Genomic DNA, 57,671 nt, shown 5'->3' with positions numbered 1-57,671 from the left:
GTTATTCGGCTTTGGAGATTTTCAAAGTGAAACGGTGCTGTTTGACTATCGTCTGCCTCGAATCGTGGTAACGATGCTAGCGGGAATTGGTCTTGGTATTGCGGGAGGCATTTTGCAAAGTTTATCTCGTAACCCGCTGGCCGATCCAGGGATTATTGGACTGAATGCAGGCGCCGCATTTGGCTTAATCGTGTTTGTGACGTATTTCCACGCACTAGAAGGCAATCCCTCTCTTCTGATTCCGCTCTTTACATTTGGCGGAGGGCTTCTTGCGGCAGCGGTCATCGTGCTTTTGGCGTATGACCGGCAGGAAGGGCTCGTTCCCATCCGGCTGATTTTAGTAGGAATTGCAGTTGCAGCGGGATTCAGTGCTTTGACATTATTTTTGTCATTGAAGCTAGATGAAGATACTTACACATTTGCTTCAAGATGGCTTGTCGGAAATGTCTGGGGGAGAGATTGGATTCATGTGTTAGCGCTTCTGCCTTGGATTGTATGCCTTGTGCCGCTTACGCTGATGCAGTCAAGCACGCTCAATGCGTTGACATTAGGAGATGCTGTCGCCTCAAGTGTAGGTGTACGTGTTCAGCGTCAGCGTCTCCTTTTGCTGACCTTAGCTGTTGGTTTGGCGAGTGCAAGTGTTTCGATGACAGGCGGTATCGGTTTTATTGGACTTGTCGCCCCGCATTTGGCAAGGCGGCTTGTCGGCTCGCTTCATCAATACTTTTTACCGGTTAGTGCGCTGCTTGGCTTGTTGATTTTGGTCAGTGCCGATACAATTGGACGTTCCATCTTTGCCCCAAATGCCATACCAGCGGGTGTCGTTGTGGCTTTTATCGGCGCTCCTTATTTTCTCTATTTATTAACAAAAACGAAATAAACAAGAAAGAGGAACTCATCATGAAAAAATTACTTGTGCTTGGTTTAACGCTCTGTTTTATTTTGCTTGCCGCTTGTGGTCAACAGGAAACAAAGAATAAAGCAACTCAAAATGATCATGGAACACCGAAAATTGCTTCCTTGTCTATTCATTTAACGAATGACTTATTAGCACTCGGTATCAAGCCAGCAGGCTCTGTTGTAGGAGGGGATTTAAAAGATTTTCTTCCACATGCCAAAAAGCAGCTGAGTGGTACGAAGAAGCTGGGCATCGCAGCCGATCCCGATATGGAGTCGCTGCTTGCATTACAACCAGATGTTATTTACGTTGATGAAGAACTAGCTGGACAAGATTTATCGAAATATAAGAAAATCGCCAAAACGGAAGTGTTTGATTTAAATAACGGCACTTGGCGTGATCATTTGAAAAAAATCGGCAAGCTCGTCAATAAAGAGAAAGAAGCCGATCAATATATTCAGGATTACAATCAAGAAGCAAAAGAAGTCAAATCGCTCATCAAACAAAAGATTGGAAACGGAAAAGTAATGGCGATCCGTGTGACGGCAAAGGAACTTCGAGTATTTAGCATGAAGCGCCCAATGGGTCCAATTTTGTACGAGGATTTAGGCCTCACACCTGTCGATGGGGTGAAGAAACTGGACAGCAAACGGCCATTTGAAGTGATTTCTCAAGAGGTTCTTCCTGACTATGATGCAGATGCTATCTTTGTCGTTGTGAACCGTGATGATAAAGCGCAGCAGGCATTCAAGCAATTAGAAAAGACGCCGATTTGGAAGGGGCTAAAAGCTGTGAAGAACAATCAAGTCTATCCGATTGCCGATCAGCCATGGCTCGATTACTCAGCACTAGGCAATAAAATGGCATTGGATGAAGCGAAAGAGATGTTTTCTACATCAAAATAAGATGAAATCAGGCATCATTCCTTATATAGGCATGATGTCTCTTTTTTTGATCCGGTCTTCTATTCTTTCGGTTTTTGCATACATATGAGAGAGAACGAGCCGTACCGCCCGTGAAGGGGAAGAAAGGGAGGGGTTACAGTTGGAAGTTCAAAAAATTAGTGCAGGTACAATCGCAAGGCTTGTGCTGCTTTTGCTCGCGCTTGTCAACAGTGCGCTAACCGCTGCGGGAAAAAGCCCAATACCTATTGATGAAGAAGGTATTCAGCAATTCATCACGTTAGTCTTTCTTGGAATTACATCTCTCTGGGCCTATTGGAAAAACAATGATATAACGAAAAAAGCACGAACAAAAAAAGCAGAATAAGAGGAAAAAGAGCCTTTTCATGATAAAAGGCTCTTTTTCAGCGAAGCGTCAAACGCCTCTCCCCGCAATTTGACTCTTCCTGAAAGGCTTACGCCCGTCGTTCTCCCATGTTGGCGAGGAATGCTTTTACTTCCTCAATGCTTAAGCCGATAGCTTTCGCCTCACTCATCAGACGCTTCCATTCTGTTATATTCGAATCCGTCAACTTTCTATGAGTGACATGTAACGTCTTTTCTTCCTGCTCCTTTCGGTACGTTTGGAGCAGCTGATAGAGTTCTTCTTTTGGCATGCCGGATTGGACGGCATTGACGATATGCTCCCGCCATTCGTGTTCACCACTCTCAGACTCATGAAACATCAACGTCTCTGCATCAAACAGCTCTTGTAAATCAATCTCTAGCGAAGAGGATACCTTTTTTAAAAACTGGACAGATGGATTTCTGTGGACACCACGCTCTATCTTACTCAAATACGATTTAGAAACATGGGCATCTTCAGCCAGCTGCTGAATGGAGTATCCCTTCCTCTTTCGGTAAATGCGTATCACCTTTCCTATCATTCGATCATCCCTTCTTCCTGGCGAATCGTACTGCGACCTTTTCGTTCATTATAAGAAATAAATTGTTCTTTATAAAATTCAAAAACGTAAGAATTAGGAAGTAAACAAAAGAAAACGAACGATTTCGTTCTTTAAAAAGAACTATAAGACCTATTATGACATTTTTCTTTGCGGGTATTATCTTTTATAATCCAATCATTAACAAAAAGAAACCATATATAACCTTTTTATGATGAAATCGGGAGGTATCTATGAATGAGAATATAGGTTTTAAGCAGCTGTTTTCTGTCATTAAAGAGAAAATGGCCCTTCTGATCCTGATTGTCCTGATCGTAACGGGCATTTCAGCCTACTATCAGTTCTATGTCTCGACTCCTGTATATCAGGCAACCACTCAAATTCTTGTTCATAAACGCAGTAATGACGCACAAGCGAACTTAAACGATATTCAGATGAACCTTCAATATACACGTACCTTTCAAGTTTTATTAAAAAGTCCGATCGTCATTGAAAAAGTAAAAGAAACACTCAATCTCACAGAATCAGCTGAAGGATTAAAACACAAAATTGCCACAAGTACAGAAAATGAGTCTGAGGTCATCAATATTTCTGTGCAAGATGAGGATCGCGCAAAGGCAGTTGCCATCGCGAATACTGCAACAGAGGCGCTGCAAGAAGAAATCAAAAAAACCATGAATATGGATCGCATTAATGTTTTGTCTGAAGCCAAGCTGTCCAATACGATTCTCATGAATTCAAGAAAATTCGTTCATATCGTACTGGCACTAGGCGCCTCTTTATTAGGGGGGATAACACTCATTTTCTTAATGAACCTACTCGATGATACTGTAAAACGAACACATCAAATAAGAGAAGAGATCGGATTGCCGTCGCTCGGTAGCGTCTATCAGATGCAGGCAGACAGGAGGGCAAAAAAAGACAAGCAGTCCGTCATAACGGGAGGACAGAACATTGATCTTTAAGAGAAAGAAAAGAGAAAAGAGAGATTTATCCTGTATTTCTGTATTAGATCCTCACTCTGTCATAGCTGAACAATTTCGTACGATCCGAACGAACATCGAATTCACATCAATCCAAACAAGGCTGAAATCCATATTGGTGACATCCTCCTTGCCGAAGGAAGGGAAATCATTTACGGCTGCAAATCTAGCAGCTGTTTTTGCACAGCAGAAAAAGCGGGTGCTGCTAATGGATGCTGATTTGCGAAAGCCGGCTGTTCATGAATATTTTGACCTGAGTCATCACACGGGCTTGACCAATGTGCTATTAAATAATTGCAGCTTGGAGGAAGCTATTTTACCCACACCTATTGAACATTTAGAGCTGCTTCCGAGTGGAACCATTCCGCCGAATCCAGCTGAGCTGCTCTCCTCTTCTGTCATGAAGCAGCTGTTTTATGAAATTGAACAGCAATATGACATGGTGATTGTTGATTCTGCGCCGCTTCTGCCAGTAGCCGATGCAAAGATCCTGGCGAACCGGACAGATGGAAGCATTCTTGTTGTCTTAAGCGGCAAAACCAAGATAGCTGCGGTCAAGAAATCAAAAGAAGTGTTAGACGGGACAACAGGTAAACTGCTTGGGGCTATGCTAAATGGCAAGAAAGAGAAAAAGGGAAGGCTGTATATGTATTAACAAGATTGATAGGTGATGTCTCCTAATCTTTAACAATGGAGGCACTCGATCCTGCTGTGGGCATGACCAATGCCTTAGATGCTCGTCATCAATAGTGGGATGTGAGGACGGGTTTGATGCCCATTTTACGTAAGAATAGTGATGTTTTAAAAAGGGGGAGGAGCGTTGACTTACGCCCAAAGATTATCAATCATCGTGGCACTAGATTCATATCTCATCTTAGTGGCTGTCTTTTTTGGTTTTCAATTTGTCCAAGAAGCGGCGTTAACTGTTTATACATTTGAAATGCTCGTCATTTCTTCGCTCAGTCTACTCATTGGGCACCATTTGTTTTCGTATATTTTTCACGTGTACAAGCAAGTATGGGCTTATACAGGGGTAAGAGAGCTATTTTCTTTAATGAAGACCTTTGTATGTTCTTTTTTATTTTCAATGGCAATGCTGTACCTTTTCGTGCAGACATGGCCCTTCCGTTTTTTATTCATCGTGTGGCTTTTTCACGTATTATTCATCGGTGCATCTCGAATGGCGTCCCGGCTATTACATGATGGGGCAAAGCGGCTGCAGGTAGAAAAGGAGCGGGCCTTAATCATTGGCGCCGGATCAGCTGGAACCATCATCGTTCGTCAGCTTCAGCAATCGAGTGATGTACATATTGAGCCAGTCGCCTTCATAGATGATGACAAGACGAAGCATAGGCTTGAAATCATGGGACTGCCTGTTCTAGGGGGGAAAGAACAGATTCAAACAGCTGTTGTGATGATGGATATTCAAAAGATCATCATCGCCATTCCGTCCAAAAGCAGCCATACGTTAAAAGGGCTGTATAAGGAATGCGTAGCGACTGGGGTTAAAACGCAGATCATGCCGGAGATGGAGCAGATTTTAAAAGGAACCCATGCGCTGAATCAATTACGAGATGTACAGCCAGAGGATTTATTAGGTAGAGAACCGATTCAATTAGATTCGAGCCGTCTATCTGTCCATTTAAAGGGGAAAACCATCATGGTCACAGGGGCAGGCGGATCGATTGGGTCAGAAATCTGTCGTCAAATTTGTGTGTTTGCTCCTCAAGCGATTGTGCTTGTGGGACATGGAGAATTTAGCATTCATTCTATTTTACTAGAGCTGAAAGAAATCTATGGGGACACCATCAGTCTCTATCCGCAAATTGCGGATATCCAAGATAAACAGAAAATGAGTGAAATCGTTGGTCAGTTTCAGCCGGATATGATTTATCATGCTGCGGCACATAAGCACGTCCCGCTCATGGAGATCAGTCCAAAAGAAGCAGTGAAAAACAATATTATCGGGACAAAAAATGTCGCAGAAGCTGCACATGAGCATGGCATTGAAACATTCGTCCTCATTTCCTCTGACAAAGCGGTCAATCCTGCCAATGTGATGGGCGCCACAAAGCGATTTGCTGAAATGCTGATCATGCAAATGGGGGCAAGCAGTGACACAAAATTTGTCGCGGTTCGGTTTGGAAATGTACTCGGAAGCAGGGGAAGCGTCATTCCAATTTTTAAGAAACAGATCGAACAAGGCGGGCCGGTCACGGTCACGCACCCAGCCATGACAAGATATTTTATGACCATTCCAGAAGCATCGAGACTTGTCATTCAGGCGGGTGCCATGGCAGAAGGAAGACAGATTTTTGTATTAGATATGGGGGAGCCAGTGAAAATTGTTGACCTCGCAGAAAACCTCATTCACCTCTCAGGCTACACCACAGACCAGATTCCGATTACGTTCACAGGCATTCGCCCTGGGGAGAAAATGTATGAGGAACTACTCAACCAGCATGAAAAAGCACAGGAACAAATTTTCCCGAAAATTCATATCGGCCATGCGCTGGATGGAGACCCATATGTGCTGAACCGCTTTATCCATGAATTTGACATGATGAGTGAAGAGCAAATGAGAGAAGCATTGTTTGCTGCCATCGAATCGCATGATTTGTTGTCTGAACAGATGACAAGAGAGGGGGAAGCACTTGCCAATGAAGAAAAAAATCTTGTTTTGCGCAACGGTTGACTATCATTTTAAGGCATTTCACCTTCCGTATTTCCGGTGGTTTCAAGAACAAGGATGGGAAGTGCATACAGCGGCAAATGGTCAGCTGGAGCTTCCCTATGTGGATCAAGCGCACTCGATTCCGATTCAGCGATCTCCTTTTCATGTGCACAACCGGTTTGCGTATGTGGAGCTGAAGAAGCTGTTAGCGAAAGAGCACTACGACTTTATCCATTGCCACACACCAATGGGAAGTGTGATTGGCAGACTAGCAGCCAAAAGCACGCGCAAAAAAGGGACGAAGGTTCTTTACACAGCACATGGCTTTCACTTTTGGCAAGGAGCACCGCTTCAAAACTGGCTGCTCTATTATCCGATTGAGCGATGGCTCGCCCGCCATACAGACGCTCTGATCACCATTAATGGAGAGGATTTTAAAAGAGCAGATCGTCTATCAAAAGAGCGGGCATCTGTTTATTACGTTCCTGGTATGGGTGTGGATATGAAACGATTTGCACCAGTTAATGCAAAAGAGAAGCAGCGTCTTCGTGCAGTCCATGGCTTTTCTTCAGAAGATTTTATTGTGCTGTGCGCTGGCGAATTAAATGCGAATAAAAACCAAGGGATGCTCATCAAAGCATGTGCCCAGCTATATAGGAAAATACCAAATGTGAAGGTCGTGTTTGCCGGTGAAGGGGCAATGAGGCCGATGTATGAAAAGCTGGTTCACGAGCTCCATCTTGAAAAGCATGTCCACTTTGCTGGTTTTTGCAAACAAATTGAGGAATGGATGCATTTGAGTGATGTATGTGTGTCGACTAGTTTGAGAGAAGGGCTCGGCATGAATCTGCTTGAAGCGATGTCTGCGGAAAAGCCGGTCATTGCAACAGAGAATAGAGGACACTGTGAGTTGATCAGACATGGCGTGAATGGTTTTTTAGTCAAACTGCATGATGTGAATGACTTGGCTGAATATTTGCACCAGCTTTATCACAAAAGAGATCAGCTGCCCCTCATGGGAAAAGCGGGGCGCTCCTTAGCCCATGCATTTGCACAGGAGCAGACGGTGAGTGCTATGGAAGAAATTTATACAACTTATATGGATCAAGCAGAGAAGGTGATGTGAGCATGCATAAGCCAAAGGTGTCTATCATCATGGGCGTCTACAATTGCCAAGACACAGTAGAAGAAAGTATTGAATCCATTCTTCATCAAACATATGACAACTGGGAGTTCATCATATGTGATGACGCATCAACAGACGGCACCTATGAAAAAGTGCTGTCCTATACAAAACGAGAACCTGAAAGAATTTGCCTTATCCGCAATGAGCATAATCAAAGGCTCGCTGCCAGTCTGAATCGCTGTCTAGCTGAAGCGAGGGGAGACTTGATTGCAAGGCAGGATGGCGACGATATATCAGTACCTGATCGTTTAGAAAAACAGGTGCATTTCCTTGAATCACATCCTGAATATGATGTGGTCGGGACGGCGATGACGGTGTTTGATGAATCGGGTACAAAAGGGGTACGTGCACTGATTTCAGAGCCTGATCGAAAAGTGCTGGCAAGAGGGACGCCTTTTTGTCATGGAACCATTATGATGAGGGCTGCTGCGTACAAGGCTTTAAATGGATATCGCTCTGTGAAAACAACGAGGCGGATGGAAGATATTGATCTGTGGATCCGTTTTTTTGCTACGGGGAGAAAAGGCTTTAATTTACAAGAGCCGTTATACCTTGTGAGAGAGGATGAAGCGGCTTTTCAGCGTCGTAAGTTTCAATATTCGATAGACAATGCTTGGCTCGTTTTGAAAGCATGCTGGTTATTAAAATTGTCGCCGGTTCATTATTTGTTTGCGCTAAAGCCGGTGGTCCGCGCCTGTTTATCACCGAAGATCATGAAATTTTATCACCAGCGGAAGCTGGAGGCGTCTTTGTTGAAAAGGAGGACGATTCGGGATGAGTGAGCCAAAGCGTGTACTTCATATTGTGGGCGGGATGAACCGCGGCGGAGCTGAAACGATGATCATGAACATCTATCGTGCACTTGATAGAAATGTCCTCCAATTTGACTTTATTACCCACCGGAAGGATGTCTGTGATTATGATGAGGAAATTCAGAGGCTCGGAGGACGTATCTTTTACGTCCCGAGTATTGGGGCATCCTCTCCTTTGGCATTTGTCAGAACATTGACAAAGACGATCAAACGAACAGGACCGTATCAAGCAGTGCATGCACATACAGATTTTCAAACAGGCTTCTCTGCCCTTGCTGCGAAATTGGCGGGTGTAAAGGTGCGGATTTGTCATTCGCATAATACAGCTTGGAAACAGTCGCCAAATTGGGTAGACCATATGATGCTCAAAGGGTTTCGCCGGCTGATTTTTGCATTTTCTACAAAGCTTGTTGCATGCGGTGAGGATGCCGGCTCCTTTTTATTTGGGCAGAAAAAAATGAAGAATAGACAGGTTGAGGTGCTGCCGAATGGGATTGATTTATCCCTTTTCTTTCAGCCTGATCCAGAAGAAAAGGTGAAGATCAAAAAGCAGCTTGGTCTTCAGGAAAAGAGTATGGTGATAGGTCATATTGGTCGTTTTCATGAACAAAAAAATCACGTTTTTTTTATGGAATTGGCACAGACCTTAAAGAAGCAGGGGGTCTCATTTCAGCTTGTCCTTGTAGGGGATGGACCGCTGAGGCAGGTGGTTGAATCATATGCGGAAAAGGCCGGTTTGTTAGACAACATTGTCTTTACAGGTGTTGTATCGGACGTTCCAGACTATATGAAAGCATTTGATGTATTTGTGATGCCTTCCTTGTTTGAAGGCCTTCCACTCGTTTTAGTGGAAGCACAGGCATCTGGATTGCCTTGTGTGATTTCAGATCATATTACAGAGGAAGTAGATTTAGGCTGCGGTCTTGTGAAAAGAATGTCGCTTCGGGATTCCGCGCATGAATGGATGAAGGCGGTGCTTGAAGCGTATCATGCAGAGCCTCCTCTTCAAGAGACCATTACGTACCAGCTTGAACAAAGAGGATTTGATGTCAAACAGAACATCACACGTGTGATGAAAGGATATGGATTGTAAGGAAGGAATGGCAGATGGCGGTATATTTGGTGAACATGATCATGGTCTATTTATGGTCGAGCTTTGCCGCATTTTACGGCAGGCGTGATGATACCATTCAAAGCGGATGGCGGCCTAACAAGATTCTCGTGTTATTTCCGTTTTTGTTTCTTTGTATTGTCGCTGGTATTCGGTACAAAGTAGGAACCGATTTTGTCACATATGGACAGATGTATGAGTTCTCCATCAATTATGAAAAGCCTTGGCACATATTCGGATTTGGTGTGGACAAGGCGGCCACTGACCCAGGATTTACGTTTATTTTATGGATGCTCAATCAACTGTCCCATGATCCGCAAATCATGTATATCTCGGTTGGGGCGATCACTTATTTTTTTATCATCAAGACGCTCATTCAATATGGTCGTCCCTTTGAGCTGAGTATGCTGCTTTTTCTCGGCACCTTTCATTATTACGCTTCGTTTAATGGCATGCGTCAGTATATGGTGGCGGCGGTTCTTTTTTATGCCATCCGTCTTGTGATCAATGGTCAGTGGAAATTGTATTTTCCGCTCGTCCTCGTATGTTCATTGTTTCATTCATCGGCTCTCATCATGATTCCTGTGTATTTTATCGTGAGAACAAAATCGTGGTCTTGGATGATGCTGGTCTTATGCATGATTTTCTTAGGGTTAACCGCTCTTTATGACCGCTTTATTTCCGTGTTTGTCGTAATGCTGCAAGGCAGTTCATATGGGCATTACGAGGAATGGCTCACAACGAATACAAATGGAATGAATGTGACAAAAATCGGTGTATTGATTTTGCCGCTTTTGCTTGCGTTCTTTTATCGAAAACGGCTTCGTGAGCTGACGCCTGAGAGTGATTACGTTGTGAACTTTTGTTTGCTCGGTTTCTTGTTTGGCATCCTTGCCACCAAGGATGTCATTTATGCAAGATTTCATATTTATTTTGGCTTGTATCAGCTTATTTTACTGCCGTATTTCACACGTATTTTTGATCAGCGGTCTAATGTTTTTATCTATGTAGGGATTGCTGTTTGCTATATTCTGTACAGCATCATGCTGATGCCGTTCGATTCATCTGTGTTACCGTACAGGACGATATTTACAAAGTAGATTTTGAGAAAGGTGGGGCATGTTGTAATGCCAGCTATCAGTCTATTGGTCGCAGTCTACAATACGAGTCAGTATGTGGAGCAATGCCTTCAATCAATTGCAGATCAAAGTTTTTCAGATATAGAGGTTATTCTCGTGAATGATGGATCTACAGATCACAGCGGAGAATATCTTGAAGCATTTGCTGCACAAGATCAGCGGTTTCGGGTCATTCATCAAACCAATCAAGGGTTAGGCGCTGTGAGAAACCGGGGCATCGAAGAAGCAAAGGGCACGTATATTGCCTTTATTGATTCAGATGATATTCTCGCGCCTCATTACTGCGAAGCCTTGTATGAAAAAGCTGAAATGATCGGCGCAGATTTAGTTATCAGTGAGTACTGGATTCAATTTGAACAGTCAAAGCGAACCATACCAACGACGCTGTTAGCCGAGCGGTCGGCCGAAAAAACGAGTTTAATTGAAGCGTTATTGCACGGAGACATGACGGGGTTTTCATGGAATAAGCTGTATCGGCGTGCCTTTATCGAAGAACACGACATTCGATTTCCGTTGCGGGGAGAACTTGAGAACATAGAAGATCAATATGTGACGCTGCGCTGTTTTTCTTTATCACACAGTATTGCCTTTGTTCATGAACCACTTTATTACTACCGTGTTCATCTATCTTCTATTGTGCAGCGATATCAAAAGCAGTATTTTCATCATGGACTAACCTTTTATCATGCACAGCGCTTGTTTTTGACAGAATATGATGACATCTCTCTGTATGAGAAGGCACTTGATTTTTTTATTGTCAATCACACTCTTCATTGTATGCTCAACGAATGGAAGAGCCAAAATGCACTCTCTCTTCGGGAAAAGCTTGATCATATGCGGGAAATGGTGACACACGAGGCTTTTCAGCATGCCGTCAAACAAGTGGAGCCATCGAAGCTCACCGCGCGGAAGCGAATGATTTTATTCCTTGCGAAGTGCCGGCTGGTCTATCCACTTTCTGCCGCCGCTTCTAGCTATCAAAAATGGATCGAATATCAAACAAGGAAATAGGGGTGATGAGATTGACATTGCAGCAATTGAAGGCGCACGCCGCAGAGTGGCTGCTCTTAAAGGTTAAATATCCGCTTGAATATCGACTGAGCCGCCAAAGCCTGCCAGAGCGGAGTCATCAGAAGAAAATCATTCTCACGCTGCTGCCAGGACATGATAATTTAGGGGATCATGCGATTGCCTATGCGAGTTATTGTTTTTTAAAAGAGCACTTTCCCGCCTATGACATCATGGAAGTGGACATGAAAGAGATCTATCGCCTCGCCCGTCCGTTAAAGCGTATGCGGCACCCGGAAGACATCGTCTGTATCATCGGTGGGGGCAATATGGGGGACTTATACCGTTATGAAGAATGGACGAGACAATTTATCATGAAAACCTTCAAGTCCTATCCGGTGATTCAACTGCCGGCCACTGCCCATTTTACAGAAACAAAGAGAGGAAAAAGAGAGGAACGCCGCGCTATTCAAACATACAAACACCATCCGAGGCTGCTTCTCATGGCAAGAGATCAAACAACCTACACTTGGATGAAGCAGCACTTCCCTGATCAAGATGTGTGGAAACAGCCTGATATGGTGCTGACATTAGATGAATCAACCAAGGAACAAAAACGTGAAGGGGTTTTACTTTGTTTGCGAGAGGATAAGGAAGCGTACCTCACCGAAAAGGAGCGGCGGCAGCTAAAGCAGCAAATTCAAGAGACGTATGATCAAGTCGATTTGATCACAACGACAATTGGCAAACGAGTGGATCGAACGACTCGCTTAGATGAATTATCTGCCTTATGGACAGAGTTAAGTAAGGCGCAGGTGGTCGTGACAGACCGGCTTCACGGTATGATTTTTTGTGCGATTACGCAAACACCGTGTGTTGTCCTCAGGTCGTTTGATCATAAGGTGATGGAAGGGTATGAATGGGTGGCTCATCTTCCGTTTTTGACGCTATTGAAAGAACCGAATGGGGCGTCTGTGAAAGAGGCGATTCATCAGCTGATGAAAACGAGCGGACAAAAGGGAGAGGAAGCTGGATGAAGGCTTTTACACGCTGCGTGAAATCAAAATGAATCGAGCGTTTCTTTACAATGCCAGTGCAAACATCATGACGTTTGTCTTGATGATGCTTATGTCTGTTTGTTTAACACCGTACATCGTTCATACACTTGGAGTCGAAGCATTCGGCTTAATCCATCTGACGCAAAATATGATCAACTATTTATCGGTTATTACGGCGTCATTAAGTGCTGTGGTGGTGCGCTTTTTTTCTGTGGCGGCTCATAAAGGGGAAATGGAGAAGGCGCAGCGCTATCTCTCATCTTATTTCGTCAGTTCCATTTTTTTATCGATTAGCCTTTTTCTGTTTTGTCTATTCATGTCCCGCCAGCTGGTAGAGTGGCTTCATGTGCCTATTTATCTCGCAAAAGACACACAGACCGCCTTTATATTAGGGGGTCTTTTATTTATGCTCAATTTTGTCATGTCCGGCATTGGGGCTGCGCCGTTTTATGCGAATAAGTTATATGTATCAAGTATTGGTCAGGCCATTCAAATGTTTTTGAGGGCACTGATGATTGTGCTGCTGTTTACATGGACGGCACCAGCCATCTGGCATATTCCACTTGCGGCTGTGATAGGAAGCTTGGCGGCTATGGGAATTGGTATCTATTATTTTAAAAAGCTTATTCCTTGGTTTTCGTTTAAGTGGCGGCACGTTTCACTATCTTCTAGTCTCACACTTGTTCGATCAGGGGTCTGGCATTCTTTTGAGCAAATGGGGATTTTACTATTTTTACAGATTGATTTATTGATGACCAATCTGCTCATTGGAGCGGAAGCGACGGGACAGTATGCGGCGATATTACAATTTCCATTATTATTACGCACACTCGCAGGGACATTGGCGGTTGTGTTTGCCCCAACGATTACGAAATTTTACTCGAATCAAGATGAAGACGGTCTCATCCAATATGCAGCCAGTGCCATTAAGTGGAGCGGATTATTTGTCGCGTTTCCGGCCGCTCTGCTAGGAGGACTTGCCGGTCCGCTCATGCTTTTATGGCTTGGACCTGCCTTTGAAGAGCTGAAATGGCTTCTCATGATTCATGCTGCTTATTTATGCTTGACCTTGATGTTTTTACCGCTGACATATGTGCCGACCGCTTTTAATCGATTGAAGGTTCCAGCGGTGGTCACGCTCATATTAGGTGTATCCAATGTACTTTTTGCCTATGGATTGACTCATACGCTTCAGCTTGGTTTATACGGCATTGCATCAGCGGGAGCGATTGTTTTATTGATCAAAAATATCGTGTTTCTGCCATTTTATACGGCCCGCATCACGAATCAGAAACGCACCATCTTTTACAAACATACGATGGTTCCACTTGCAGGAGCGCTCATGGTTTGGGGCGTCTGTGCAGGAATCCAAGCGATTTATGACGTGACGTCCTGGTGGGAGCTGTTTTGTATTGGCGGTCTTTGTTTCTTTCTCTATATGGGCTACTTGTATCAATTTGCAGGAACAAAACGAGAGCGGCAGCAGCTGGTGCACAAGGTAAAACAAGCTGTTTCCCGCTAGTGAGATAAGGAGATTTCATGATGAAAAGAATGTTAGATGTGATGGTGGCATTGACGCTGCTCATCGCAGGCAGTCTTCTTTTTCCTCTGCTTTATGGACTGATTCGGTGGAAAATTGGGACGCCTGTGTTGTTTCGGCAGAAGCGGCCTGGTCTGTATGGCCGGCCATTTATGCTATATAAATTTCGGACGATGACCGATGAACGTGACGAGCACGGGGTGCTCCTGCCAGATCATCTACGATTAACTAAAACGGGCGCATTGATTCGCAAGCTCAGTCTTGATGAATTGCCGCAGCTAGTCAATGTCCTAAAAGGAGAGCTCAGTCTTGTTGGACCAAGGCCGCTTCTGATGGAGTATTTGCCGATGTATACAGAGGAGCAAGCAAGGCGCCATCTTGTCAAGCCTGGCATTACTGGATGGGCACAGGTGAATGGAAGGAACACGATCTCCTGGGAGGAGAAATTCACCTATGACCTCTGGTACGTCGAGCATCAATCATTTTGGCTTGATATGAAAATTTTATGGATGACCTTGCTGAAAGTCATCAAAACAGAGGGGGTGCAGCAGCCGCATCATGCCACAGCTGAAAAATTCAAAGGAACTGATATATAAAGAGCAACCGATTGGTTTAATTGGGGCTGGCGGGCATAGCAAAGTCATTCAAGAAATGATTGCTGCCCATCCCGATTACTCATTATGTGCCGTATTAGATGATCAATTTGAAGAGACGACGACTCAAAGCAGTATCTTGTATGGACCGATCTCCATGAGTCAACAGCTGAGAGAGACAATGCCACATATGAAATGGCTGATTGCGATCGGACAAAATGAGAGCAGACAGTTAGTAAAGGAACGCCTCTCCTTTGAAAACACGGCATTTGCCACACTCATCCATCCACAGGCGGTCGTAAGTCCATCAGCAGTCATTGGAAGAGGAGCTGTCGTTATGGCAAGGGCAGTAGTTCAAGCAGATGCAGCAATCGGTGAACATGCGATTATCAACACAGGATCTATCGTAGAGCATGACTGTATACTGGAATCGTTTGTCCATCTGTCACCGGGAGCAGTGTTAACTGGCTGTGTGTCTGTACGAATGGGTACACATATTGGAGCAGGTGCTGTTGTGATACCCGGGACATCGATCGGAAGCTGGACACTCATTGGCGCAGGAGCCGCAGTAACAAGAGATATACACGATCAGAAAGTCGCTGTAGGCATTCCTGCAATAGAAATCAAAGATCGGCGAGAGGGTGGGAAATGATGCAAGAAAGGAAACGAATTTACTTATCACCACCGCATATGAGCGGAAAAGAGTATTTGAAAATAGAGGAAGCCTTCAAGAGCAACTGGATTGCACCGCTTGGACCTCTTGTGAATGAATTTGAGCAGGCAGTTGCGCGCTATGCAGGAGTGGATGCAGGAGCGGCTTTATCTTCTGGAACAGCAGCAATTCACCTCGCCTTAAAGCTTATTGGCGTTCAAAAAGGGGACATTGTCTTTTGTTCCACCCTCACATTTGTTGCAACTGCAAATCCGATTTTATATGAACAAGCGACACCCGTTTTTATTGATTCTGAAAGGGATACATGGAATATGTGCCCGATTGCTTTAGAAAAGGCATTTGTGGAATCAAAACGACTTGGAAAAAGACCCCGTGCTGTCATTGTCGTGCATTTATATGGACAAAGCGCAAAAATGGACGAGATTCTGGCGTTGTGTGAAGCATATGATGTACCAGTCATTGAGGATGCGGCTGAATCGTTAGGCTCTCTATATAAAGGAAAAAAAAGCGGCTCAATGGGCAGGTTCGGTGTCTATTCGTTTAATGGAAATAAAATCATTACAACATCAGGCGGCGGAATGCTTGTGAGTGATGATGAAGCTGCGATCGAACGCTGCCGCTTTCTCGCTTCACAGGCTAGAGAACGCGCGATGCATTATGAGCATCAAGAGATAGGATACAACTATCGCATGAGCAACCTGCTAGCAGGCGTCGGGATTGCTCAGATGGAAATATTGGACGAGCGTGTTGAACAAAAGCGCCGCATTTTCAGGCGTTATCAGGAGGCGTTATCTAAAGTAGAGGGTCTTTATTTCATGCCTGAATATCAAGACACCAAGTCCAACCGCTGGCTGACGACATTGACTATTGATCGCGATAAAAATACCTCTCCAGTGGACATTATTGCTGCACTAGAAGAAGAACAGATTGAAGCAAGACGTGTATGGAAGCCGCTGCACGAGCAGCCGCTCTTTCGTGATTGTCCCTTTTATTCAGCGGCGAAAGGCACTCCCGTATCTGAATTGTTATTTGAAACAGGGCTTTGTCTCCCCTCTGGAACAAGTATGACAGACGCTGAACAGGATCGTATCATTGACACACTTCGTCATGCCCTGCGAGAAAAAAACTTCACCTCTTCACAGGCTGCTCACTTGTAAGCAGCCTGCCTCTCTTTTTATCAAATTCATCAACTAATGGAATAATTAGGATTTTTTGTTGTCATATCGTTTTAAATATGTTATTGACAACGGGGTTGTTCCTCCTTAAAATGAAAATGATTATCAGCATCAATTAGGAGGAACATCTTATGTCTATTTGGAGCCAATTTTTTCCGAAAATTAAAATAAATACTGTGTTTACATTTTTACTTATCTTTTTATTAGTAGGCTGCTCTCAAGCAAACAATGGAGCAGATGGAAACAAGGATCATCCTGACATGATCACGATGGCTTGGCCGAGAGATATTGGCGAAATGAATCCGCACGTATACAACCCATCACAATTGTTCGCGCAATCAATGATTTATGAGCCATTGGTCAGCTATCAAAAGAATGGAAAGCTAAAACCTGAATTAGCGAAATCATGGGATGTGTCAAAGGATGGCAAGGTGTACACGTTCCATTTAAGAGACAAAGTGACATTTTCAGATGGATCTGAGTTTAATGCAAACATTGTGAAAAAGAACTTTGATTCCATCTTAAAAAACAAGGATATACATAGCTGGTTAGGTGTGATAAAAAAAATCAAAAAGACAGAAGCAGTAGACAAGAAAACGTTTAAACTCACATTAACAGAGCCATATTATCCAACTGTTCAAGAATTAGCCGTTGTCCGCCCAGTTCGTTTCTTAGGCGAAGCAGGCTTCCCTAAAAACGGAGATACGTCAAAAGGAATTGAAAAACCAGTGGGGACAGGCCCTTGGGTATTAAAAACATATCAAAAAGATGACTATGCCATTTTCGAACGAAATGATCATTATTGGGGAGAAAAACCAAAGGTCAAAGAAATCAAAGTCAAGGTCATCCCAGATGCGGAAACGAGAGTCATGGCATTTGAAAAAGGTGATGTAGACGTCCTTTACGGAGAAGGAACCATTAGCCTTGATGCCTACAAACAGCTAGAGGCGAGCGGTAAGTACGAAACGAAAATGTCAGAGCCAGTTGCAACGAGACAGCTTGTCATGAACACAAAAGTGGATCAGCTGTCAGATGAGAAAGTGCGTCATGCCCTTCAATATGCTATGAATAAGAAATCAATGGTTGAAGGTGTCACCTCTGGCTTAGAGGATGAAGCAGATCACATATTGCCGACCAACATGCCTTACACTTCTGATATTAAGGTGAAGTCGTTCCAATATGATGTAGACAAAGCGAAAGCATTGCTGGATGAAGCAGGCTGGACACTGCCAAAAGGAAAAACCGTTCGTGAAAAAGATGGAAAAACGCTTGAATTTAGTATGATGTATGATTCAGCAGAATCGATTCAAAAAGCGATGGCTGAGACGCTTCAAGCAGAATGGGGTGCCATTGGCGTTGGTGTCAAACTTGAAGGTGTGGAGCTGGCAACACAGGTGCAGCGCTTTAAAGCCAACAAGTTTGATATGAACTTCTTTAGCAACTACGGAGCGCCATATGATCCGCATACATTTATGAACGTCGTCTCATCAGATGGTTTTGGATTCAAAGAAGCCATTTCAGCCTATCCAAATAAGGACAAGCTGATCAAAGAAATGAGCGAAATTCCATCAACAACCAATGAAAACAAACGAAAAGCACTTTATTCGTCTGTCTTATCTTCATTACAGGATCAAGGGGCAATTGTGCCAATCTCTTATTTTAAAAAGACAGCCGTTTATCAAAAAAATGTGAAGGACTTTGAGTTCCCAGCAAATCGCGACGAACATCCATTCACAGGTATTAAGCTGAAGTAATAGAAGGAAGGTTAGGAAATGGGCCGCTATATCGTCAAACGCATGCTATCAATCATCCCTGTATTTTTATTAGCCACTCTTTTCACGACTGGTATGATTCACCTTTCGCCAGTCGACCCGGCTGAGGCATATTTAGCAGCGGCTCATATCCAGCCAACGGATGAAATATTAGCGCAAAAACGAAGTGAATTTGGTTTAGATCAACCGTTTTATATGCAGTATCTTCACACCATTGAAAAAGTCATTCATCTTGATTTTGGCAAGTCATATATGTCCAACCAGCCTGTGCTCAATGAGGTGATCTATAGAATACCAGCGACGATTCAATTGGCGCTGACTAGTCTACTGATTGCAATTTGTGTCAGCATTCCACTCGGCTTTTTCAGTGGCATGAGGAAAAATGGCATCGTTGATCATGTGAGCCGGCTCATTTCTTTCTTAGGAGCATCTATCCCGACGTTTGTCTTGGGGTATTTGCTCATCTTCTTTTTTTCAGTGAAGCTTGATCTTCTACCGGTAGAAGGGGTGGGAACATGGGAGCATCTCATTCTGCCGTCGGTCACACTGGCCGTCCCTTTAATTGCTACGTATACAAGGCTATTACGATCAAGTGTGGGTGAGGCGCTTCAAGAGCCGTTTGTTCAATATGCGAGAATCAGAGGATTAAAGGAACGGTCAATCATGTTCAAGCATGTATTGAGAATTGCGATATCGCCAATGCTGACAGGGCTTGGGGTGAATCTTGGCAAGCTGCTGACAGGAACCATTATCGTAGAGGCAGTTTTTTCATGGCCAGGGTTTGGACGCTTCTTTATTGAAGCGATCTTTAACCGGGATCTGCCGGTCATTCAATTCTATGTCCTCATGGCAGCATGTATCTTTATCTTGAGCAGCTTGATTGTGGACTTACTTCAGCTGATCATTGACCCCCGTATTTCCAGAAAGGAAGGCCGCCAGTCATGATGACAAAAGGAAAATATCTCTTCTCTCATCAAAAGCTGATCTCGATCTGCGTGGTGCTCCTTGGTCTATTGCTGATTGTGACAATATGTGCGCCGTGGATCGCTCCACATGATCCGGCGGCTGTCAATCTAGCGATGAAGCTAAAGGGGTCTTCGTGGGAGTATCCTCTTGGGACAGATCAATTAGGCCGATGCAATTTATCTCGAATTTTATATGGTGCACGTGTTTCACTAGGCTGTGCGTTATTAATCTTTCTCTCTTCTTTATTGATTGGGTTAATCGTTGGTTTGTTGTCAGGTTACAAAGGTGGCTGGATCGATCACGTCTTAATGAGAATCTGCGACGGGATCATGGCATTCCCGAACCTGGTGCTGATCCTCGGATTAGTCGGCATCTTCGGTCCTGGACTTTCTCAAGTAGTGCTTGCCTTGATGCTTGTGCAGTGGGTATACTATGCTCGCGTCTTCCGAGGAATGGTGCTGAGTTTAAAAGAACAGAACTTTATTGCCGCTGCGAAAATCAGCGGGACATCCCACTGGAACATCATGAGAAAGCATATGATTCCAAATGTCCTGCCGCCACTCGCGGTCATTGGCACACTTGAAATGGGCTGGGCGATTATGGACATTTCAGCGATGTCCTTTCTCGGATTAGGCGTTCAGCCTCCTATGCCTGAATGGGGAGCGATGATCCATGAAGGGAAATCGTATATTCAAACAAATCCTCAGTTGATGCTGTATCCAGGTCTTGTCATCATGGCTGTCGTCGTCCTCTTTAATTTACTAGGAGAAGCCCTTTCAGAGAAATATGGTATCAAACGCCGTGTGTAAAGGAATGATCAATGTGCAAGAGTCCATTTTACAAATAGAGAACCTGCATGTGCAGACGAAAACGCCTTATGGAACAACCTCTCTTATTCAGGACGTATCGTTTGAAGTAGGGCGAGGTCAAATCGTTGGATTAATAGGTGAGAGCGGCTGCGGGAAAACGGTGACAAGTATGTCGATCTTACATATGCTTGACCGAAAAACAACCGATGTCACTGGTAGCATCACACTTCAAGGACGAGAATTGATCGGTCTGAGTGAAAGGGATATGCGTTCTATTCGGGGCAAGGACATCTCATATATCATGCAAAATCCAATGAACAGCTTTACGCCAGTATGGACGATCGGTCATCAGCTGATTGAAACCATCCGCCGGCATACCGCTGTCAGTAAAAGGCAGGCAAAAGCGAAGGCAGTCGATGCGTTAGCGCAGATGAATCTGCCGCAGCCAGACAAGCTGTTAAACAAGTATCCCTTTGAACTAAGCGGCGGCATGCTGCAGCGTGTCATGATTGCCATGGCTGCCTGTATGCACCCGCCTCTCCTCATAGCAGATGAACCAACAACTGCTTTAGATGTACACACGCAGAAGCTGGTGCTTGAACATCTGAACCACATTCGTCATGAGTATGGAACTGCCATCTTGCTCATTACTCACGATCTTGGCGTCATTGCAGAAATGGCAGATCAGGTTGTTGTCATGAGACAAGGAGAAATGGTTGAAAAAGCAGAAGTCCTTGAGCTTTTTGAAAACCCCAAGCATGATTATACAAAGAAACTATTAGCAGCTCGTCCATCCATCCCAGCTGTTTGCCCGATTTGAGGTGAGAAGGCCCTTGCATTTATTAGAAGTGAAAGCAGTTAGTCATTCATACAACAGCCGGTCGTTTCTGATGAGAAGAAAAGGCGCAGATCAAGTCTTAAACGGCGTCAATTTAATCATTGAAGAAGGCACGTGCGTCGGATTGCTGGGGCAAAGCGGTGCAGGGAAAAGCACGCTAGGCCGTATCATACTTGGTCTAGAGAAGCCAACAGCCGGTCAGGTCCTTTTTGAAGGGCAAGATATATATTGTGCAGATCAAAGAACACGCAAACATTATCGCCGGCATGTGCAAGCGGTGTTTCAAGATTCGTACTCGGCGGTAAATCCAAGGTGGACAGTCGAACAAATTTTATCCGAGCCGCTTGAAAACTATGAAACCATGAGCCGAAAAGAACGCAAAAGCGTGCTGATCCATTGGCTGGAAAGAGTCGGGCTCAGTGAAAAGGACTTGTCTAAATATCCGCATCAATTCAGCGGCGGCCAGCTGCAAAGAATCAACATTGCAAGAGCCTTATTGCTGCAGCCAAAGCTCGTCGTACTGGATGAATCCGTCAGCAGCTTAGACATGGTCACACAGGGTGTCATTTTAGATTTATTAGTAGAATTAAAGAAGGAACTAGGTGTCGCTTACTTATTTATTACGCATGATATGACGGCAGCCTATCACTTAAGTGATCAATTGGCGATATTAGATCAAGGTGAACTTGTTGCTCAATTTCAATCAAAGGATGATTTCTTTTCATCAGAAGAGAAAGCGGTGCAAAAGATGAGAGATGCAATGCTCGCAGACCATCCTTTGTCTCGAACAATTGGCAGACCGGTTCGATAAATCTTCATTTCATCAATGCCTCTTTTAGAGAGGCTATTTTTCATGAAAGGCAGGTGGCATCGTGAACCATCGAGCGTATTTAGCTTTAGCCATTCCTTTAACCATCTCAACGATGACCACTCCATTACTTGGAGCTGTTGATACAGCAGTTGTCGGTCAGCTTGCCAATCCCGCTTATATTGGAGGCGTCGCAGTTGGCAGTCTCATTTTCAGTACACTCTATTGGCTCTTTGGTTTTTTGCGGGTGAGTACATCTGCTTTTGCCGCTCAAGCAAACGGGGCGCAAAGTGAAGAGCAGGGTGTATTTGCTTTTCTAAGACCCTTTTTAATCGCTATCATTGTCGGCCTTTGTTTTATTGCCCTGCAATGGCCCATTATTCAATCTGCTTTTCTAGTGATCTCTCCCTCTGCGGATGTTCGGCAATTTGCAGCAGATTATTTTCATATTCGGATTTGGGGTGCGCCGTTTACCTTGATGAATTATGTGATATTAGGCTGGCTGATGGGGATGGCAAAAATGAAAGAAGCCCTCTCTTTACAAATCTTGATCAATGTCATGAATATGGTCCTTGCCCTTCTGCTTGTTCATGTGTTTTCGTTTGCAGTCAAAGGGGTGGCCGCTGCGACATTGATATCTGAATTAACCGCCTTTGTATTAGGCGCATGGATCATCATGAAGCATTCAAAAAACGGGTTCCAAATGCCTTCTATTAAGAAAATCATGGATACACAGGCAGTGCAGAAAATGTTTCATGTGAATAAAGATTTGTTTATTCGGACGATTTGTCTCCTTGTTGTGATTAACATGTTTACAGCTAAAGGTGCTTCTTTTGGAACAGAAATGCTTGCGGCCAATGCCATCTTATTTCAAATTCACTACATCATGGCTTATTTGTTCGATGGTTTTGCCAATGCATCCAGCATCCTTGTGGGCAGATCAGTTGGTGCAAATGACCGCACCCTTTATGAGAGAACCTTAACCCTTTCAAGGCAGTGGGCACTTGTCATGGCATGCGTCATTGCGTCGGTTTATTTCCTCTTAAAAGAGCCGATCTTGGGCTTGTTTACAAATCTTCCCCGGCTTCTTGATGTGACATTAGGCTATGCAGACTGGCTCGTTCTCTATCCGTTTGCCGCTTGTTTCGGTTTGGTCATATACGGCGTATTTACAGGTGCGACAGAAATTGCCCCTGTCAGAAATTCGATGCTGTTTGCGATGATCTTGTTTATCGTTGTTCAAGCAGCAGTTACGCCTATTTGGCACAATCACGGATTATGGTTTGCTTTTATCATCTATACTGTAGGACGTTCTGGCTTTTTGATGATGTACAAATCAAGGCTGGATCGGAAGCTTTTTGCAAATGAAAAACACCCTTTGCCATCGTGACAAAGGGTGTTCTTTTTCGTTCATTCGCTTTCTTTTTTCACCTTTTGATACGCCTCATCAAGGTGCTGAATTCGCTTCAAAACCACAGCATTTTTGGTCAGCTGGTCTTGTACAAGCGTTGACACCACTGAGCGGTAATAGGCATTCATGGCATGAATCTTGTTTTCATTTTGATTCATGGCGATGTGTTGTTTCAAGTTGTCAACAAAGTATGGAACGGAAAAAAGTTCAGACATGGGAATCACTCCTATTTCGTATATACGGTCCGTCAATCTTCATGTAAAATGATGAGAGGGAGGGGAGACAATGAGCCTTAATCTGCAACAAGAACAGGTATTAAAGCAGGTGCTCACACCAGAACTCAGGCAGGCCATTACATTGCTCCAGCTGAATAGCACTGAGCTTGGCGAGTATCTTGACCAGTTAGCGCTTGAGAACCCTCTGATTGAGCGGAAAGACACGGACAGCTATCAACCAGTTTATCATAAAAAATCTCAAGATCGAATGACAGAGCCATATCGAACGCATCAAAAAGAAAGCCTGCAAATGTATTTAAAGAAGCAAGCCATTGATTTAAATCTAAGTGAAAAGAATCAAAGGATCTTTCACTTTATGATTGAGTCCATTGATTCTAATGGCTATTTAAATGAACCGGTTGACGAGATGGCAGCTGTCTTAAAGGTGTCAGCTGAAGAAGTAGAAGCCGTCCTTCATCAGCTTCAATCGCTAGAGCCTGCCGGTATTGGCGCAAGATCTTTACAAGAATGCATCCTGCTTCAGCTGAGAAGAAAAAAGGAGCGCTGGTATGAAGCCGAGCTGATCATTGATGAGCACTTCTTTCTCTTTGCAAGAAAGGCTTGGAAGGAAATCGCGGCGAAAACAGGCATTTCCATGAAAACACTTCAAGCGGTACAAGATGAGGTGTCGCAGCTTGAACCAAGACCCGGCATCCATTTCTCATACGAAGAAGACCATGTGTATATAGAGCCAGATGTAACGATAACTGTCGTGCAGGACCACATCACATTTGAGCTGAATCAGCGCGCTTTCCCAGACGTTGAAATGAATGAAGGATACTTCGCCATGATTCAAGACCGAAAGCGGCATGAAGCATATGCGTATCTAAAGGAAAAAGAGCAACAGTACAATTGGCTTGTCCAAGCGCTGAAGCAAAGAAAACAAACGATGACCCATGTCGTTCGTGAGATTATCTTACACCAGACAGATTTTTTCCTTACAGGGAAACATAAAATGAAACCGCTTACGATGAAGCGGATCGCAGATATATTGCAAGTGCATGAGTCAACAGTCAGTCGAACGGTGAAAGGGAAAATGGTGCAAACCCCTTATGGCCTCATGGAAATGAAGCAATTTTTCCAAGCAAAGCTAGAAGGACCCTCGCTGGAAGAGGCGTCCAGCTACACAGTCAAGACGTACATCGCAGAGCTGATCCAAACGGAAAATAAGAAAAAACCGTATTCAGATCAGCAAATGATGACGCAGCTACAGCAAACCTTTGGCATCCGAGTGTCGCGCAGAACCATTGCGAAATATCGTGAACAAATGAATCTTCCATCATCTACACTGCGGAAGCGCTATGATTAAAAAGAAGTACTTGCCAGAAACATGGCAGGTGCTTTTTTAGTTGAAAGCGAGGCATACAGAAGATTTTTTGAAAATTAAATCGGGGAGACGTGTGAACGGAAATTTTGGGGTAAAGTATAAGATAGGGCATGAGCCGAAAAGGGTAGACAACAGTGATGAGGTGAGACCAATTGAAATATAAACAAATCAAAACCAAAAAAATATATGAAGAAATTGCGGATGCATTAATCGAATCGATTCGCACTGGTGAGCTTCTTCCGGGAGAAAAATTAGATTCGGTTCAATCGCTCTCAGAAAGCTTTCAAGTCAGCCGTTCCGCTGTGAGAGAGGCGCTGTCTGCTCTCAAAGCGATCGGATTAATAGAGATGAAACAAGGGGAAGGCACATATGTGAAGCAGTTCGATCCTGAACAGCTCGCATTTTCTTTATCTCCTGCATTTTTAATGAAGCAGCATGATGTCAGGCAGCTCCTTGAAGTGAGAACCATTATTGAAACAGGTGCTGTCAAAAAGGCGGCGCTGCTTCGGACGGACGATGACCTACATCAGCTGCGTGATGCACTCGAACAAATGAAGCTGGCAGAAGCCCATGAAGAAATTGGTGAAGAGGCAGATCTTACCTTCCATCTCGCCTTAGCCAAAGCCTCGAAGAATGATGTATTAAAGGTGTTAATGAATCAAGTCTCATCCTTGTTAGTAGAAACGATGCGGGAAACGAGAAAAGTCGTGTTATTCTCAACGAAAGCCTCCATTCGGAAGCTTTACGAAGAACATGAACAAATTTACAAAGCCATCGTTGCAAGGCAGCCAGAAGAAGCAGAGAAAGCGATGCTTACGCATTTGAAAAATGTAGAAAATCTGCTCGGTGATGTGCTGCAAAAACCAGCAGAACAGTCAGATACACAATAAGCTGTGCCGGATGATGGCACAGCTCTATTATTGAAGAGAAATATGTAGCTTTTTCATTCGATATTGCAGACTTTGCCTGCTCATGCCCAATAACTTTGCAGTCTGTGAAATATTATCGTCCATTTTTTCTAAGTAATGGACGATGTATTGTTTTTCGAATCGTTCCATTTGGGTTTGGAAATCAGTCGTCTGTTCTGGGCTTGTATACACAAAGGTGTCAGCAGCTGCGGTTTGCTGCAAAGAATTTGTTTGCAATTGCGCCTTAGGACGGACTTCCCCGTGCTTAAATCTAAAATGATAGGGAAGGTGATGCATGCATAAGTCGTCTTCATCCATCATCATATTCATCCCCGCCTCAATCACATGCTCAAGTTCTCTTACATTGCCTGGCCAATGATACGCCTTAAAAAGGGCAAGTACCTCTTCATCAGCCGTCTTCACCTTCATTTGAAACAGCTCATTATATTTTTGAATAAAATGATTCACAAACGTAGGAATGTCCTCTTTTCGTTCAGAAAGCGGCGGAATAAATAAGGTGACAATACCGAGACGATAAAATAAATCCTTGCGCATGCGTCCACCTGCGATTGCATCCACAGGGTCCTCATTCATATTGGCAATCACCCTTACATCAACAGCAATTTCCTTTGTGCTTCCTAGCCTTCTCACACGTTTCTCCTGTAAGACGCGCAATAGTTTTGCTTGAAGATGAGGATTTAGTGAGTTGATCTCATCTAAAAGCAAGGTTCCTCCTTGCGCCTGCTCAAATAAGCCAGGCTGATCAGTTGCTCCCGTAAAAGCCCCTTTTTGTGTACCAAAGAGCAGACTTTCAATCAGATTATCAGGCAGTGCCGCACAATTTTGAGTAATAAAAGGTCCAGATGACCGGCTGCTGCCGTTATGAATGCTTTGAGCAAACAGCTCTTTCCCAGTCCCAGTTTCGCCAACAATGAGCACATAGGAAGAGGTGCGTGTCGCTCGTTTCGCATGCTCAATCACCTCTAAAAAGGCAGGGCTTTGTCCAATAATAGAATCGAAGGTAAAGCGGGTGCTTCCTTTTTTCTTCATATTGTGATGAATCAGCCGTTCCAGCTTGGTCACATCATTCGAAATTTCAACTGCCCCTTGAATGAGACCATCTCGAACGAGCGGGTATGTATGGTTAATCGTTGTGATTTCTTTTCCGTTGTAATTATGATACGTCTGCTTGGCATGTACGGTTTGTTTCCCGGTACGCAGCGCTTGGACAAGTGTACTGTGCATCTCATCTTGAAAGGCGAAGAAATCGAGTACATTTTTATGGAGAACATCTGAGCGTTTTAAAGACTCGATCTCCATCATTTTTTTATTATAAACAACCGTATGTCCATTCTCATCAATAGCATGAACCCCGACATCAATTAAATCGAGCATTTGTTTATATAAATCAATCTCATTTTCAAGCTTTGCGGCATGCAGATCTTTTTTCAATTGCGCCACCTCCTGACGTTACCTCTATTTTACATGAAAAATTTTGCGGTTTCCTCTAAAAAATTTGGCATATGCAAAGAAATTTTGCGTAATTAATGAAGTAGCCCCCATGATCAAGCGGTCAGAAAGTTGGCACGATCCTTGCATAACATATGGATGAAGATGAACCCAATTGAAAGAAGCTACCTTACAGAAGGAGGAATAGATGATGACGACACAGACAAATGAATTGATTCAACAAACAGAGCAATATGGAGCGGCAAACTATCATCCGCTGCCAATTGTCATTTCAGAGGCTGAGGGAGTGTGGGTGACAGACCCTGAAGGCAATCGATATATGGATATGCTGAGTGCGTATTCCGCAGTGAACCAAGGACATCGCCATCCCCGCATTATTGAAGCGCTCAAAAAACAGGCAGACCGCGTGACGCTCACCTCGAGAGCCTTTCATAATGATCAGCTTGGTCCTTGGTATGAAAAAATTTGCAAACTGACGAATAAAGACATGGCACTGCCAATGAATACAGGTGCTGAGGCTGTAGAAACCGCTGTAAAAGCAGCGAGACGCTGGGGCTATGATGTGAAAGGAATCGAAGAGAATCGTGCAGAAATCATTGCGTGTGTTGGCAATTTCCATGGGAGAACGATGACGGCTGTATCTCTTTCCTCAGAAGCAGAATACCAAAGAGGTTTCGGCCCAATGCTTCCTGGAATTAAGCTAATTCCTTACGGAGATATTGAAGCGTTACGTGAAGCGATCACACCACAGACAGCGGCTTTCCTCATTGAGCCGATTCAAGGAGAAGCGGGGATTGTCATGCCGCCAGAAGGCTTCTTGAAAGAAGCCAAAACGCTTTGTGAGCAAGAAAATGTGCTGTTCATTGCGGATGAGATTCAAGTGGGGTTAGCACGAACAGGTAAGATGTTTGCGTGTGATTGGGAAGACATTGAGCCAGATATGCTGATTCTTGGGAAAGCTTTAGGCGGCGGAGTATTCCCAATCTCGTGTGTTGTAGCAAACCGCGATATTTTAGGCGTGTTTAACCCTGGTTCTCATGGGTCTACCTTCGGAGGAAATCCTCTTGCGTGTGCAGTGTCGCTTGCTGCACTGGATGTTTTAATCGACGAAAAGCTTGCAGCACGCTCTATGGAGCTTGGTGAATACTTCAAAGACAAATTGGAACACATTCAAAGTCCTGTGATTAAAGAAGTGCGCGGCCGCGGACTATTTATAGGCATGGAGCTGACAGAGGCAGCTAGACCTTATTGTGAAAAGCTGAAGCAAGCAGGTTTGTTATGTAAGGAAACCCATGAAACAGTCATCCGTTTTGCACCACCACTGACCATTTCAAAAGCAGATTTAGACTGGGCGATTGGTCATATTGAAGCACTGTTTCAAGCTTAAATGGCAAAGGGGGAGGAAGCTTCACTTTCTCCCTTTCTTTTTCAACGAACAGCGAATTTTGTCAAAGGATGCTGAATAGAAGAGGGAAAGTGGGGAAGTGGATTTGATGCAAGAACAGCATAATGAACTAGAGCGTTCCATGAAAAGCAGACATCTCTTTATGATTGCCTTAGGCGGCGTCATCGGTACAGGGCTTTTCCTTGGGTCAGGATTGATTATCCATCAGGCAGGACCGGGGGGAGCCATTCTATCGTTTATCATTGGCGGATTTTTAATGTATTTGGTCATGCTCTGTCTTGGAGAATTAGCAGTGGCGATGCCAACAGCCGGTTCCTTTCAGGAATATGCAACCAAATATATAGGTCCGTCCACAGGCTTTATGATCGGCTGGCTGTATTGGTTTAGCTGGGCGTGTACGATTGGTCTGGAGTTTACATCAGCAGGCATATTGCTCCAAAGGTGGTTTCCAGATATTCCGGTTTGGCTCTGGTGTCTAGCATTTAGCGTGATATTATTTGCCGTGAATGCCATCTCTGCTCGCAGCTTCGCTGAAACGGAGTTTTGGTTTTCAGCCATCAAGGTTGCGGCCATCCTATTGTTTATTATCATTGGAATTGGCGCAATTTTCGGAATGATTCATTTAAAAGGCGGAGAACCAGCCCCTTTATTTCGTCATTTGACGGATCATGGCGGACTATTTCCTAATGGTGTTTTTGCTATTTTATTAACCATGGTCACGGTCAATTTCTCCTTCCAAGGAACAGAACTTGTAGGGATCGCAGCAGGTGAGAGTGAAAGCCCTGAAAAAACATTGCCTCGATCAATACGGAATATTATTTGGAGAACGATGGTCTTTTTCGTTTTATCAATTGCGGTTCTAGCCGCACTTCTCCCATGGCAGACAGCAGGCGCTGTCGACAGTCCGTTTGTGGTCGTGCTGGACAAGGTCGGCATCCCATATGCTGCAGATATCATGAATTTTATTATCATCACAGCTGTCTTGTCTGTAGCAAACTCTGGATTATATGCATCATCACGTATGCTCTGGTCGCTTTCAAAGGACGGGAAAGGACCTGCCTTTACGAAAAAGCTGTCCAAGCGTAAAATCCCGATCAATGCATTATTGGTGACAATGGGTGTATCCGCTCTATCTCTGCTCACAAGTGTTGTGGCACCAAAAACGGTGTATGTGTGGCTTATTTCGATTTCTGGAATGGTTCTTGTTGTGGTGTGGATGTCCATTTGTTTGTCTCAATATTTCTTTAGAAAACAATTCATAAAAGACGGGGGAGATGTAAAGGATCTCGTCTTCCGTACACCGCTCTATCCATTTGTCCCACTAGCAGGCTTCATCGCATTTGGCATCGTGCTCATTAGCTTATTTTTTATTGAGGATCAGCGGATTGGCCTTTATTGCGGTGTTCCGTTCATGGCTGCCTGCTACATCATTTATTATCTCAAAATCAAACCGAAGGAAGAGGCAAAGCGTTTCGCCGAAGAGGAAGGAATCCCAAAAACATAAAAGACGACTATATCAAAAAAGTGTGTATGCGGACCTCTTACGCATGCACACTTTCATTGATGAATTCATTCAATATAGAAGAAAATAAAATATTTCGAAAAGAAAAATCATAGCAAGAACCTTGATGACAAGCAGGCTATCGGTGAAAATGTGTCTATTTTTTGTCTAAATGTGTTTGTAATAGTTGAAAATGCAAGATGATCCTGTTAAAATAATTAAAGAAAGCAGGGATTGATTTTTTTTGGCTGTGGCGGGACGTTTTTTGTCACAGTGGGACGTTTTTAGTCCAACGTGAAAAGAAAGGGTCGTTAGCCATGAATCGTTTATTGGAAGCTCAAAAAAAATTATTGCCAGATCTTCTCATCGTTATGCAAAAACGCTACGACATTTTGCAGTACATCAGATTAGCTGAACCAATCGGCCGCAGAAGTCTTGCGACGAGTCTTGGTCTCAGTGAGCGCATCTTAAGAGCTGAAGTTCAGTTTTTAAAAGAACAAAATCTGCTGGATGTCAAAACGAGCGGCATGATGCTGACGAGTGAAGGCCACGCTTTGCTTGAAATGCTTGAAGGAATGATGAAAGACGTTTTAGGTTTAACCTTTTTGGAAAATACATTGAAGAGGAAGTTAGGCCTAGAAGAAGTCGTGATCGTTTCTGGTGACAGTGACGAATCCCCGTGGGTGAAGCAAGAGATGGGAAGAGCTGCTGTCCAATGTATGAAAAAAAGGTTTACTGGAAATAATATCGTCGCCGTCACTGGCGGAACGACGATGGAAGCCGTTGCCGAAATGATGACCCCTGATGCCAAAAACAGAGACATGATGTTTGTCCCTGCGAGAGGCGGTCTTGGGGAGAATGTAAAAAATCAGGCAAACACCATTTGTGCCCACATGGCTGAAAAAGCTTCCGGTACTTACAAACTGCTGTTTGTTCCAGGACAGCTGTCAGAAGGTGCTTACTCTTCCATTATTGAAGAGCCGTCAGTCAAAGAAGTGCTTCAAACGATTAAATCATCCACGATGCTCATTCATGGAATCGGTGAAGCAAAAACAATGGCGATGAGACGAAACACACCAGCTGAAGATTTAAAAAAGATTGATGAGCATGACGCAGTGACAGAGGCCTTTGGCTATTACTTTAATCGTGATGGTGAGGTCGTCCACAAAGTGCACTCCGTCGGCATGCAGCTAGATGATTTAGAAAGCATTCCACACATCATTGCTGTTGCAGGTGGATCATCAAAGGCAGGGGCCATTGAAGCTTATTTCAAAAAACCCCGCCGAACGGTTCTCGTCACAGACGAAGGAGCCGCAAAAGAGTTATTAAGGGAGTCAATTGATCCCTCAATATAAAACATTGTGACCTATAAAAGGAGGAAACATCATGGCAGTAAAAGTCGGTATTAACGGATTTGGACGTATTGGACGTAACGTATTTCGTGCAGCATTAAACAATCCTGAAGTTGAGGTAGTAGCGGTTAACGATCTAACAGACGCTAACATGCTTGCACACCTTTTACAATATGACTCTGTTCACGGAAAACTAGATGCAGAGGTTTCTGTAGACGGTACGAACTTAGTAGTGAACGGTAAAACAATCGAAGTATCAGCTGAGCGTGACCCTGCGAAATTAAGCTGGGGTAAACAAGGCGTAGAAATCGTTGTTGAATCTACTGGATTCTTCACAAAACGTGCAGACGCTGCAAAACACTTAGAAGCTGGCGCTAAAAAAGTCATCATCTCTGCTCCTGCTAACGAAGAAGATATCACAATCGTTATGGGTGTAAACGAAGACAAATACGATGCAGCTAGCCACGATGTCATCTCTAATGCATCTTGTACAACAAACTGCTTAGCTCCATTTGCAAAAGTACTTAACGATAAATTTGGTATCAAACGCGGTATGATGACAACTGTTCACTCATACACAAATGACCAACAAATTCTTGATCTTCCGCACAAAGACTACCGTCGTGCTCGTGCAGCTGCGGAAAATATCATCCCAACTTCTACAGGTGCTGCGAAAGCTGTTTCACTTGTATTGCCTGAACTTAAAGGTAAATTAAACGGTGGCGCTATGCGTGTTCCAACACCTAACGTTTCTTTAGTTGACCTTGTGGCTGAATTAAACCAAGATGTAACTGTTGAAGATGTAAATGCAGCACTTAAAGAAGCAGCTGAGGGAGAACTTAATGGAATCCTTGGCTACAGCGAAGAGCCATTAGTATCTGGTGACTACAATGGTAATGCAAACTCTTCAACAATTGATGCTCTTTCTACAATGGTAATGGAAGGCAGCATGGTGAAAGTCATTTCTTGGTACGATAACGAGAGTGGATATTCTCACCGCGTTGTTGACCTTGCAGCTTACATTGCAAAACAAGGTCTTTAATTTGTCACACTGAAGGAACTCACTTGGTTCTTTCCTATAGACACGATATAATGAAGACGGACAAGGGAAGGGGAAGCATCCCTTTCCCTTTTTCTCTGTTTTTATCCGTTCTGCACGATTTCTCGTTTTGATGAGGGCAAAATGGGAAAAGGATAAAGAGAGACTTGTCCAATGCGTAAGGAAACCAGAATAAAGGAGGATCTCCTGACGAGCATGAATAAGAAATCAGTAAAAGACATTGACGTAAAAGGTAAAGTTGTGTTCTGCCGCGTAGATTTTAACGTTCCAATGAAAGACGGAAAAGTGACGGATGATACTCGTATTCGCGCAGCATTACCAACGATTGAGTATTTAACAGGACAAGGCGCAAAGGTACTACTAGCTAGTCATTTGGGTCGTCCGAAGGGTCAAGTTACTGAAGAACTGCGTCTGACACCTGTAGCGAAACGTCTGCAAGAGCTTCTTGGACAAGAAGTGAAAAAAGCGGATGAAGCTTACGGCGACAACGTGAAAAAGCAAATCTCTGACTTAAAAGAAGGAGATGTGCTAGTGCTTGAAAACGTTCGTTTCTATCCTGGTGAAGAAAAGAACGATCCTGAACTATCAAAAGCATTTGCTGATTTAGCCGATGTGTATGTCAATGATGCGTTCGGTGCTGCACACCGTGCACATGCATCCACTGCTGGTATTGCAGCATATCTTCCGGCTGTTTCTGGCTTCCTCATGCAAAAAGAGCTTGAGGTTCTAGGAAAAGCCATTTCAAACCCTGATCGCCCATTTACAGCGATTATCGGTGGCGCAAAAGTAAAGGATAAAATCGGTGTGATTGAAAGTCTTCTTGATAAAGTGGACAACCTCATCATCGGCGGCGGACTTGCTTACACATTTGTGAAAGCACTAGGCCACGAAGTAGGAAAATCTTTATTAGAAGAAGACAAAGTCGATTTAGCGAAATCCTTTATGGACCGTGCAAAAGAAAAAGGCGTGAACTTCCTGATTCCAACAGATGTTCTGGTAGCCGACGACTTTTCAAATGATGCGAATACAAGCATTGTGCCAATCTCTGAAATTCCAAGTGATCTAGAAGCACTTGATATTGGAACAGAGACAATAGGCAAGTACGCTGATGTTATTAAAAACAGCAAGCTTGTTGTTTGGAACGGACCAATGGGTGTATTTGAAATCGACGCATTCGCTAAAGGAACAAAAGCAATCGCAGAAGCACTGGCAGAAGCAAAAGATACATATTCTGTCATTGGCGGTGGAGATTCAGCAGCAGCTGTTGAGAAATTTGGTCTTGCTGATCAGATGAGCCATATTTCTACAGGCGGCGGCGCTTCACTTGAATTTATGGAAGGCAAAGAGCTTCCAGGTGTTACTGCATTAAACGATAAATAAGACCAAAACTGCTATAAGGAAGTGTCAATCATGAGAAAACCAATTATAGCTGGGAACTGGAAAATGAACAAAACACTTGGCGAAGCGGTTAGCTTCGTTGAAGAAGTCAAGTCATCCATTCCATCTCCTGACAAAGTGGAAGCAATTGTCTGTGCGCCAGCTCTTTTCCTTGAAAAGCTAAACAGCCTTTCTAACGGAACAGACCTTAAAATTGGTGCACAAAACATGCACTTTGAAGAAAATGGTGCATTCACTGGTGAAATCAGTCCTGCTGCGCTAAAAGATCTTGGCATTGGCTACTCAGTGATCGGTCATTCAGAGCGCCGTGAATTCTTCGCTGAAACAGATGAAACAGTGAACAAAAAAGCACATGCTGCATTCAAGCATGGCATCGTTCCAATTATCTGTGTAGGTGAAACGCTTGAAGAGCGTGAAGCTGGCAAAACAAATGAACTCGTCGCTGATCAAGTGAAGAAAGCACTAGCTGGTTTAACAACTCAGCAAGTTTCTGAATCTGTTATTGCATATGAGCCAATCTGGGCGATCGGTACAGGGAAATCTTCTACAGCGAAAGATGCAAACGACGTTTGTGCGCATATCCGTCAAACGGTTGCAAGCGAATATGGTCAAGAAGCGGCAGACAGCCTTCGCATTCAATATGGCGGAAGCGTGAAACCTGCGAATATTAAAGAATATATGGCAGAATCCGATATTGACGGTGCTTTGGTAGGCGGCGCAAGCTTAGAACCTCAGTCTTTCGTTCAATTATTGGAGGAAGGTCAATATGAGTAAGAAACCAGCTGCATTAATCATCTTAGATGGATTCGGTTTAAGAGGCGAAACAGTTGGTAACGCTGTTGCCCAAGCAAAGAAACCGAACTTCGACCGCTACTGGAACGAATTCCCGCATCAAACCTTAACGGCTTCAGGTGAGGCAGTAGGCCTCCCACAAGGTCAAATGGGGAACTCTGAAGTTGGGCATTTGAACATCGGTGCAGGACGCATTGTGTATCAAAGCTTAACAAGAGTGAATGTTGCCATTCGTGATGGGGAATTTGAGAAAAACGAAACGTTCCTAGAGGCAATGACTTATGCAAAAGAGAATGACAAGGCCCTTCATTTATTCGGTCTCCTGTCAGACGGCGGTGTGCACAGCCACATCCAGCATCTTTTTGCCTTGCTGAAACTAGCGAAAAAAGAAGGCTTAACAAAAGTATACATTCATGGCTTCTTGGACGGACGTGATGTTGGTCAAAAGACAGCCAAAGTGTACTTAAAACAGCTTGAAGAACAAATCAAAGAAATCGGTGTCGGAGAAGTGGCAACACTTTCTGGACGCTATTACTCAATGGACCGTGACAAACGCTGGGATCGTGTGGAGAAAGCATATCGCGCGATGGCGTATGGTGAAGGCCCAAGTTATCAAAACATCTATGATGTCGTTGATGACTCCTATGAAAATGGAATCTACGATGAATTCGTTATTCCATCTGTCATCACGAGAGAAAATGGTGAGCCAGTTGCAAAAGTAAACGACGGCGATTCTGTGATTTTCTATAACTTCCGCCCAGACCGTGCAATCCAAATTTCGAACACCTTCACAAATGAAGATTTCCGCTCGTTTGATCGCGGAGAAGCACATCCGAAGCATTTACACTTCGTCTGCTTCACACACTTCAGTGAAACGGTTGATGGCTATGTTGCCTTCAAACCAGTGAATTTGGATAACACAGTAGGAGAAGTGCTAGCGCAAAATGGATTGAAACAGCTGCGGATTGCTGAAACAGAGAAATATCCTCACGTGACGTTCTTTATGAGCGGTGGACGTGAAGAAGAATTTCCTGGTGAAGACCGCATTTTGATCAATTCACCAGATGTGGCAACCTATGACCTCAAGCCAGAAATGAGCGCTTATGAGGTAAAGGATGCACTAGTTGCAGACATCAATGCTGACAAGCATGATGCGATCATCCTGAACTTTGCTAACCCGGATATGGTTGGTCATTCAGGTATGCTTGAGCCAACAATTAAAGCCATTGAAGCAGTAGATGAATGCTTAGGAGCTGTTGTCGACGCAATCCTAGCAAAAGGCGGACATGCCATCATCACGGCAGACCACGGTAACGCAGACGTGCTGATTACTGAAGAAGGAAAGCCGCATACTGCACATACGACAAACCCTGTTCCAGTCATCGTAACGAAAAAAGGTGCAACGCTTAGAGAAGGCGGCATTCTAGCCGATCTATCTCCAACGCTTTTAGACTTACTTGGTCTTGAAAAACCAAAAGAGATGACAGGAACATCATTGATTCAGAAATAACAAATTGATTCAAAAGGAGAGAAATAACGATGCCATACATTGTTGACGTATATGCACGCGAAGTATTAGACTCTCGCGGTAACCCAACAGTTGAAGTAGAAGTTTATACAGAATCTGGCGGCTTTGGCCGTGCACTAGTACCAAGTGGTGCCTCTACTGGTGAATATGAAGCAGTAGAACTACGTGACGGAGACAAAGACCGTTACCTTGGAAAAGGTGTTCTGACAGCTGTAAACAACGTAAACGAAATCATTGCACCAGAGCTTTTAGGCTTTGATGTAACTGAACAAGTAGCAATTGACAAAATGTTAATCGAACTTGACGGAACAGAAAACAAAGGGAAATTAGGCGCAAACGCAATCCTTGGCGTATCTATCGCTGTAGCACGTGCTGCTGCTGATTTCTTACAAATTCCACTTTACCAATACCTTGGTGGATTCAACTCCAAAACGCTTCCAGTGCCAATGATGAACATCGTCAACGGCGGAGAGCATGCGGATAACAACGTAGACATTCAAGAATTCATGATTATGCCTGTAGGTGCACCTAACTTCCGTGAAGCACTTCGCATGGGCGCACAAATCTTCCATAGCCTGAAATCTGTATTAAGTGCAAAAGGCTTAAACACAGCTGTAGGTGACGAAGGTGGATTCGCTCCAAACCTTGGTTCTAACGAAGAAGCACTTCAAACAATCGTTGAAGCGATTGAAAAAGCTGGTTTCAAACCAGGTGAAGAAGTGAAACTTGCAATGGATGCTGCATCTTCTGAGTTCTACAACAAAGAAGACGGTAAATATCATTTATCAGGCGAAGGTGTTGTGAAAACATCTGCTGAAATGGTTGACTGGTATGAAGATATGGTATCGAAATACCCAATCATCTCGATCGAAGACGGCCTTGATGAAAACGACTGGGAAGGTCACAAACTATTAACTGAGCGCCTTGGCAGCAAGGTTCAGCTAGTAGGAGATGACTTGTTTGTGACAAACACGAAGAAGCTTTCTGAAGGAATCAAAAACGGCGTTGGTAACTCAATCCTAATCAAAGTAAACCAAATCGGTACATTAACTGAAACATTTGATGCAATCGAAATGGCAAAACGTGCAGGATACACAGCTGTTATCTCTCACCGTTCTGGTGAAACTGAAGACAGCACGATTGCAGACATCGCTGTTGCAACAAACGCTGGACAAATCAAAACAGGTGCTCCGTCTCGTACGGACCGTGTGGCGAAATACAACCAATTACTTCGCATCGAAGATCAATTGGCTGAAACAGCACAATATCACGGCATTGCAACATTCTATAACTTGAATAAATAATGTCAGCTATGCGCTGCGTTCCACTCTTTTATGAGAGCGGGACGCAGCGTTTTTTTGTGTCGAGCGAAATCCGCTGGCTAATTCATTTGACTTATCCTATTTCTGTAAAAAATCCTCCTTCCGTTAGAGATGAAGTCAAAACCCTTCCATTTATAAGCACTAAATCATGAAAAACCAACTAAAAATATGATCTGAAATGAACTTATGCTTTCTGTAAGGGGGTGGTATCATTTTACATATATTAGGGGGTGATGAGATGCTGAATCCTTTTAGCCTTCGTTTTCCAGTAGGTGTGTATATGTATGTTCTTCACCTATTGGCGGCATATGATGAAAGGAAGCAACGAATTCTAACTTCTAAGAATGTACAGAAAAACGCATTTTGGATTTATGTTCTTGCCGCTATATTAGGCATTATTTCACTTGGAGCATTGATTTGGGCATGCAAGACCTTTGGACAGGGCTCTAAATTTTTAGGAGAGTTCAAATTATTAGGCATGTACGTTAAAATCCAGTGCGGTTATTAACAGGGATGAGAACAGATGCAAGGTCATCTGTTCTATCTGAAACAAACGGAGGGATATGATGCTGACATTACGATTAAAAGAAAAAACATATAGCCGCACCTTCTCTCTCCGTAATATTCAAATGAATGTCGAGAAAGGGCAGATGCTACTGCTTTTGGGGCATAATGGTGCGGGGAAGACGACGATGATCCAATCCATGTTTGGCCTGACACCATTTATAGGATGTGTCACTTTACATGGTAAACAGCTGAACCTTCAATTCTCAGAACATATCTCCTTATTGAAAAAACATGTTTCCTATATTCCTGACGACCACTCGTTGTTCGATTATTTATCGCCGAGGGAATACTTTCAATTACTTCAGCTGCCAAATGAGCAAGATGTCACACGGGAAGAGACGTTCATCGATCTGTTTGAGCTGGGTTCATATATGGATCAGCCTATCGCTCAGCTGTCTCATGGCAATCAAAAGAAAACGCAGATCATTTCACAGCTCCTCAGGCCGTGTGATTATTATGTGTTCGATGAGCCAACGAACGGACTTGATCCAGATATGATGATCATCTTAAAAAAGGTGCTCATGAAGCTGAGAGATCAAGGTGCAGGCATTCTCATTTCAACCCATCATTTGAGCTTTGGTGATACGCTTTATGACCATCTCATGATCTTAAGAAATGGTGACGTCAAGTTGGATATGTCCCGTCAAGAAACGAATCAGACATTTCCTCATCAGGCACTTGAAGAGATTTATAAAGAAGTAAATCGAGATTACTATATGCAGGTGGAGAGGTTACTCAATGATTTGGACACGACACGTTCTTCATAAAATAGAGTGGGGCATGCTGACAACGAAAGGAAAGCAACTTGGAAAAAAGTATCCTTTGCAGCTGCTCTCAGCTGCCGTTTTTCTCTTGCTCATCTATGCGATATACGTTGTCATCAGCCTGCGCTTTTACATGCAGGCAGGTGAAAGTGAGCCAGCTGCGCTATATCTCCAATTTGTCAAAATGTCGCTCTTACTATTAGGAGCAGGGATTGTGTTATCCCGCAATAAACTGAAGCGCCAAGAATATCAATTCTACTTTTTGAACAGTGCAATACAAAGTGTACCCTTTGTCCTTTGTGCGTATTTCTTTCCAGTGCTTTTTTGCTTCCTCATGGCTGGATTGCTTTTTTTACCGATTGTATTAGGTCTTTTGATCACGGGTGTCACCCCATCTCTGTATTGGATCATCGCTGTTTGCATCACATGCGGCATATTGGCACTTTATACGCTCTCTTCATGGATGCTAATGAGGATCGGTGTAAGTTATTTCGTATCAAAAACAAAGGAGCATTTACTTCTACAAACAATCGGCTTTGCGGCACTTCAAGTACTCATATATCTTCTTTTTCAAAAAGCAGTGGAGATGATCCATGTATGGCCGGCTGTCTATCTGACGTTGCTGGTGATTCTTCTAAGCGCTGGCTGGCTATGGGTAAAGGGCTTAGCAGCTTGCTATGTTCATCAAATGTTTTTGCAGCTGAAAACAGAGGTAAAGTCATTTTCTTACCAGAAAATTAGGACGTACTCTTCCTTTCTGACGCAACTGCGGCAGGAAGTGGTCTATTTCATTCGATCAGCTGTTTTTAAAGAACAAGGCATTTTGTTCCTCTTTCTCGTTTGTTTGACGGCTGGGCTCCCATTTGTTTTTACACCTGAAGAAACTGGATGGCTGTATGCTTTTATTGTGCAGTTTGCGTTAAAGGAAATATTGATCATGCTTCCGCTGATGATTGGCAGAGAATATCATCTCAATCAACGGGCCATCTTTATGTTAAATACATCAAAGGGTGCGTATATATTGCCAAGAATTTTATTTTATTACACAATCAATTTACTCATTTATTTTGTGTATATTGGCCTTGCTTATTTGGTGATCGGTATTGAAAGTGAAGGTCATGGCTTGGCGAGTTTGTCCATTTTATTCATGACCGTCATGGCAGCCTGTACGGGGTTTGTCGTGAAAATCAGTGATTTTAATAAACTGTTTGTCATCGTGATGATGATTGCTGTATTCAGCTTCATCGATATGCTTTTATTAGAGTGGCTGTCAGCTCATATGTTTCTTCTTGCCACCGCTTATCTGCTTGGGTCACTTGCCTTTTTCAGTTGTATATATGCTGTGATGTTAAAAAGGCCGATATTGCGATGATGGGGCTTGTCATTAGTTTACTAGCGGTTGTGCTTATTCATGAACTCGGTCATATGCTGATGATCATGGTGTGTAACAAAGTCGAAAAAAGGCCGCTCTTTGATTTTGTGGTAACGATTGATTGGAAGCATGTGGCGATCGTCCATGAGACATTTGCCCGGCCGAGCTTTAATCTGATGGTGGCACTTGCAGGTCCGCTGTTTCCGGTACTCTGCTCAATTGTGCTTTTATTAACGTGGAAGCATTCGGTGAGTCATCAGCTGCTGTTTTTTTCTTTACTGAACACTGTGATGCTGCACCCAGCTTGCCCAGACGGGAAAAATATCACAGTCAGTTTAAAAGAGATGAAGGAGAGAAAGAGATGATCAAAGTATTTCATTCGTTTTCTAGCGGCTTAACACTTGCGATGCTGTATATATTTGCTGTGTTTATGACCCCTGTCTTTTTACTGTTGCTAGAGGTCAATCATATCGAATCAAGTCCAACGCTGTTTGGTATGCCATTTTATATTATGAAAATTGAAGAGTATCAATTCAGCTCTGAGGCGACGCTTTTTGGATGCGTTGTCTGCTTTTTAGCTGGCGCTGTGCTTTACTTATTCATTCAATATGTGATTCATGCTGTGAAAAAGCAAAAAGCATAAAAAAGCAGGCTGAACAAATAGTCAGTCTGCTTGAAATGTAAGTGACAGCCGTACCATATCTATACACTGAATCCCGTTTTCATAAATTGGTTCATCATAATGCTTAAGGAAGAAATCGCGATCGATCGACGTTAGGCGGAAGCCGCATTTTTGATAAAGTGCGAGCTGCTGAATACTCGAGTTGCCTGTGCCGATTTCAATCGTATGAAAACCAGCAGCTTTCGCTTCAGCGATTGCATGGCGGATCAGCTGCTTCCCAATTCCCCTTCCTTGCCATGACTCCTTCACAGCCACATTCATGATTTCCACTGAATGCTGAGAGAGCGATGATAGCACATAGACACCAATCACATCATCTTCATGAAAAGCCGCATAACAAGAACCGGATTGTACATAAGCAAGAACCTTTTCCTTTGAAGGATCAGCTAATAGTAAAAGATCCATTGGGAGAGATTCATCATGAGATAATCGCCGAATCTGTATCACATTTTTTCATCCTTTCTATTCTTTAATATACCCTTGTTTCACGCCCCAATCGTATTGGTCCTGTACCCACTGTGAGGGAGGATGATGAGTGACATTCGGGTCTTTTTTGACAGTTGGTTTCCTTGTAGACTGAGCGGTCTGCTTATTTGCTTGAGCAGTGGCTTTTGCTGCTGCCAGCTCTTTTTGAAGCTGGTCGACTTTTATCTCAAGCGCTTTACGCTGTTTGACCTCTTTTTCATAGGCTTTCTTTTCTTTTTTGAGCTTTTTTGTGACGGTGGCTATTTGCTTTTTTTGTTCATCGTTTTTATGCTTCATATCTGTTTGATCTGATGTTAACTGCGAGAGCTTCAGATCGCTCGTTTTGCTTTCTTGCTGATGTGTTTTCTCTGCTTTTACGATGGTCTGCTGCTGCCCAACAATCCAGCCACCTAAGGCAATAACTGCTACAGACAGAAGAAGGATCGTCATTGTTTTCTTCATGTGTGAACCCCTTTCTTTAAACCACTATTATCATCGGTTAAAGATATACAGGTTTTAACATCACAAGGGAATATTCACATCAGAATGGCAGACACTATGCAAAAAGGAGGGTGTCTGTTGATTTCCTTTATGATTCATGTTGTCGTCTCATTATTTGCTGTATCAAACCCCATAGGAAACGTACCTCTTTTCATCACCTTAACAGAGGGCTATACAGAGAAAGAGCGCTCCCAGACAGCCAAAAAAGCCATCGTGGTCTCTTTTATTATTTTGATTGCCTTTCTATTGGCAGGCAGGCTCATTTTCAAACTGTTTGGAATTGATATTCATGCACTTCGCATCGCTGGCGGTATTTTTATTTTTGGTATCGCTTACAATTTACTGAATGCAAAAGAATCACACGTCCAAAATCCTCATTCGGAGGAAAAGGCAGAAAGCAAAGAGAAGGCAGATATCTCCGTTACGCCGCTGGCGATCCCGATCATCGCTGGTCCCGGTACAATCGCTACAGTGATGAGTTTAACCCCGGGAAGTCAAGGGATGCTCCACATGTTTGCGATTCTAGTTGGCATTGTCATCGTTCTTGCTATGACGTATTATGCCTTTCATTATTCAAGTTTTATTATGCGAAAAATGGGGAAAACAGAGATGAATGTCGTGACGCGTTTGATGGGATTAATTCTGGCTGTAGTGGCAGTTGAAATGATCGGCGCAGGCTTAAAAGGGATGTTTCCGATGTTTATGTCATAAGTGTATATAAAAAAGCTGTTTTTTTCTACAATGATGTAAAATAAAACAGCTTTTTTTAAGGTTTCGGCACATGCTTAAATACTTCTTCACTTTCAAAGAACTCAATTAAGCGGCTAATCCAATCATAGTAATCAAGACTTTCCTTGATTTCTGAAAGAAGCAGATTGATTTTATCCTCTGTTTCTTCTGGTAAATCTTCCTGTTCAAGCAGCTCTTGCAATTCCTTGCACGTTTTCTTATGTGCTTTACGGTTTTTACTGACAACACGTGTCCAATTGGCTGCAAACAATGAAATAAACGTTTGGTATTGATCTTGCTCAACGTCATAAAGATCTTTACGTATTCCTTTTTCATAAACCTTTTCCGCAATATTTAAATCGAGCATTTCTCGAACGACTTGACTCATCCTCGTTTTGCTCATGCCGGTCGCCTCTGATAGCTCTTCCAGCGTCATTGGTTTACGGTTCATGTGAATGATACCAAGCACTCTACCCACTGTAGAAGAAAGACCAAAGGCATTCATGTTCTCTGCAGCTTTTTCAATATAATGATCCTGTGCTTTTTGAATGGCGCCTAGCGCTTGCTTGTCCACTCCCCGCTTCATCCCTTCACGACTGACAATTTGTAACACAATATATCATATACCTGTTTGTTGATGAAAACAATAAATATTGAGTAATTGCTAGTAATTTGGAGGAAAAAGGAGAGATATCTAGATATTACGGCGTTAACTGAAAATTTTATATAAATGTTATGCAATACAAACACATCATAAACTTTTTATTTTATAAAGTTTGCACTATAATTAATAAGGTGTAAATTTTCTGAATATATAGATCCAACTAATTGGAGGTGTCTCATTTGCTGAAACTAGAGAATGTATCTAAGACGTATAAAGGCGGAAAAAAAGCTGTCAAAAATATTGATTTAGACATAGCAAAAGGAGAATTTATTTGTTTTATTGGACCGAGTGGCTGTGGTAAGACCACAACCATGAAGATGATCAACCGACTCATCGAACCTTCCTCAGGAAATATTTTTATCGAGGGAGAAAATATCATGAAAAAAGATCCAGTTCAATTAAGAAGAGAAATCGGTTATGTGATTCAGCAAATTGGACTGTTCCCCCATATGACCATCGCGCAAAACATCTCACTTGTGCCGAAGCTCTTAAAATGGCCGGAAGAAAAACGGAAGGAACGAGCACGCGAACTGTTGAAGCTCGTCGACATGGGCCCAGAATTTTTAGAGCGCTATCCTCATGAACTCAGTGGAGGACAGCAGCAGCGCATCGGAGTTCTTCGCGCACTGGCAGCAGAACCCCCTCTGATCCTCATGGACGAACCATTTGGTGCACTTGATCCAATTACACGAGATACATTGCAGGAAGAATTTAAGAAGCTGCAAAAAACGTTAAATAAAACCATCGTATTCGTCACACATGACATGGATGAAGCAATTAAACTGGCTGACCGAATTGTGATTTTAAAAGATGGAGAGATTGTCCAAGTAGGCACACCAGAAGATATTTTGCGTAACCCAGCCAACGAGTTCGTTGAAGAATTCATTGGAAAAGAACGCCTGCTTCAATCAAATCCGAATATGGAACGTGTAGAACAAATGATGAACACGTCACCAGTCACCATTACAGTCGAACAAACGTTGACTGATGCCATCTACATCATGAGAGAAAAGCGGGTCGATTCCTTGCTTGTAGTAGATGAACATGATGTGTTAAAAGGCTATATCGATATTGAAACTATTGATGCGAACCGCAGAAAAGCGGCTTTCGTTGGTGAGATCTTAAATACAGAGTTCTATACTGTACAAGAAGGCGCACTTCTCAGAGACACCGTTCGGAAAATCTTAATACGCGGTATTAAATATGTACCAGTTGTCGATGCCAAAGGGCATTTAAAAGGCATTGTGACACGGGCAAGTCTTGTAGATGTTGTGTACGACTCCATTTGGGGAGACGATACGCCAGCGTCTGCCATTGAAATGAACTAAGGGAGGTGGACACATGGATCAAATCATCGATTTTCTAGAGAAAAATGGTGGGGAACTCCTCACAAAAATGTGGGAGCATTTATATATTTCCTTAATTGCTGTCGTGCTAGGAATTATCGTTGCCGTTCCTTTAGGCGTCGTTCTCACGCGAATGAAACGAGGCGCAGGCTTTGTCATCGGTGTCGTGAATATCTTTCAAACACTCCCTAGTTTAGCGATTCTTGCATTTTTTATTCCTATTTTGGGGGTTGGGAAAATACCTGCAATCGTTGCTCTCTTTTTCTATTCGGTATTGCCTATTTTGAGAAATACGTATGCCGGCGTCCAAGGTGTGAACAAAAATCTGCTTGAATCCGGTAAAGGGATCGGCATGACCACATGGGAACAAATTCGTCTCGTGGAACTTCCGCTTGCTGTACCGATCATTATGGCAGGTGTCCGAACGTCAACGATTTATTTAATTGGCTGGACAACACTTGCTGCTTTTATCGGTGGAGGCGGTCTTGGTGACTACATTTTAATTGGACTTCAGCTATACCAGCCGGAATACATTATTGCAGGTGCCATCCCAGTCACCATTTTAGCGGTCATCATTGACTTTACATTGATGAAGCTGGAGAAAAAAGTAACACCAGAAGGCTTAAAAGGATTGAAGGAAGTTTCATAAGGAGTTGGCTTATGTGAAGAATCGAAAAACAAAATGGATCAGCGCACTGCTTGCTGGATGCTTGCTATTGATAAGCGGCTGTTCACTTCCTGGACTAGCCGGCTCCTCAGGCAATACGCTGCGGGTGGGAGCACAAAACTTTACCGAATCAGAAATCATGGCCTATATGGTTAGCGAGATCATCGAACATTACACAGATAAAAAGACAACCATTGTGAAAAACTTAGGCTCTAATACCGTACAGCAGAAAGCAATGGAAAATGGGGATATCGACATTTCGGCGACAAGATATACAGGGACAGATTTGACAAGTACGCTTGGAATGGATGCGGAAAAAGACCCGGAGCGTGCAATGGAAATCGTCCAAAAAGAATTTAAGAAACGCTATGATTACAAATGGTTTGATTCCTATGGCTTTGACAATACGTATGCCTTTGCCGTGACGCAAAAGATGGCGAAGGAAAACAAGTTAGAAACGGTCTCTGACTTGAAAAAGAATGCGAAGAATTACCGGTTCGGTGTCGATAATATATGGCTCAAAAAGAAAGGCGACGGTTATGAAGGATTCGTGAAAACATACGGAATTGAATTTGGAAGCACGTATCCAATGCAGATTGGTTTAGTGTACGATGCATTAAAAAATGAAAAAATGGATATTGTGCTTGCCTATTCAACAGATGGACGAATCAAAGCCTATGACCTCAAAATTTTAAAAGATGATAAGCGGTTTTTCCCGCCATATGATGCATCGCCCGTTGTCCCGGAAAAAGTTTTAAAAGAGAACCCAGGGCTTGATAAGGTGATCAACAGACTGCTCGGAAAAATTAATACAGAACAAATGCAAGAGCTGAACTATCAAGTCGACGGAGAGCTTCAAGAACCAGCCACCGTTGCGAAGAATTTCCTGAAAAAGCACAATTACTTTGAGTAAGATGGGGAGGTGTCACGGCTGATGGACACACTGCAGCAATTATGGACGTATTATCAGCAGAACGGTTCATATGTGTTAGAAGAATTTTATCGGCATTTTCTCATGTCAGCGTATGGGGTGCTGTTTGCGGCAATAGTCGGAATTCCAGTAGGCATCTTTGTGGCGCATTACCGTAAGCTAAGCAATTGGATCTTCGCCATTACCAACGTCATTCAAACCATACCGGCGTTAGCAATGCTTTCCGTGTTGATGCTCGTGTTAGGACTTGGCGCAAATACAGTCATCATATCACTCTTTCTGTATTCGCTTCTGCCGATCATCCGCAACACGTATACAGGGATTGTCAGCATTGAACATGCTTATTTAGAATCGGGTAAAGCGATGGGCATGACGAAATGGCAAGTGCTGAGAATGGTTGAATTACCGCTTGCTTTATCGGTTATTATGGCTGGTTTAAGAACTGCACTGGTCATCGCTATCGGCATTACAGCGATTGGGACATTTGTTGGCGCGGGAGGTCTAGGTGATATCATCATCAGAGGATCAAACGCCACAAACGGAACAGCCATCATTTTAGCAGGTGCTATTCCAACTGCACTCATGGCCATTATCGCTGACCTAGTCATGGGCTGGCTCGAACGCTATTTAAGCCCAACGAACAAGAAAAAAGAAAGAAAAGCATTAGCTGAAAAAAACATGACATCTGCTTAAGCGGTTGTAAAGACAAAACCTCCCTTACATCTGTAAGGGAGGTAGTTTTATGATGATCAGGCAGTTCACATGCGGGTATTTTATGATTCAAGCGTGATCCATTCAGTAGACCACTTCGAAATTTCCTCAAAAACGGGTGCAAGGGAACGCCCCATATCAGTTAAAGAATACTCAATACGCACGGGTGTTTCAGCAAAAACCTCCCGTTTTACAATGCCTGCTGCTTCCAGCTCTTTTAATCTCTCAGATAATACTCTTCCGCTTAAATTTGTCAGAGCGGCCTCAATTTCACCAAAGCGCTGCGGACTTGAGAGAAGCTGAAAAACAATCAGTGCAACCCAGCGTTTACTCAATAACTCAACTGCTTTTTCAAACCGCGGGCACATGTCAGATTGATTCATCTTTCTTCACTCCAATCTGAACCCATTATACCGTAAATTTGTCATAAATCAGCTCAAAAAGCTTGTCAATGATCAAAACATTCTATGATGACGAACGGCTGTTTAATATAAATAACAGATAGCGGTTAAGATCTTCTATTTCTTTTTTCGAAAGAGTTGACCAAATGTCTCCATCAAATAGTTCGAGATCACCAAGTTCATATTGCGCTGCGGCTTCCTTTATTTTGGATAATGCCGTTTCCTCTTCCTTCAGCTGATGGACAGAAGAGGCTTCCTCAATATAGCCCGCAGCCTGCATCATTTCCTCATAAGGAACCTTTAATGCACCGGCTAGTTTTTTTATCGTAGGAGGCTTCGGAATGCCGCGTTTCCCATTTTCAATACGAGAAATACCAGCAGCACTGACCTCTGAATACATCGCTAATTGGTTCACTGACAGCTTCTTTTCCTCACGTAATGCTCTTAAGTATGCACCAAAGTTCATCAAGGCAAAACCTCACATGGTTATAGATTAGATATATCTATTTTACTTGATTTGTTGACTATTGGCAACAAGTATACCATGAAAATATTGACATTAGTTAATAGTGAATGTATCTTAGGGTTATGCCCCGCTATTTGTTCGTCTTTTTTTGGTTGATGAGCGTGAGAAAGTATTCATTCAGCTGGCTGATGTCTTGTGCGGATAGCCTTTCCCATAGGTCTCCGTCAAAAATGGGAAGATGTTCTACATCCTTTTGAAGCGCCGTTTGATAGATTTTCAACATGGATTCATATTTTGGTTTCATTTCATGAACTTGTTCCTGTTCAATATGACCTGCAAGCAGCATTAAATCCTCATAAGGCACCTTCAAGGCGTGTGCTAATTTTTTTATGGTTAAAGGCTTCGGCACACCACGCTTTCCATTTTCGATTCGAGAAATACCAGCAGCGCTTACACCTGAATACATGGCGAGTTGATTGACAGACATTTTTCTATTTTCTCTTAAAATGCGTAATTGTTCACCAAAGTGATTCATGACATCGAACCTCACATTTCAGTATATGACTTATTTTAGTATGATCATTGACCAAAGGAAATAGCAGAGGGGTAAAAGTGTTGACTTAAGTTAATGAATCTGTTTCATGTGAGCACCTACACGTTGTACATATTGATTCCATAGGAGGTTGTAATGATGGTCGAAAAGATTCAGATCAGGCGGACTTATGTCATGCAGTATATGATCGAAAACGATATGTCTTTAAATCAGCTCGCTGATGAAATTGGCATTTCTCCTGCCACACTCAGCAGGGTATTAAATGGTCATCGGAAACCAGGTCAGCTTGTCATTGGCAAAATGATTCATTACTTTGATAAAAAATTTGAAGATCTATTTTACTATGAAAATGTTGACAAAAGTCAATGAATGAAATGATCAAGGAGGCAATGTCGTTGAAAAGAACTGGGATGGTCAGACATATTGATTCACTAGGCAGAATTGTTCTGCCTTCAGAAATGCGCAAGGTACTCAATATTAAAGAAGAGCAGCTTTTAGAAATTTTCATTGAAGATCAAACCATTATGCTGAAAAAATATGATGCAGATAAGAGCTGCCTGTTAACTGGACAAGTGACGAAGTATAACAAAAGCTATGGAAATGGGAAAGTGATGCTGAGTCCTGAAGGAGCTGAACGTTTGTTAGTAGAATTAAAACAGCTATTGAAAGAAGAAGCAACCCGTTAAAAACATGTTTTTAAACGAAAATTGCATATAAAAAATGCTGCATACTACTCTTTGGAATGAAATTGAATCAAAATAACGAGTAAAGTCCAGAATATAGAGGGAATCTTTATTTTGATGTTTCGTGACATGCACCTTGTTTTCATGTAAAATAAAGTTATGTGTACCAGTTTGTCTGGAGGTGTTTTCATGCACGCATTTGTTATCACATTACTCGTAATTGTCAGTATCGCACTTATCATCGTTGTATTGTTACAATCTAGTAAAAGTGCTGGACTGTCAGGCGCTATTTCAGGTGGAGCCGAGCAGCTTTTCGGTAAGCAAAAAGCGAGAGGTCTTGACTTGATACTTCACCGTTTAACGGTTATTTTGTCAGTGCTTTTCTTCATCTTAACACTTGCATTGGCATATTTAGGCGTATAAAGCGCGAGTAACAGAAGGTCTGATCTTTTTTCAGACCTTTTTTTATTATCAGCACTCTTTTGTGTTTGTTTCATACATACAAGTGGAAAATATAAACCATATCGGAAGGAAAGGAAGTCACATCATGAAAGTTGTTACACCAAAACCATTTACGTTTAAAGGTGGAGAAAAGGCGGTGCTTCTTCTTCACGGTTTTACTGGGAATACAGCCGATGTTCGAATGCTAGGCCGTTATTTGAACGAAAGAGGGTATACGTGTCATGCACCACAATATAAAGGACACGGCGTGCCGCCAGAAGAGCTTGTCCATTTTGGACCGGATGACTGGTGGAAGGATGTAGAAGAAGGCTATCAATTCTTAAAAGATGAAGGCTATGAGGAAATTGCGGTTTGCGGCCTATCCCTCGGAGGAGTTTTTTCATTGAAATTAGGTTACACTGTACCTGTAAAGGGAATTGTACCTATGTGTGCACCTATGTACATAAAAAGTGAAGAAGTCATGTACCAGGGTGTACTAGAATATGCCCGTAACTATAAGAAATTCGAGGGTAAGTCAGAGGACCAAATTGAACAGGAAATGGAAGAGTTCAAGAAAACGCCCATGGATACACTGAGAAGCCTGCAAGAACTGATTGCAGATGTTAGAAATAATGTCGACATGATTTATTCACCTACTTTTGTTGTTCAGGCACGTCACGATCATATGATTAATACAGACAGTGCGAATATCATTTACAACGAAGTAGAGACAGATCAAAAGCATTTGAAATGGTATGAAGAATCAGGCCATGCGATCACGCTTGATAAAGAGCGCGAGAAGGTTCATCAGGATGTATATGCATTCTTAGAATCACTTGATTGGTCAGTTTAAATATATAGGGGGTTAGAGTGTGCAAAAAGAAGAATTTATGAATGAATTACTCGCTTTTATGAAAGATGAAGCGTATAAACCGTTAACCGTTCAAGAGCTGGAAGTGATGATGGAGATTACCAATCCAGATGATTATAAAGAGCTCGTCAAAGCACTTGTGATGCTGGAAGATCAAGGACTCATCGTTCGCACGCGCAGCGATCGCTACGGTGTACCGGAAAAAATGAACTTGGTAAAAGGAAAGCTGTCTGCTCATGCAAAAGGCTTTGCATTTGTGACACCAGAAGAGTTTGGACAGGATGATATTTTCATTCCGCCTAATGAGCTAGGCACAGCGATGAATGGTGATACGGTCATGGTTCGTGTCAGCCACAAATCAAACGGCACAAAAAAAGAAGGGACTGTCATCCGAATTCTGGAGCGTAATACTCAGACGGTTGTCGGTACCTATACAGAAACGAAAAGCTTTGGCTTTGTCATTCCTGATGATAAAAAAATCACAACCGATATCTTCATCCCGAAATCCGCTAAAAATGGAGCGGTCGAAGGGCATAAAGTGGTCGTGACGCTGACTAGCTACCCAGAAGGAAGAATGAGTGCAGAGGGCGAAGTCACTGAAATCCTTGGTCATAAAAATGACCCTGGCATTGATATACTATCAATCATTCATAAACACGGCCTGCCAGGTGAGTTCCCAGAAGAAGCGCTCCAGCAGGCAGTAGACACACCTGAAACGATTGATGAAAAAGACCTAGAAGGCAGACGTGACTTACGCAATGAAACGATTGTAACCATTGACGGAGCAGATGCGAAGGACTTAGATGATGCCGTTACGGTGCAAAAGCTGGATGATGGCAAATATAAGCTAGGGGTGCATATTGCAGATGTCTCTCATTATGTCACAGAGAACTCTCCGATTGATCAGGAAGCTTATGAGCGTGGAACGAGTGTATATCTCGTAGACCGCGTCATTCCTATGATCCCGCACCGCCTGTCAAACGGTATTTGCTCGTTGAATCCGAAGGTCGATCGTCTCACGCTGTCTTGTGAAATGGTCATTGATCGAAATGGGAAGGTCGTCAAACACGAGATTTTCCAAAGTGTGATCAAAACGACGGAAAGAATGACCTATACTGATGTGAATAAGATTTTAGTCGATCAAGACGAGGAGCTTATAGACAAATACGAGCCGCTCGTCCCAATGTTCCAAGAGATGGAGAAGCTTGCAGAGATCCTTCGCGAAAAACGGATGGAGCGCGGGGCAGTAGACTTTGACTTCAAGGAAGCAAAAGTACTTGTAGATGATGAAGGAGCGGCGAAAGACGTTGTCGTTCGCGAGCGTTCAGTCGCAGAGAAATTAATTGAAGAATTCATGCTTGTTGCTAACGAAACAGTTGCAGAGCATTTCCACTGGTTGAATGTACCTTTCATTTATCGAATTCACGAAGAACCAAATCCTGAGAAGCTTCAGCGCTTTTTAGAGTTCGTGACAACGTTTGGTTACATTGTGAAAGGAACGTCGACAAACATTCACCCGCGTGCACTTCAAAGTGTACTTGATGCTGTGAGGGATCAACCAGAAGAAGTTGTGATACAAACCGTGATGCTTCGTTCGATGAAACAGGCGAAATATGATCCAGAAAGCATCGGCCATTTTGGATTATCAACGGAATTCTATACACATTTCACATCACCGATCCGCCGTTATCCGGATTTAATCGTGCATAGACTAATTAGAACCTATTTGATTCAGAAAAAGACAGACGAAGCAACTCTAGAAAAGTGGGGTCAGCTGCTTCCTGAAATTGCAGATCATGCGTCTACAATGGAGCGCCGCTCAGTCGATGCAGAGCGTGAAACAGATGATCTCAAGAAGGCAGAATTTATGCTTGATAAAATCGGTGAAGAGTTTGATGGCATGATTAGTTCCGTGACGAACTTCGGACTATTTGTTGAACTGCCGAATACAATTGAAGGTCTTGTTCATGTCAGCTACATGACAGACGACTACTATCGCTTTGATGAGCAGCACTTTGCCATGATCGGTGAACGCACAGGAAATGTCTACCGTATCGGTGATGAAATCACAGTCAAAGTGGTGAATGTCAATAAAGATGAGCACTCGATTGATTTTGAAATCGTCGGCATGAAAGGCACCCGCCGTAAATCGCCGAAAGATTTTAAGTTTAAAAAACGAACAGATTCACCAGCGAAAAAAGGGCACGGAGGCCAAAATGCCTCTGGGGATAAAGCCAAAGAGGATAAAGGCGGAAGTGACTGGTTCACAGGCCGTAAGAAGAAGAAAAAGAAAAAACGCGTATTTGATAACGCACCAAAACAAAAACGTAAAAAGAAAAAGTAACGTGACAAAAAGCAAATAGAGCATCACGCTCTATTTGCTTTTTGACCACATAGCGTCAGCGTTGTCGAAAGCTGGATTGTTTGATAAAATAATCCGTACGATTTGGACCGTGTTTGTGTCAAAAGGAGGGTGTACGCCAATGCCAAAGGGAGAGGGAAAGGTTGTTTCCCAAAACAAAAAAGCAAATCATGACTATTTTATAGAAGAAACGTATGAAGCTGGCCTTGTGTTACAAGGAACTGAAATCAAATCGATTCGTGCAGGAAAAGTGAATTTAAAAGATTCCTTTGCCAAAATTGAGCGAGGAGAAGTGTTTCTTCACAACATGCACGTGAGCCCATACGAGCAGGGGAACCGTTATAACCATGACCCGCTGAGAACGAGAAAGCTGCTGCTTCATCGCAAGCAAATTAGTAAATTGATTGGTGCGACAAAGGAAGAAGGCTACTCACTCGTGCCTCTGAAACTCTATTTAAAAAATGGCTTTGCCAAAGTGTTGATCGGAATTGGTAAAGGGAAAAAGAAATACGATAAACGTGAAGATCTGAAGAAAAAAGATGCAAAACGCGAAATCGACCGTGCCTTCCGTGATCGACAAAAGCAATTCTAGCCTGATGCAGATGGCTTGCTGAGAGCGGAAGCATTATGCTACAATATGTTATGCAGTAAACAATCACCGCTTTTCTTACAGAAACCACCAGTTGTTTCAAGCGATAAGATTGTTATAATAGTTATATACGGAAGCAGTTAAGCTGAACGTTTCCATCCCGTATATCCCTTTTACAAGGGGACGTTACGGATTCGACAGGGGCGGTTCGAGCTTGAGCTGCGAGCCGAGAGGCGATCTCGTTAACACGCACTAAATGTAACTGGCAAAACTAAAAGTTTTAACCAAAACTTAGCACTAGCTGCCTAATAAGTGCAGCGAGCTCTTCCTGACATCGCCTATGTGTCTGTGAGGAGCCCAATGAAGTAGGCTACGCTTACGTTTTCGTCTGAGGACGTAAGAAGAGATCCATCAGACTAGCTCTCCAAGCGCCCGTCAGCAGGCATGAGGATGAGTGAACACCAAATATGTTGACTACGCTCGTAGACGCTTAAGTAATCGATGTCTCTGGACGTGGGTTCGACTCCCACCGTCTCCATCAAAACTTTTAGAATGCAGCCGAATCAAGGGTTTGAAAGCCCTTGATTCGGGGGCTGGCAACATTTTGGCAACATGGTGTTCTAAACGATTGGTTAACACAAAAGGATTTTATTAAAAACTTTAAGAATAAAAAAGACGCTATTTTAAGCGTCTTTTTTTTATTCCGTAGTATTATAACCTAAATTATTATTCGGCGTTTTTGCAGGTATTAAGAATTGGAAATTCGATTATATTTAATAATTATTTACCTATCTAGAGAATATTATACTATTTTTTTATGATTTTTATGTTAAAATAGACTTTATGTGTTTTAATTTAACTTTTATAGGAGGTATTTGTAAAGGTGTCGATGAATGTATTTTTTAAGAGAGTATCAATTTTGACAGTAATTATCTTTACGATTAGTTCATTATCTACTCTAACTAGTTTTGCAGAGTCAGATAATGAGGAACAACCTGTGTTAGAGGGGGTTCTAGTAGGTGAAACAGTAGAGGGTATAAATTCAAATGATGTTAAATTGAGTAGGGAAGTTTTATCTGAAGAGTTCGATCTTGAAGAAGAGGTTAGAAATATGCCTTCGATAGATGAAATGACGAAAGATGAGAGGCAACTTTTTGATAAAATAGTAGAAGAACAAACAGAGCTTGCAAATGTTAGTGAGAAGGAAATATTTAAAAAAGAATTAACAAATTTCTTCGATAAAGAATCTGATACATATAATGATTTGTCAGCAGCACAAGAAGAGTTAGTGGAAGAAATAAATGATTCAACTCTATTTGAAAATGAGAATTTAGCATTTGCTAAAGAGGTATTTGCTTCTTCATTTGGGGTTAAAGAAGTTGAAGCTGCTAAAAAGAAAAAATCATCTGGTATAAAGGTTGGTGTATCTGTTAGGTTTGCAGGTGCAGTTTTCAATGCTGTGATTGGTTTTGCTGTTGGGGGTGGCGTTGGTGTTATACAATCATTTATTATTAAAAAAGGCAAAGCAGAAGCTAAAAGAATATTCACTAAAACCGTAACAAGTAGATTAAAGGCGTGGGGAGCTAAAAAATTAGCGGTTTCTATTGGTGTTGCTGTCGCAATTGCTCTAAATTATTTGGATATTGGAACCCAAATTGCTAAACAATTAGATAAAAGGGATAAACGCCCTAATAATGGCTGGGTGGATATTTATTAGGAGGAATTTTGTGAAAAGTATAATGAAGTATGCTGTTATGATTCTCTTTATCAGTGTATTTTTCTATTATTACAATATGTTTGTACCTAAAAACTTTTTGTACATTATCATTGCACTTCCTATTTGTCTTATTGCTATTAACATTATTGATAAGTTATTTACTAATAAGTGATTATGAAAAATAAGCAAGCTTCTGCTTGCTTATTTTTTGTAAGGTAATTCAATTGACCATTTACACTAGTTAGTTGTCTATTTAACTAATAATTAAACTTGCAAAATAAGTACTAACATAGTCTCATTTTTGTATAGTTTTCAAGAACGTGTCTTCTGAGAAGACACCACCAACCGAACAAACAAAGGAAAAACGACAACCACCGCAATCATCATCAAAAATCCATCCGGCACAAGTTCCACAAACGTTGTTTGGATCACATAAATCGCAATCAGCAGTAAATAACTGATCAAAAATAACAATCCAGAACTTCTCTTTTCAAACGGTTTCTTCAAAAGAATCAGTATAAACAGCCCTGTCATGATCATCCAAAAAGTCATATTTCTTTTGAGTCTCCTCTCCATTCATCCCCACATTGTACAGATATTTCTCCGAGCGCAACATACTTCTATCTTAAATTAAGCAAAAAGTAGTGAAAATATAAGAGATCACGAACAGATAACGCCTGAAATGTTACAAAAAACCTCCACCCAAATCAAAATCACATCTTCCCATTTGTGACTTCCTCATATATAGTTATATTAGACTAGTTCTAAATAACTGAAATTGGGGCGTTTACATGGATTCGATTGTTTTACATTTTATTGTGATCATGAGTGTTTCTGGCATTCTGTCCGTGATATTATCAATCATTGCTCATGCGAACCGCCACCGGTATATTGGCTGTCAATTGTTTATGTACATGTCTGGAGCAACTGCGATTTATATCTTTGGGCACACGTTTGAATTATTGGCAAGTACACCTGGGGAGATTATGTTCTGGGTTTGTTTTCAATACATAGGTCTTCCGTTCATCGCGCCATTCAGTCTGATGATTGTGCTGCAATTTACGGGATTCCATCAATATTTCACAAAGCGCCGCGTGCTTCTCATCTTACTGATTCCAACTCTCACCACCATTATGGTGTTCACCAACTCTTTTCATTCACTCTTTTATCGAAGCATCACGATGAATCCAGTAGACGGATTTTTATTGGCTGACTTTACGATTGGCTATTGGTATATCATTCATGGCGTCTATACATTTGGCTGTTCGATGCTCGCTATTTTTATGCTGGTTTGGTTTTTGCGTGTTACAAAAAAAGAGTATTTAAAGCAGATCCTTATTTTGCTAGTGGGCATGTTACTGCCAATCACGACATCTTTTATCTATTTATTAGGCGTGACACCTCTTCATATTGACCCGGTCCCTGTGGTGATGTTTTTAACCAATGCGCTCTACTTATGGGCGATTATGTCGTTCCAGCTCTTTAAGCTCTCTCCCATTGCGATGGAGCGTGTGTTTGAGCATATGTCTGAAGGGGTTCTCATTTTAGATCGATACCGGACACTCATAGATTACAACCCCGCTGCTGCATCGATCATTCCAGCACTTTCTAATAAAAAGGGGATTGGCTTTAAAATTGACGATATTTTCTCAGGGATCATCAAAGATACCGCGTTCTTCCAGTGGCTGCGTTCTCCGCAGGATCATTCGCAATATGATTTAATGTGGAAAAAGGAAGAAGATCAGTCCAGCTATTATCTTCTGACCGCTTCATCGTTATTTAATAGAAGAGGAGAGATTGAGGGCAGGCAAATTGTGATCAGTGATGTAACAGAGCAGCGTTTGCTGCAGGAAGAGCTGGAGCGTCGTGCGTATATTGATGGATTGACGAATATCTTCAATCGGTCTTCATTTATTGAACGAACGCAGATGATCCTGGAAGAGGATGCGCAGGATACGGCTGTTATGCTGTTTGATATTGATTTCTTTAAACAAATCAATGACACACACGGACATCATATTGGAGACGAGGCACTGCGTCATGTTGTCACCATTTGTCAGCAGCATTTACAAATGGACGATTTATTCGGACGATATGGCGGAGAAGAGTTTGCTATTTGTCTGCCGCATCATTCTTTCGAAGAGGCATGTCATATTGCGGAGCAAATTAGACATTCATTTGAGATGAGTTTCTTTGAGAATGATGAGGAAAAAGTGCGAGTAACAGCGAGCTTTGGAATTGCTCACACAGCTTATGATCCAAATGTATTAGAAACTCTTCTATTTGAAGCGGACCAGGCCTTGTATATGTCAAAACGCCAAGGACGCAACCGGATTTATGCGTCCACTGGAGCGGATTATATGCTTTATGAAGAGAATTGACCTACCGCTTGCTTCTCATTGACGGTTGTCCTGACATTCGATATGATAAACATAACATTTGAACAGTTTCCTAAAGGGGAGTAGCTTTTACGGTTTGGTCGTCATTACAGAAGCAGCGATTGCTTCTCGGCCATTCCGGCATGAACAATGTTAGCCAGACCTTTGCCTAT

At 42.7% G+C, this 57,671-nt stretch carries 60 protein-coding genes and 1 other RNA gene (1 of these 61 running past the window's edge); 51 read left to right on the top strand and 10 right to left on the bottom strand.

From position 1 onward, the window contains the following. The 3 genes from NSQ36_RS16015 to NSQ36_RS16005 all read left to right on the top strand — a co-directional run. A protein-coding gene (locus NSQ36_RS16015; RefSeq protein WP_327839773.1) for an iron ABC transporter permease crosses the window boundary here: on the top strand, positions 1-880 show its 3' portion. The gene continues 122 nt to the left of window position 1, outside the view; the window shows 880 of its 1,002 coding nt (coding positions 123-1,002); its start codon lies beyond the left edge, outside the window; its stop codon occupies positions 878-880. 17 nt (positions 881-897) lie between these two features. Beyond that, on the top strand, positions 898-1,803 hold the full coding sequence (locus tag NSQ36_RS16010) for an iron-hydroxamate ABC transporter substrate-binding protein (RefSeq protein WP_212045770.1): 906 nt from the start codon (positions 898-900) through the stop codon (positions 1,801-1,803). Between the two features lie 139 nt (positions 1,804-1,942). Continuing rightward, a complete protein-coding gene (locus NSQ36_RS16005; RefSeq protein WP_003212682.1) occupies positions 1,943-2,167 on the top strand; it encodes a phage holin in 225 nt (74 codons plus the stop codon). A gap of 88 nt (positions 2,168-2,255) precedes the next feature. Here NSQ36_RS16005 and NSQ36_RS16000 read toward each other — a convergent pair whose 3' ends face one another. Then, on the bottom strand, positions 2,256-2,726 hold the full coding sequence (locus tag NSQ36_RS16000) for a helix-turn-helix domain-containing protein (protein ID WP_050944236.1): 471 nt from the start codon (positions 2,724-2,726) through the stop codon (positions 2,256-2,258). A gap of 251 nt (positions 2,727-2,977) precedes the next feature. On the opposite strand from NSQ36_RS16000, the gene NSQ36_RS15995 reads away from it, so the two are divergent. The 19 genes from NSQ36_RS15995 to NSQ36_RS15905 all read left to right on the top strand — a co-directional run bounded on the left by NSQ36_RS15995 (position 2,978) and on the right by NSQ36_RS15905 (position 23,279). Further along, positions 2,978-3,709 carry a Wzz/FepE/Etk N-terminal domain-containing protein gene (locus tag NSQ36_RS15995; RefSeq protein ID WP_251190791.1) on the top strand — a complete coding sequence of 244 codons (732 nt, stop codon included), beginning with the start codon at positions 2,978-2,980 and terminating at the stop codon, positions 3,707-3,709. Beyond that, positions 3,699-4,382 carry a CpsD/CapB family tyrosine-protein kinase gene (locus NSQ36_RS15990; protein WP_003212774.1) on the top strand — a complete coding sequence of 228 codons (684 nt, stop codon included), beginning with the start codon at positions 3,699-3,701 and terminating at the stop codon, positions 4,380-4,382. Before NSQ36_RS15995 ends, NSQ36_RS15990 begins: the two co-directional genes overlap by 11 nt. Before the next feature lie 165 nt (positions 4,383-4,547). Continuing rightward, on the top strand, positions 4,548-6,422 hold the full coding sequence (locus NSQ36_RS15985; protein ID WP_335343193.1) for a nucleoside-diphosphate sugar epimerase/dehydratase: 1,875 nt from the start codon (positions 4,548-4,550) through the stop codon (positions 6,420-6,422). Continuing rightward, complete coding sequence (locus tag NSQ36_RS15980) at positions 6,388-7,527, top strand: glycosyltransferase family 4 protein (protein WP_309215971.1); 1,140 nt, start codon at positions 6,388-6,390, stop codon at positions 7,525-7,527. The genes NSQ36_RS15985 and NSQ36_RS15980 overlap by 35 nt, the downstream gene beginning before the upstream one ends. Positions 7,528-7,529: 2 nt before the next feature. Then, positions 7,530-8,369, top strand: a complete 840-nt coding sequence (locus NSQ36_RS15975; protein ID WP_339206096.1) for a glycosyltransferase — start codon at positions 7,530-7,532, stop codon at positions 8,367-8,369. Further along, entirely contained in the window at positions 8,362-9,492 is a 1,131-nt protein-coding gene (locus NSQ36_RS15970; protein ID WP_321999519.1) for a glycosyltransferase family 1 protein, read from the top strand. The genes NSQ36_RS15975 and NSQ36_RS15970 overlap by 8 nt, the downstream gene beginning before the upstream one ends. Positions 9,493-9,506: 14 nt before the next feature. Next, positions 9,507-10,610 (top strand): EpsG family protein, encoded by a 1,104-nt coding sequence (locus tag NSQ36_RS15965; protein ID WP_003213102.1) that lies wholly within the window; start codon positions 9,507-9,509, stop codon positions 10,608-10,610. A 27-nt stretch (positions 10,611-10,637) separates the two neighbouring features. Then, positions 10,638-11,660, top strand: a complete 1,023-nt coding sequence (locus NSQ36_RS15960; protein ID WP_339206094.1) for a glycosyltransferase family 2 protein — start codon at positions 10,638-10,640, stop codon at positions 11,658-11,660. A 5-nt stretch (positions 11,661-11,665) separates the two neighbouring features. Continuing rightward, on the top strand, positions 11,666-12,694 hold the full coding sequence (locus NSQ36_RS15955) for a polysaccharide pyruvyl transferase family protein (protein ID WP_309215965.1): 1,029 nt from the start codon (positions 11,666-11,668) through the stop codon (positions 12,692-12,694). Between the two features lie 28 nt (positions 12,695-12,722). After that, positions 12,723-14,237, top strand: coding sequence for an MATE family efflux transporter (locus NSQ36_RS15950; RefSeq protein WP_321999517.1), 1,515 nt, complete (start codon positions 12,723-12,725; stop codon positions 14,235-14,237). A 20-nt stretch (positions 14,238-14,257) separates the two neighbouring features. Continuing rightward, positions 14,258-14,851 carry a sugar transferase gene (locus NSQ36_RS15945; protein WP_321999516.1) on the top strand — a complete coding sequence of 198 codons (594 nt, stop codon included), beginning with the start codon at positions 14,258-14,260 and terminating at the stop codon, positions 14,849-14,851. Then, positions 14,814-15,500, top strand: coding sequence for an acetyltransferase (locus tag NSQ36_RS15940; RefSeq protein ID WP_339206091.1), 687 nt, complete (start codon positions 14,814-14,816; stop codon positions 15,498-15,500). The genes NSQ36_RS15945 and NSQ36_RS15940 overlap by 38 nt, the downstream gene beginning before the upstream one ends. Continuing rightward, positions 15,500-16,678, top strand: coding sequence for an aminotransferase class I/II-fold pyridoxal phosphate-dependent enzyme (locus tag NSQ36_RS15935; protein WP_137054513.1), 1,179 nt, complete (start codon positions 15,500-15,502; stop codon positions 16,676-16,678). The genes NSQ36_RS15940 and NSQ36_RS15935 overlap by 1 nt, the downstream gene beginning before the upstream one ends. Before the next feature lie 149 nt (positions 16,679-16,827). Continuing rightward, entirely contained in the window at positions 16,828-18,450 is a 1,623-nt protein-coding gene (gene nikA / locus NSQ36_RS15930; protein WP_050944217.1) for a nickel ABC transporter substrate-binding protein, read from the top strand. Positions 18,451-18,468: 18 nt separating this feature from the next. After that, complete coding sequence (gene nikB / locus NSQ36_RS15925; RefSeq protein ID WP_226804103.1) at positions 18,469-19,413, top strand: nickel ABC transporter permease subunit NikB; 945 nt, start codon at positions 18,469-18,471, stop codon at positions 19,411-19,413. Beyond that, positions 19,410-20,243, top strand: a complete 834-nt coding sequence (gene nikC / locus NSQ36_RS15920) for a nickel ABC transporter permease subunit NikC (RefSeq protein ID WP_003213255.1) — start codon at positions 19,410-19,412, stop codon at positions 20,241-20,243. Before nikB ends, nikC begins: the two co-directional genes overlap by 4 nt. A gap of 4 nt (positions 20,244-20,247) precedes the next feature. Further along, on the top strand, positions 20,248-21,063 hold the full coding sequence (locus tag NSQ36_RS15915; RefSeq protein WP_170965970.1) for an ABC transporter ATP-binding protein: 816 nt from the start codon (positions 20,248-20,250) through the stop codon (positions 21,061-21,063). Between the two features lie 13 nt (positions 21,064-21,076). After that, positions 21,077-21,892, top strand: a complete 816-nt coding sequence (nikE, locus tag NSQ36_RS15910; protein ID WP_339206088.1) for a nickel import ATP-binding protein NikE — start codon at positions 21,077-21,079, stop codon at positions 21,890-21,892. A gap of 61 nt (positions 21,893-21,953) precedes the next feature. Continuing rightward, positions 21,954-23,279 (top strand): MATE family efflux transporter, encoded by a 1,326-nt coding sequence (locus NSQ36_RS15905; RefSeq protein ID WP_339206086.1) that lies wholly within the window; start codon positions 21,954-21,956, stop codon positions 23,277-23,279. Positions 23,280-23,299: 20 nt separating this feature from the next. Here NSQ36_RS15905 and yvfG read toward each other — a convergent pair whose 3' ends face one another. Continuing rightward, a complete protein-coding gene (gene yvfG / locus NSQ36_RS15900; protein WP_339206084.1) occupies positions 23,300-23,515 on the bottom strand; it encodes a protein YvfG in 216 nt (71 codons plus the stop codon). A 70-nt stretch (positions 23,516-23,585) separates the two neighbouring features. On the opposite strand from yvfG, the gene rpoN reads away from it, so the two are divergent. Next, positions 23,586-24,884: an RNA polymerase factor sigma-54 gene (gene rpoN / locus NSQ36_RS15895; protein WP_113387377.1), complete on the top strand. Its 1,299-nt coding sequence runs from the start codon at positions 23,586-23,588 to the stop codon at positions 24,882-24,884. A 170-nt stretch (positions 24,885-25,054) separates the two neighbouring features. After that, a complete protein-coding gene (locus NSQ36_RS15890; protein WP_003213412.1) occupies positions 25,055-25,792 on the top strand; it encodes a FadR/GntR family transcriptional regulator in 738 nt (245 codons plus the stop codon). A gap of 27 nt (positions 25,793-25,819) precedes the next feature. On the opposite strand, the gene NSQ36_RS15885 is transcribed toward NSQ36_RS15890, so the two are convergent. Further along, on the bottom strand, positions 25,820-27,262 hold the full coding sequence (locus tag NSQ36_RS15885; protein ID WP_339206082.1) for a sigma 54-interacting transcriptional regulator: 1,443 nt from the start codon (positions 27,260-27,262) through the stop codon (positions 25,820-25,822). A 208-nt stretch (positions 27,263-27,470) separates the two neighbouring features. On the opposite strand from NSQ36_RS15885, the gene NSQ36_RS15880 reads away from it, so the two are divergent. From NSQ36_RS15880 to NSQ36_RS15820, 13 genes are all read left to right on the top strand, one after another. Continuing rightward, the gene (locus NSQ36_RS15880; RefSeq protein WP_321999515.1) at positions 27,471-28,667 is read left to right on the top strand and encodes an ornithine--oxo-acid transaminase; all 1,197 of its coding nucleotides are present in this window, start codon (positions 27,471-27,473) and stop codon (positions 28,665-28,667) included. A 106-nt stretch (positions 28,668-28,773) separates the two neighbouring features. After that, positions 28,774-30,189, top strand: coding sequence for an amino acid permease (locus NSQ36_RS15875; protein WP_339206078.1), 1,416 nt, complete (start codon positions 28,774-28,776; stop codon positions 30,187-30,189). Positions 30,190-30,503: 314 nt separating this feature from the next. Beyond that, positions 30,504-31,541: a sugar-binding transcriptional regulator gene (locus NSQ36_RS15870; RefSeq protein ID WP_003212739.1), complete on the top strand. Its 1,038-nt coding sequence runs from the start codon at positions 30,504-30,506 to the stop codon at positions 31,539-31,541. A 31-nt stretch (positions 31,542-31,572) separates the two neighbouring features. Beyond that, on the top strand, positions 31,573-32,580 hold the full coding sequence (gene gap, locus NSQ36_RS15865) for a type I glyceraldehyde-3-phosphate dehydrogenase (RefSeq protein WP_003212811.1): 1,008 nt from the start codon (positions 31,573-31,575) through the stop codon (positions 32,578-32,580). 213 nt (positions 32,581-32,793) lie between these two features. Further along, complete coding sequence (locus NSQ36_RS15860) at positions 32,794-33,978, top strand: phosphoglycerate kinase (RefSeq protein ID WP_003213359.1); 1,185 nt, start codon at positions 32,794-32,796, stop codon at positions 33,976-33,978. Positions 33,979-34,008: 30 nt separating this feature from the next. Continuing rightward, complete coding sequence (gene tpiA, locus NSQ36_RS15855; protein ID WP_106029339.1) at positions 34,009-34,770, top strand: triose-phosphate isomerase; 762 nt, start codon at positions 34,009-34,011, stop codon at positions 34,768-34,770. After that, complete coding sequence (gene gpmI / locus NSQ36_RS15850) at positions 34,763-36,298, top strand: 2,3-bisphosphoglycerate-independent phosphoglycerate mutase (RefSeq protein WP_050944194.1); 1,536 nt, start codon at positions 34,763-34,765, stop codon at positions 36,296-36,298. Before tpiA ends, gpmI begins: the two co-directional genes overlap by 8 nt. 29 nt (positions 36,299-36,327) lie before the next feature. Then, positions 36,328-37,620, top strand: a complete 1,293-nt coding sequence (eno, locus tag NSQ36_RS15845) for a phosphopyruvate hydratase (protein ID WP_003212752.1) — start codon at positions 36,328-36,330, stop codon at positions 37,618-37,620. A gap of 256 nt (positions 37,621-37,876) precedes the next feature. After that, positions 37,877-38,146: a hypothetical protein gene (locus NSQ36_RS15840; RefSeq protein ID WP_073979003.1), complete on the top strand. Its 270-nt coding sequence runs from the start codon at positions 37,877-37,879 to the stop codon at positions 38,144-38,146. Between the two features lie 58 nt (positions 38,147-38,204). Further along, positions 38,205-38,972, top strand: coding sequence for an ABC transporter ATP-binding protein (locus tag NSQ36_RS15835; protein WP_339206075.1), 768 nt, complete (start codon positions 38,205-38,207; stop codon positions 38,970-38,972). Beyond that, complete coding sequence (locus NSQ36_RS15830) at positions 38,944-40,341, top strand: hypothetical protein (protein ID WP_339206073.1); 1,398 nt, start codon at positions 38,944-38,946, stop codon at positions 40,339-40,341. Before NSQ36_RS15835 ends, NSQ36_RS15830 begins: the two co-directional genes overlap by 29 nt. Then, positions 40,338-40,706, top strand: coding sequence for a hypothetical protein (locus NSQ36_RS15825; RefSeq protein ID WP_050944185.1), 369 nt, complete (start codon positions 40,338-40,340; stop codon positions 40,704-40,706). The genes NSQ36_RS15830 and NSQ36_RS15825 overlap by 4 nt, the downstream gene beginning before the upstream one ends. Further along, entirely contained in the window at positions 40,703-40,984 is a 282-nt protein-coding gene (locus NSQ36_RS15820; protein ID WP_113387371.1) for a hypothetical protein, read from the top strand. Before NSQ36_RS15825 ends, NSQ36_RS15820 begins: the two co-directional genes overlap by 4 nt. A gap of 21 nt (positions 40,985-41,005) precedes the next feature. Here the strand turns inward: NSQ36_RS15820 and NSQ36_RS15815 are convergent, their stop codons facing one another. Then, on the bottom strand, positions 41,006-41,470 hold the full coding sequence (locus NSQ36_RS15815) for a GNAT family N-acetyltransferase (protein WP_251190807.1): 465 nt from the start codon (positions 41,468-41,470) through the stop codon (positions 41,006-41,008). 15 nt (positions 41,471-41,485) lie between these two features. Then, a complete protein-coding gene (locus NSQ36_RS15810; RefSeq protein ID WP_251190808.1) occupies positions 41,486-41,950 on the bottom strand; it encodes a hypothetical protein in 465 nt (154 codons plus the stop codon). 117 nt (positions 41,951-42,067) lie between these two features. Between NSQ36_RS15810 and NSQ36_RS15805 the strand changes: the two genes are divergently transcribed. Further along, positions 42,068-42,700 carry an NAAT family transporter gene (locus NSQ36_RS15805; RefSeq protein WP_251190809.1) on the top strand — a complete coding sequence of 211 codons (633 nt, stop codon included), beginning with the start codon at positions 42,068-42,070 and terminating at the stop codon, positions 42,698-42,700. A 55-nt stretch (positions 42,701-42,755) separates the two neighbouring features. Here the strand turns inward: NSQ36_RS15805 and NSQ36_RS15800 are convergent, their stop codons facing one another. Then, on the bottom strand, positions 42,756-43,292 hold the full coding sequence (locus NSQ36_RS15800) for a GbsR/MarR family transcriptional regulator (protein WP_012011291.1): 537 nt from the start codon (positions 43,290-43,292) through the stop codon (positions 42,756-42,758). Between the two features lie 269 nt (positions 43,293-43,561). Here NSQ36_RS15800 and NSQ36_RS15795 point away from each other — a divergent pair, with 269 nt between their 5' ends. The 4 genes from NSQ36_RS15795 to NSQ36_RS15780 are packed head-to-tail and all read left to right on the top strand — an operon-like array spanning position 43,562 to position 47,019. Beyond that, the gene (locus NSQ36_RS15795) at positions 43,562-44,710 is read left to right on the top strand and encodes a betaine/proline/choline family ABC transporter ATP-binding protein (RefSeq protein ID WP_003212926.1); all 1,149 of its coding nucleotides are present in this window, start codon (positions 43,562-43,564) and stop codon (positions 44,708-44,710) included. Positions 44,711-44,723: 13 nt separating this feature from the next. Continuing rightward, a complete protein-coding gene (locus tag NSQ36_RS15790) occupies positions 44,724-45,377 on the top strand; it encodes an ABC transporter permease (protein ID WP_003213477.1) in 654 nt (217 codons plus the stop codon). Between the two features lie 13 nt (positions 45,378-45,390). Then, entirely contained in the window at positions 45,391-46,308 is a 918-nt protein-coding gene (locus tag NSQ36_RS15785; protein ID WP_251190810.1) for an osmoprotectant ABC transporter substrate-binding protein, read from the top strand. Between the two features lie 21 nt (positions 46,309-46,329). Then, positions 46,330-47,019, top strand: coding sequence for an ABC transporter permease (locus tag NSQ36_RS15780; protein ID WP_003213726.1), 690 nt, complete (start codon positions 46,330-46,332; stop codon positions 47,017-47,019). Positions 47,020-47,099: 80 nt separating this feature from the next. On the opposite strand, the gene NSQ36_RS15775 is transcribed toward NSQ36_RS15780, so the two are convergent. The 3 genes from NSQ36_RS15775 to NSQ36_RS15765 form a co-directional block, all read right to left on the bottom strand. Continuing rightward, positions 47,100-47,420: a helix-turn-helix domain-containing protein gene (locus NSQ36_RS15775; protein WP_050944175.1), complete on the bottom strand. Its 321-nt coding sequence runs from the start codon at positions 47,418-47,420 to the stop codon at positions 47,100-47,102. A gap of 82 nt (positions 47,421-47,502) precedes the next feature. Beyond that, positions 47,503-47,904 (bottom strand): helix-turn-helix transcriptional regulator, encoded by a 402-nt coding sequence (locus NSQ36_RS15770; protein ID WP_003213015.1) that lies wholly within the window; start codon positions 47,902-47,904, stop codon positions 47,503-47,505. A gap of 130 nt (positions 47,905-48,034) precedes the next feature. Beyond that, on the bottom strand, positions 48,035-48,439 hold the full coding sequence (locus NSQ36_RS15765) for a helix-turn-helix transcriptional regulator (protein WP_003213200.1): 405 nt from the start codon (positions 48,437-48,439) through the stop codon (positions 48,035-48,037). Between the two features lie 153 nt (positions 48,440-48,592). On the opposite strand from NSQ36_RS15765, the gene NSQ36_RS15760 reads away from it, so the two are divergent. The 8 genes from NSQ36_RS15760 to NSQ36_RS15725 all read left to right on the top strand — a co-directional run bounded on the left by NSQ36_RS15760 (position 48,593) and on the right by NSQ36_RS15725 (position 55,120). Continuing rightward, positions 48,593-48,826, top strand: a complete 234-nt coding sequence (locus NSQ36_RS15760; RefSeq protein WP_003213379.1) for a helix-turn-helix transcriptional regulator — start codon at positions 48,593-48,595, stop codon at positions 48,824-48,826. A gap of 26 nt (positions 48,827-48,852) precedes the next feature. Then, positions 48,853-49,143, top strand: coding sequence for an AbrB/MazE/SpoVT family DNA-binding domain-containing protein (locus NSQ36_RS15755; protein ID WP_003213714.1), 291 nt, complete (start codon positions 48,853-48,855; stop codon positions 49,141-49,143). Positions 49,144-49,329: 186 nt separating this feature from the next. Further along, positions 49,330-49,563, top strand: coding sequence for a preprotein translocase subunit SecG (secG, locus tag NSQ36_RS15750; protein WP_003212746.1), 234 nt, complete (start codon positions 49,330-49,332; stop codon positions 49,561-49,563). A gap of 124 nt (positions 49,564-49,687) precedes the next feature. Further along, the gene (locus tag NSQ36_RS15745; protein WP_251190812.1) at positions 49,688-50,434 is read left to right on the top strand and encodes a carboxylesterase; all 747 of its coding nucleotides are present in this window, start codon (positions 49,688-49,690) and stop codon (positions 50,432-50,434) included. 19 nt (positions 50,435-50,453) lie between these two features. Beyond that, positions 50,454-52,796 carry a ribonuclease R gene (rnr, locus tag NSQ36_RS15740; protein ID WP_050944163.1) on the top strand — a complete coding sequence of 781 codons (2,343 nt, stop codon included), beginning with the start codon at positions 50,454-50,456 and terminating at the stop codon, positions 52,794-52,796. A gap of 139 nt (positions 52,797-52,935) precedes the next feature. Continuing rightward, positions 52,936-53,406: an SsrA-binding protein SmpB gene (smpB, locus tag NSQ36_RS15735; RefSeq protein WP_003213153.1), complete on the top strand. Its 471-nt coding sequence runs from the start codon at positions 52,936-52,938 to the stop codon at positions 53,404-53,406. 176 nt (positions 53,407-53,582) lie between these two features. After that, positions 53,583-53,944: a transfer-messenger RNA gene (ssrA, locus tag NSQ36_RS15730) on the top strand. 342 nt (positions 53,945-54,286) lie between these two features. Further along, positions 54,287-55,120, top strand: a complete 834-nt coding sequence (locus NSQ36_RS15725; protein WP_106032204.1) for a hypothetical protein — start codon at positions 54,287-54,289, stop codon at positions 55,118-55,120. 312 nt (positions 55,121-55,432) lie between these two features. Here the strand turns inward: NSQ36_RS15725 and NSQ36_RS15720 are convergent, their stop codons facing one another. Continuing rightward, entirely contained in the window at positions 55,433-55,672 is a 240-nt protein-coding gene (locus NSQ36_RS15720) for a hypothetical protein (RefSeq protein ID WP_050944161.1), read from the bottom strand. 239 nt (positions 55,673-55,911) lie between these two features. Between NSQ36_RS15720 and NSQ36_RS15715 the strand changes: the two genes are divergently transcribed. Continuing rightward, on the top strand, positions 55,912-57,501 hold the full coding sequence (locus tag NSQ36_RS15715) for a histidine kinase N-terminal 7TM domain-containing protein (RefSeq protein ID WP_212045544.1): 1,590 nt from the start codon (positions 55,912-55,914) through the stop codon (positions 57,499-57,501). The last annotated feature ends 170 nt before the right edge of the window (positions 57,502-57,671 follow it).

It is taken from the genome of Bacillus sp. FSL W8-1143, from assembly GCF_037965155.1.
Taxonomy (GTDB): Bacteria; Bacillota; Bacilli; order Bacillales; family Bacillaceae; genus Bacillus; species Bacillus pumilus.
Note: the sequence above shows the minus strand (reverse complement) of the source record. Positions and strands in the feature narration are given on the sequence as shown.

Bases quoted from the DNA above. Each gene is read 5' to 3' on its own strand.
- NSQ36_RS16000 (WP_050944236.1), bottom strand. From the start codon at position 2,726: ATGATAGGAAAGGTGATACGCATTTACCGAAAGAGGAAGGGATACTCC.
- NSQ36_RS15995 (WP_251190791.1), top strand. From the start codon at position 2,978: ATGAATGAGAATATAGGTTTTAAGCAGCTGTTTTCTGTCATTAAAGAG.
- NSQ36_RS15980 (WP_309215971.1), top strand. From the start codon at position 6,388: ATGAAGAAAAAAATCTTGTTTTGCGCAACGGTTGACTATCATTTTAAG.
- NSQ36_RS15975 (WP_339206096.1), top strand. From the start codon at position 7,530: ATGCATAAGCCAAAGGTGTCTATCATCATGGGCGTCTACAATTGCCAA.
- NSQ36_RS15970 (WP_321999519.1), top strand. From the start codon at position 8,362: ATGAGTGAGCCAAAGCGTGTACTTCATATTGTGGGCGGGATGAACCGC.
- NSQ36_RS15965 (WP_003213102.1), top strand. From the start codon at position 9,507: ATGGCGGTATATTTGGTGAACATGATCATGGTCTATTTATGGTCGAGC.
- NSQ36_RS15960 (WP_339206094.1), top strand. From the start codon at position 10,638: ATGCCAGCTATCAGTCTATTGGTCGCAGTCTACAATACGAGTCAGTAT.
- NSQ36_RS15955 (WP_309215965.1), top strand. From the start codon at position 11,666: ATGAGATTGACATTGCAGCAATTGAAGGCGCACGCCGCAGAGTGGCTG.
- NSQ36_RS15950 (WP_321999517.1), top strand. From the start codon at position 12,723: ATGAATCGAGCGTTTCTTTACAATGCCAGTGCAAACATCATGACGTTT.
- NSQ36_RS15945 (WP_321999516.1), top strand. From the start codon at position 14,258: ATGAAAAGAATGTTAGATGTGATGGTGGCATTGACGCTGCTCATCGCA.
- NSQ36_RS15940 (WP_339206091.1), top strand. From the start codon at position 14,814: ATGCCACAGCTGAAAAATTCAAAGGAACTGATATATAAAGAGCAACCG.
- NSQ36_RS15935 (WP_137054513.1), top strand. From the start codon at position 15,500: ATGCAAGAAAGGAAACGAATTTACTTATCACCACCGCATATGAGCGGA.
- nikA (WP_050944217.1), top strand. From the start codon at position 16,828: ATGTCTATTTGGAGCCAATTTTTTCCGAAAATTAAAATAAATACTGTG.
- nikB (WP_226804103.1), top strand. From the start codon at position 18,469: ATGGGCCGCTATATCGTCAAACGCATGCTATCAATCATCCCTGTATTT.
- nikC (WP_003213255.1), top strand. From the start codon at position 19,410: ATGATGACAAAAGGAAAATATCTCTTCTCTCATCAAAAGCTGATCTCG.
- NSQ36_RS15915 (WP_170965970.1), top strand. From the start codon at position 20,248: ATGATCAATGTGCAAGAGTCCATTTTACAAATAGAGAACCTGCATGTG.
- yvfG (WP_339206084.1), bottom strand. From the start codon at position 23,515: ATGTCTGAACTTTTTTCCGTTCCATACTTTGTTGACAACTTGAAACAA.
- rpoN (WP_113387377.1), top strand. From the start codon at position 23,586: ATGAGCCTTAATCTGCAACAAGAACAGGTATTAAAGCAGGTGCTCACA.
- NSQ36_RS15880 (WP_321999515.1), top strand. From the start codon at position 27,471: ATGACGACACAGACAAATGAATTGATTCAACAAACAGAGCAATATGGA.
- NSQ36_RS15875 (WP_339206078.1), top strand. From the start codon at position 28,774: ATGCAAGAACAGCATAATGAACTAGAGCGTTCCATGAAAAGCAGACAT.
- NSQ36_RS15870 (WP_003212739.1), top strand. From the start codon at position 30,504: ATGAATCGTTTATTGGAAGCTCAAAAAAAATTATTGCCAGATCTTCTC.
- gap (WP_003212811.1), top strand. From the start codon at position 31,573: ATGGCAGTAAAAGTCGGTATTAACGGATTTGGACGTATTGGACGTAAC.
- NSQ36_RS15860 (WP_003213359.1), top strand. From the start codon at position 32,794: ATGAATAAGAAATCAGTAAAAGACATTGACGTAAAAGGTAAAGTTGTG.
- tpiA (WP_106029339.1), top strand. From the start codon at position 34,009: ATGAGAAAACCAATTATAGCTGGGAACTGGAAAATGAACAAAACACTT.
- gpmI (WP_050944194.1), top strand. From the start codon at position 34,763: ATGAGTAAGAAACCAGCTGCATTAATCATCTTAGATGGATTCGGTTTA.
- eno (WP_003212752.1), top strand. From the start codon at position 36,328: ATGCCATACATTGTTGACGTATATGCACGCGAAGTATTAGACTCTCGC.
- NSQ36_RS15840 (WP_073979003.1), top strand. From the start codon at position 37,877: ATGCTGAATCCTTTTAGCCTTCGTTTTCCAGTAGGTGTGTATATGTAT.
- NSQ36_RS15835 (WP_339206075.1), top strand. From the start codon at position 38,205: ATGCTGACATTACGATTAAAAGAAAAAACATATAGCCGCACCTTCTCT.
- NSQ36_RS15830 (WP_339206073.1), top strand. From the start codon at position 38,944: ATGATTTGGACACGACACGTTCTTCATAAAATAGAGTGGGGCATGCTG.
- NSQ36_RS15825 (WP_050944185.1), top strand. From the start codon at position 40,338: ATGATGGGGCTTGTCATTAGTTTACTAGCGGTTGTGCTTATTCATGAA.
- NSQ36_RS15820 (WP_113387371.1), top strand. From the start codon at position 40,703: ATGATCAAAGTATTTCATTCGTTTTCTAGCGGCTTAACACTTGCGATG.
- NSQ36_RS15810 (WP_251190808.1), bottom strand. From the start codon at position 41,950: ATGAAGAAAACAATGACGATCCTTCTTCTGTCTGTAGCAGTTATTGCC.
- NSQ36_RS15790 (WP_003213477.1), top strand. From the start codon at position 44,724: ATGGATCAAATCATCGATTTTCTAGAGAAAAATGGTGGGGAACTCCTC.
- NSQ36_RS15780 (WP_003213726.1), top strand. From the start codon at position 46,330: ATGGACACACTGCAGCAATTATGGACGTATTATCAGCAGAACGGTTCA.
- NSQ36_RS15775 (WP_050944175.1), bottom strand. From the start codon at position 47,420: ATGAATCAATCTGACATGTGCCCGCGGTTTGAAAAAGCAGTTGAGTTA.
- NSQ36_RS15770 (WP_003213015.1), bottom strand. From the start codon at position 47,904: ATGAACTTTGGTGCATACTTAAGAGCATTACGTGAGGAAAAGAAGCTG.
- NSQ36_RS15765 (WP_003213200.1), bottom strand. From the start codon at position 48,439: ATGAATCACTTTGGTGAACAATTACGCATTTTAAGAGAAAATAGAAAA.
- NSQ36_RS15760 (WP_003213379.1), top strand. From the start codon at position 48,593: ATGATGGTCGAAAAGATTCAGATCAGGCGGACTTATGTCATGCAGTAT.
- secG (WP_003212746.1), top strand. From the start codon at position 49,330: ATGCACGCATTTGTTATCACATTACTCGTAATTGTCAGTATCGCACTT.
- NSQ36_RS15745 (WP_251190812.1), top strand. From the start codon at position 49,688: ATGAAAGTTGTTACACCAAAACCATTTACGTTTAAAGGTGGAGAAAAG.
- smpB (WP_003213153.1), top strand. From the start codon at position 52,936: ATGCCAAAGGGAGAGGGAAAGGTTGTTTCCCAAAACAAAAAAGCAAAT.
- NSQ36_RS15720 (WP_050944161.1), bottom strand. From the start codon at position 55,672: ATGACTTTTTGGATGATCATGACAGGGCTGTTTATACTGATTCTTTTG.
- NSQ36_RS15715 (WP_212045544.1), top strand. From the start codon at position 55,912: ATGGATTCGATTGTTTTACATTTTATTGTGATCATGAGTGTTTCTGGC.